41 protein-coding genes (1 of these 41 running past the window's edge) are annotated in these 57,671 nt (G+C 74.0%); 30 read left to right on the top strand and 11 right to left on the bottom strand.

What is annotated here, in order from left to right; translation table 11 throughout:
- On the bottom strand, positions 1-1,363 hold the 5' portion of the coding sequence (gene glmS / locus ACYVGT_RS20810) for a glutamine--fructose-6-phosphate transaminase (isomerizing) (protein ID WP_460861042.1). The gene continues 491 nt to the left of window position 1, outside the view; 1,363 of the gene's 1,854 nt are visible here — the first part of the coding sequence; it begins with the start codon at positions 1,361-1,363; its stop codon lies off the left edge, out of view.
- A 350-nt stretch (positions 1,364-1,713) separates the two neighbouring features.
- Between glmS and coaA the strand changes: the two genes are divergently transcribed.
- From coaA to ACYVGT_RS20795, 3 genes are all read left to right on the top strand, one after another.
- Positions 1,714-2,619, top strand: coding sequence for a type I pantothenate kinase (gene coaA / locus ACYVGT_RS20805; protein WP_460861068.1), 906 nt, complete (start codon positions 1,714-1,716; stop codon positions 2,617-2,619).
- A 288-nt stretch (positions 2,620-2,907) separates the two neighbouring features.
- Positions 2,908-3,372, top strand: coding sequence for a hypothetical protein (locus ACYVGT_RS20800; RefSeq protein WP_460861039.1), 465 nt, complete (start codon positions 2,908-2,910; stop codon positions 3,370-3,372).
- Between the two features lie 11 nt (positions 3,373-3,383).
- The gene (locus ACYVGT_RS20795; RefSeq protein WP_460861036.1) at positions 3,384-4,559 is read left to right on the top strand and encodes a glutathionylspermidine synthase family protein; all 1,176 of its coding nucleotides are present in this window, start codon (positions 3,384-3,386) and stop codon (positions 4,557-4,559) included.
- Between the two features lie 24 nt (positions 4,560-4,583).
- Here the strand turns inward: ACYVGT_RS20795 and ACYVGT_RS20790 are convergent, their stop codons facing one another.
- Positions 4,584-5,105 (bottom strand): DUF4913 domain-containing protein, encoded by a 522-nt coding sequence (locus ACYVGT_RS20790; protein ID WP_460861034.1) that lies wholly within the window; start codon positions 5,103-5,105, stop codon positions 4,584-4,586.
- A gap of 297 nt (positions 5,106-5,402) precedes the next feature.
- Here ACYVGT_RS20790 and ACYVGT_RS20785 point away from each other — a divergent pair, with 297 nt between their 5' ends.
- On the top strand, positions 5,403-6,038 hold the full coding sequence (locus ACYVGT_RS20785) for a Uma2 family endonuclease (protein ID WP_460861032.1): 636 nt from the start codon (positions 5,403-5,405) through the stop codon (positions 6,036-6,038).
- 68 nt (positions 6,039-6,106) lie between these two features.
- Entirely contained in the window at positions 6,107-7,561 is a 1,455-nt protein-coding gene (locus tag ACYVGT_RS20780) for an NAD(P)H-hydrate dehydratase (RefSeq protein ID WP_460861030.1), read from the top strand.
- A 1,982-nt stretch (positions 7,562-9,543) separates the two neighbouring features.
- On the opposite strand, the gene ACYVGT_RS20775 is transcribed toward ACYVGT_RS20780, so the two are convergent.
- Positions 9,544-10,074 carry an NUDIX hydrolase gene (locus tag ACYVGT_RS20775; protein ID WP_460861027.1) on the bottom strand — a complete coding sequence of 177 codons (531 nt, stop codon included), beginning with the start codon at positions 10,072-10,074 and terminating at the stop codon, positions 9,544-9,546.
- A gap of 189 nt (positions 10,075-10,263) precedes the next feature.
- Here ACYVGT_RS20775 and ACYVGT_RS20770 point away from each other — a divergent pair, with 189 nt between their 5' ends.
- The 6 genes from ACYVGT_RS20770 (at position 10,264) to tsaD (ending at position 16,829) form a co-directional block, all read left to right on the top strand.
- The gene (locus ACYVGT_RS20770; RefSeq protein ID WP_460861025.1) at positions 10,264-12,495 is read left to right on the top strand and encodes a PrsW family intramembrane metalloprotease; all 2,232 of its coding nucleotides are present in this window, start codon (positions 10,264-10,266) and stop codon (positions 12,493-12,495) included.
- Positions 12,496-12,804: 309 nt separating this feature from the next.
- Positions 12,805-13,923 (top strand): alanine racemase, encoded by a 1,119-nt coding sequence (alr, locus tag ACYVGT_RS20765; RefSeq protein ID WP_460861023.1) that lies wholly within the window; start codon positions 12,805-12,807, stop codon positions 13,921-13,923.
- A gap of 219 nt (positions 13,924-14,142) precedes the next feature.
- Entirely contained in the window at positions 14,143-14,613 is a 471-nt protein-coding gene (gene tsaE, locus ACYVGT_RS20760; protein WP_460861021.1) for a tRNA (adenosine(37)-N6)-threonylcarbamoyltransferase complex ATPase subunit type 1 TsaE, read from the top strand.
- Positions 14,614-14,656: 43 nt separating this feature from the next.
- Positions 14,657-15,343, top strand: a complete 687-nt coding sequence (gene tsaB, locus ACYVGT_RS20755; protein ID WP_460861019.1) for a tRNA (adenosine(37)-N6)-threonylcarbamoyltransferase complex dimerization subunit type 1 TsaB — start codon at positions 14,657-14,659, stop codon at positions 15,341-15,343.
- A 5-nt stretch (positions 15,344-15,348) separates the two neighbouring features.
- Positions 15,349-15,801, top strand: a complete 453-nt coding sequence (gene rimI / locus ACYVGT_RS20750; protein ID WP_460861065.1) for a ribosomal protein S18-alanine N-acetyltransferase — start codon at positions 15,349-15,351, stop codon at positions 15,799-15,801.
- Entirely contained in the window at positions 15,798-16,829 is a 1,032-nt protein-coding gene (gene tsaD / locus ACYVGT_RS20745; RefSeq protein WP_460861016.1) for a tRNA (adenosine(37)-N6)-threonylcarbamoyltransferase complex transferase subunit TsaD, read from the top strand. Before rimI ends, tsaD begins: the two co-directional genes overlap by 4 nt.
- Positions 16,830-17,373: 544 nt before the next feature.
- Here tsaD and ACYVGT_RS20740 read toward each other — a convergent pair.
- Together ACYVGT_RS20740 and ACYVGT_RS20735 are read right to left on the bottom strand one after the other, a co-directional pair.
- Entirely contained in the window at positions 17,374-19,134 is a 1,761-nt protein-coding gene (locus tag ACYVGT_RS20740) for a coiled-coil domain-containing protein (protein ID WP_460861014.1), read from the bottom strand.
- A gap of 339 nt (positions 19,135-19,473) precedes the next feature.
- The gene (locus ACYVGT_RS20735) at positions 19,474-20,772 is read right to left on the bottom strand and encodes a THUMP-like domain-containing protein (RefSeq protein WP_460861012.1); all 1,299 of its coding nucleotides are present in this window, start codon (positions 20,770-20,772) and stop codon (positions 19,474-19,476) included.
- 190 nt (positions 20,773-20,962) lie between these two features.
- Here ACYVGT_RS20735 and groES point away from each other — a divergent pair, with 190 nt between their 5' ends.
- The 9 genes from groES (at position 20,963) to ACYVGT_RS20690 (ending at position 32,861) form a co-directional block, all read left to right on the top strand.
- Positions 20,963-21,274: a co-chaperone GroES gene (gene groES, locus ACYVGT_RS20730; protein WP_460861010.1), complete on the top strand. Its 312-nt coding sequence runs from the start codon at positions 20,963-20,965 to the stop codon at positions 21,272-21,274.
- Positions 21,275-21,436: 162 nt separating this feature from the next.
- Positions 21,437-23,050 carry a chaperonin GroEL gene (gene groL, locus ACYVGT_RS20725; RefSeq protein ID WP_460861009.1) on the top strand — a complete coding sequence of 538 codons (1,614 nt, stop codon included), beginning with the start codon at positions 21,437-21,439 and terminating at the stop codon, positions 23,048-23,050.
- Between the two features lie 143 nt (positions 23,051-23,193).
- Complete coding sequence (gene shbA / locus ACYVGT_RS20720; protein ID WP_460861006.1) at positions 23,194-23,835, top strand: RNA polymerase sigma factor ShbA; 642 nt, start codon at positions 23,194-23,196, stop codon at positions 23,833-23,835.
- Between the two features lie 203 nt (positions 23,836-24,038).
- Positions 24,039-24,449, top strand: a complete 411-nt coding sequence (locus ACYVGT_RS20715; protein ID WP_460861003.1) for a VOC family protein — start codon at positions 24,039-24,041, stop codon at positions 24,447-24,449.
- Between the two features lie 170 nt (positions 24,450-24,619).
- A complete protein-coding gene (guaB, locus tag ACYVGT_RS20710) occupies positions 24,620-26,113 on the top strand; it encodes an IMP dehydrogenase (RefSeq protein ID WP_460861001.1) in 1,494 nt (497 codons plus the stop codon).
- A gap of 193 nt (positions 26,114-26,306) precedes the next feature.
- Positions 26,307-27,413, top strand: coding sequence for a GuaB3 family IMP dehydrogenase-related protein (locus ACYVGT_RS20705; RefSeq protein WP_460861061.1), 1,107 nt, complete (start codon positions 26,307-26,309; stop codon positions 27,411-27,413).
- A 52-nt stretch (positions 27,414-27,465) separates the two neighbouring features.
- Complete coding sequence (locus tag ACYVGT_RS20700) at positions 27,466-28,242, top strand: lysozyme family protein (RefSeq protein ID WP_460861057.1); 777 nt, start codon at positions 27,466-27,468, stop codon at positions 28,240-28,242.
- A 49-nt stretch (positions 28,243-28,291) separates the two neighbouring features.
- Positions 28,292-30,016, top strand: a complete 1,725-nt coding sequence (locus ACYVGT_RS20695) for a glycerol-3-phosphate dehydrogenase/oxidase (protein WP_460860998.1) — start codon at positions 28,292-28,294, stop codon at positions 30,014-30,016.
- 595 nt (positions 30,017-30,611) lie between these two features.
- Positions 30,612-32,861, top strand: coding sequence for a glycosyltransferase family 2 protein (locus tag ACYVGT_RS20690; protein WP_460860995.1), 2,250 nt, complete (start codon positions 30,612-30,614; stop codon positions 32,859-32,861).
- Between the two features lie 348 nt (positions 32,862-33,209).
- Here ACYVGT_RS20690 and ACYVGT_RS20685 read toward each other — a convergent pair whose 3' ends face one another.
- The gene (locus ACYVGT_RS20685) at positions 33,210-34,160 is read right to left on the bottom strand and encodes an NADP-dependent oxidoreductase (RefSeq protein ID WP_460860993.1); all 951 of its coding nucleotides are present in this window, start codon (positions 34,158-34,160) and stop codon (positions 33,210-33,212) included.
- A gap of 186 nt (positions 34,161-34,346) precedes the next feature.
- Between ACYVGT_RS20685 and ACYVGT_RS20680 the strand changes: the two genes are divergently transcribed.
- From ACYVGT_RS20680 to guaA, 5 genes are all read left to right on the top strand, one after another.
- On the top strand, positions 34,347-35,993 hold the full coding sequence (locus tag ACYVGT_RS20680; RefSeq protein ID WP_460860991.1) for a 3' terminal RNA ribose 2'-O-methyltransferase Hen1: 1,647 nt from the start codon (positions 34,347-34,349) through the stop codon (positions 35,991-35,993).
- Positions 35,990-38,995: a polynucleotide kinase-phosphatase gene (locus ACYVGT_RS20675; RefSeq protein WP_460860989.1), complete on the top strand. Its 3,006-nt coding sequence runs from the start codon at positions 35,990-35,992 to the stop codon at positions 38,993-38,995. The genes ACYVGT_RS20680 and ACYVGT_RS20675 overlap by 4 nt, the downstream gene beginning before the upstream one ends.
- A gap of 498 nt (positions 38,996-39,493) precedes the next feature.
- Positions 39,494-40,516, top strand: a complete 1,023-nt coding sequence (galE, locus tag ACYVGT_RS20670) for a UDP-glucose 4-epimerase GalE (protein WP_460860986.1) — start codon at positions 39,494-39,496, stop codon at positions 40,514-40,516.
- 34 nt (positions 40,517-40,550) lie between these two features.
- Complete coding sequence (locus tag ACYVGT_RS20665; protein WP_460860984.1) at positions 40,551-42,128, top strand: succinic semialdehyde dehydrogenase; 1,578 nt, start codon at positions 40,551-40,553, stop codon at positions 42,126-42,128.
- A 171-nt stretch (positions 42,129-42,299) separates the two neighbouring features.
- Complete coding sequence (gene guaA, locus ACYVGT_RS20660) at positions 42,300-43,883, top strand: glutamine-hydrolyzing GMP synthase (protein WP_460860981.1); 1,584 nt, start codon at positions 42,300-42,302, stop codon at positions 43,881-43,883.
- A gap of 191 nt (positions 43,884-44,074) precedes the next feature.
- Here the strand turns inward: guaA and ACYVGT_RS20655 are convergent, their stop codons facing one another.
- From ACYVGT_RS20655 to ACYVGT_RS20645, 3 genes are all read right to left on the bottom strand, one after another.
- A complete protein-coding gene (locus ACYVGT_RS20655) occupies positions 44,075-46,303 on the bottom strand; it encodes a serine/threonine protein kinase (RefSeq protein WP_460860979.1) in 2,229 nt (742 codons plus the stop codon).
- A 365-nt stretch (positions 46,304-46,668) separates the two neighbouring features.
- Positions 46,669-46,878: a hypothetical protein gene (locus ACYVGT_RS20650; protein WP_460860976.1), complete on the bottom strand. Its 210-nt coding sequence runs from the start codon at positions 46,876-46,878 to the stop codon at positions 46,669-46,671.
- The gene (locus tag ACYVGT_RS20645; protein WP_460860974.1) at positions 46,865-48,223 is read right to left on the bottom strand and encodes a PspC domain-containing protein; all 1,359 of its coding nucleotides are present in this window, start codon (positions 48,221-48,223) and stop codon (positions 46,865-46,867) included. Before ACYVGT_RS20645 ends, ACYVGT_RS20650 begins: the two co-directional genes overlap by 14 nt.
- Positions 48,224-48,728: 505 nt before the next feature.
- Between ACYVGT_RS20645 and ACYVGT_RS20640 the strand changes: the two genes are divergently transcribed.
- The 3 genes from ACYVGT_RS20640 to ACYVGT_RS20630 all read left to right on the top strand — a co-directional run bounded on the left by ACYVGT_RS20640 (position 48,729) and on the right by ACYVGT_RS20630 (position 52,058).
- Positions 48,729-50,030 (top strand): sensor histidine kinase, encoded by a 1,302-nt coding sequence (locus ACYVGT_RS20640; RefSeq protein WP_460860972.1) that lies wholly within the window; start codon positions 48,729-48,731, stop codon positions 50,028-50,030.
- Between the two features lie 110 nt (positions 50,031-50,140).
- On the top strand, positions 50,141-50,773 hold the full coding sequence (locus tag ACYVGT_RS20635) for a response regulator (RefSeq protein WP_460861055.1): 633 nt from the start codon (positions 50,141-50,143) through the stop codon (positions 50,771-50,773).
- Between the two features lie 847 nt (positions 50,774-51,620).
- Complete coding sequence (locus ACYVGT_RS20630) at positions 51,621-52,058, top strand: VOC family protein (protein ID WP_460860970.1); 438 nt, start codon at positions 51,621-51,623, stop codon at positions 52,056-52,058.
- A 335-nt stretch (positions 52,059-52,393) separates the two neighbouring features.
- On the opposite strand, the gene ACYVGT_RS20625 is transcribed toward ACYVGT_RS20630, so the two are convergent.
- Positions 52,394-53,404, bottom strand: coding sequence for a nucleoside hydrolase (locus ACYVGT_RS20625; RefSeq protein WP_460860968.1), 1,011 nt, complete (start codon positions 53,402-53,404; stop codon positions 52,394-52,396).
- A 134-nt stretch (positions 53,405-53,538) separates the two neighbouring features.
- Between ACYVGT_RS20625 and pcrA the strand changes: the two genes are divergently transcribed.
- Entirely contained in the window at positions 53,539-55,854 is a 2,316-nt protein-coding gene (pcrA, locus tag ACYVGT_RS20620; RefSeq protein WP_460860966.1) for a DNA helicase PcrA, read from the top strand.
- Positions 55,855-55,897: 43 nt separating this feature from the next.
- Here pcrA and ACYVGT_RS20615 read toward each other — a convergent pair whose 3' ends face one another.
- Complete coding sequence (locus ACYVGT_RS20615) at positions 55,898-56,269, bottom strand: nuclear transport factor 2 family protein (protein WP_460860964.1); 372 nt, start codon at positions 56,267-56,269, stop codon at positions 55,898-55,900.
- 121 nt (positions 56,270-56,390) lie between these two features.
- On the opposite strand from ACYVGT_RS20615, the gene ACYVGT_RS20610 reads away from it, so the two are divergent.
- Positions 56,391-57,233, top strand: coding sequence for a helix-turn-helix domain-containing protein (locus ACYVGT_RS20610; RefSeq protein WP_460860962.1), 843 nt, complete (start codon positions 56,391-56,393; stop codon positions 57,231-57,233).
- Positions 57,234-57,671: the final 438 nt, after the last annotated feature.

The following is a 57,671-nucleotide window of genomic DNA, read 5'->3' as shown; positions in this document are numbered from 1 at the left end:
TGGCCAGTACCCGCTCCACCTGCTCGGGCATGTTCGCGAGCTGCTGGATGACGGTGTTGATCTCGTCGCCGAACTTCAGGTTGCGCACCTGCGCCAGGTAGAGGCCCACCAGGTAGCAGGCGACCAGCTGGGTGAGGAACGTCTTGGTCGCGGCGACGCCGACCTCGGGTCCGGCGTGGGTGTAGAGCACTCCGTCGGACTCGCGGGGGATCGTGGAGCCGTTCACGTTGCAGATCGCCAGGACCCGGGCGCGCTGCTCCCGGGCGTAGCGGACCGCCATCAGGGTGTCCATGCTCTCGCCGGACTGGGAGATGGCGATGACCAGCGTCTGCCGGTTGAGGATCGGGTCGCGGTAGCGGAACTCGCTGGCGACCTCCACCTCGCACGGGACGCGGCACCAGTGCTCGATGGAGTACTTCGCGATGAGGCCCGCGTGGTAGGAGGTGCCGCACGCGATGATGACGATCTTCTCGATGTCGCGCAGCTCCGAGGGGGCCAGCCGCATCTCGTCCAGGTGCAGCGTTCCGTCGGCGGCGACCCGGCCCAGCAGGGTGTCGGCGACCGCGCGCGGCTGCTCGACGATCTCCTTGAGCATGAAGTAGTCGTAGCCGCCCTTCTCGGCGGCCGAGGCGTCCCAGTCGACGTGGTACTCGCGGACGTCGGCGGGGTTGCCGTCGTAGTCGGTGACGGTCACCGAGTCCCGGCGCAGCTCCACGACCTGGTCCTGGCCGAGCTCGACCGCGTCGCGGGTATGCGCGATGAACGCGGACACGTCGCTGGCGAGGAAGTTCTCGCCGTCGCCGCGGCCGACCACCAGCGGCGAGTTGCGGCGCGCAGCCACCACCACGTCGGGGGCGCCGGCCTGCACGGCGACGAGGGTGAAGGCGCCCTCCAGCCGGCGGCACACCGACCGCATCGCCGACGCCAGGTCCTCGTCGCCGCGGTCCTTCAGCTCCTCGCTGAGCAGGTGCGCGGCGACCTCGGTGTCGGTCTCGGAGGAGAACTTGCAGCCGCGCTCCTCCAGTTCGGCGCGGAGCTGGGCGAAGTTCTCGATGATGCCGTTGTGGATGACGGCGACGCGGTCCGCGTTGTCGACGTGCGGGTGCGCGTTGAGGTCGTTCGGTGCGCCGTGGGTGGCCCACCGGGTGTGGCCGATGCCGATGCCGTCGGCTTCAGCCGGTGCCGCCTCCAGCGCCGCGCGCAGGTTGGCGAGCTTGCCCGCGCGCTTCTCGGTGCGCAGCCGCCCGTCGGCGACCACGGCGATACCCGCGGAGTCGTACCCGCGGTACTCCAGCCTTGCCAAGCCGTCCACGACGACTTCGAGCGCCGGTTGCGGCCCGACGTAGCCAACGATTCCGCACATGGCCGCCAGCGTAGTTCAGCGGGGGCGGTGCTGAAGCCCACCGTGGCATATACCATTCGCCGTTTTCGCAGGTAACGGTATAGACCACTGGGGGTCCCCCGGGGTTGAGTCCCAGGTGGGGAGGGGTGCCGCCGGCCCTTCGCGGAGCCGGCTGGGCCGCGCCGATTCCGTGGCCGGTTCCGGGCGCGCCGCCCGGAACCGCCGCAGATGTCCCCGGCGGTGTGCGGCCGCTGCGCGCTGCGGCGCGCCGCGCGCCCCGCACGGGGGCCGGTGGCGGGCCGGGAGATCCTTCTGCCCTAAAGTGGGCAGACGTGTCACACGCGACGAAGAACGGCTTTTCATCGCCGTACGTGGAGCTGGACCGTGCGGCGTGGGCCGCGCTGCGTGCGGCGACCCCGCTCTCGCTGACCGAAGCCGAACTCGACATGCTGCGGGGGATCTCCGATCCCACGTCGCTGGATGACGTCCGCGACATCTACCTGCCGCTGTCCCGGCTGCTCAACCTCTACGTGAAGGCCACCCGCCAGCGGCACTCCGCCGTGCGCGCCTTCCTCGGCGAGAACGACCGCCCGGCGCCGTTCGTCATCGGCGTGGCCGGCAGCGTGGCCGTCGGAAAGTCGACCACCGCGCGCCTGCTGCGCGCCCTGCTCGCCCAGTGGCCGGACCACCCCGACGTCGAGCTGGTGAGCACCGACAACTTCCTCTACCCCAACCGGATGCTGCAGGAGCGCGGCATCATGAACCGGAAGGGGTTCCCGGAGAGCTACGACCGCCGCGCGCTGGTCCGGTTCGTGTCGGAGATGAAAGCCGGCGCGGCAGTCATGGACCTGCCCATCTACTCCCACCTGGAGTACGACATCGTGCCCGGCGAGGTGCAGACGGTGCACCGGCCCGACATCCTCATCGTCGAGGGCATCAACGTGCTCCAGCCGCCGATCGCCGGCCACCTCGCGGTCGCCGACTTCTTCGACTTCTCGCTCTACGTCGACGCGCGCGTCGAGCACATCCGGCAGTGGTACCTCGACCGCTTCATGGAGCTGCGGCGCACGGCCTTCTCCGACCCGCGCTCCTACTTCCACTCGATCGCCACCACCGTCCCCGAGGAGCAGGCGCGGGAGTTCGCGATGAACACCTGGCGCAGCATCAACGAGGTCAACCTGGTGGAGAACATCCAGCCGACCCGGGCACGCGCCACGCTGGTCCTGCACAAGGGGCACGACCACCGGGTGCGCCGGGTGCGCCTGCGCAAGACCTGACGCCCGCGCCCCAGCGGAAGGGGCCGATCGGCCCGGTGCGCCGCGCCGGGAAGCCGCGCCGGCCCGCGCCCTCCGCGCCCCGCCTCCCTGCTCCCCCGCGCCCCGGGAACCCGCCCCGGCCTCCGGAGGCCCCGTTGCGGCGGCCGCTTCCGGCCGACCTGCGGCGGACTGGAACAGAGCGGGTGCAGGCTGCGTCCCACGGCACAGAGACGCGGACCCGGCGGTCCGGTGCTGCCCTGCGGCACGCAACGCCGCAGGGGGTCCGCCGGACGATGGGGAGGGTGCTGCATGGGAGGGACCGCAGACATGGCCGGTGACACCTCCGCGCGCGGGAGCGGTGACACCGGGCCGGACCGCAGCGCGGCGGAGGAGCGCCGCCCGTTCCGGACCACCGGCCGGATGAGTTCGCGGACCGTGGTCGCCGGCGCGATCGGAGCGCTGTCGCTGGCCGTCGCCGCCGGCTGCTCACCGGACACGGTCACCGCGCGCTGCGTCGACGACGACCGGCGCAGCGACGGCTCCTACCGGGTGGTCGACGACGACCGGTGCGACGACGACGGGCGGTCCACCGGCAGCGGCGGGGGCGGAACCTCGCACGGCGGCGGCTACTTCCTCTACTACGGCGGAAGCGCGTCGGGCGGGTCGGTGAGCGGCGGCACCACCACGCGCCCCTCGGACGCCCGCATCGTCACCGACGGCGGCAAGGTCATCCAGCGCGGCGGCATGGGCGGCCGCGGCGGCAGCGGCAGCTGAGGGGCGGACCGGTGATCAGGAGCAGCGGCAATGCGGTGCGGCCCGGCTGGCCGGACATCGTCGAGGAGCAGGGCCTGGGCTTCCACGTGTCCGTGCACCCCGAGCACCTCACCCGGCCCTACTGGGACGAGTCGGTGCACTACGCCTTCACGATGGACGAGGTCCTGCGGCTGGAGGCCGACGTCGAGGAACTGCACCGCATGTGCCTCGCCGCGGTCGAGCACGTCGTCACCCGCGAGCGCTACGCCGACTTCGGCATCCCGCCGTGGGTGGCGCCGTTCGTGCGCGAGTCCTGGAAGCGCGCCGACCCCTACCTGTACGGCCGCTTCGACCTGCACTACGACGGGACCGGGCCGGCGCGGCTGCTGGAGTACAACGCCGACACCCCGACCGCGCTCGTCGAGGCGGCCGTGGCCCAGTGGCACTGGATGCAGGACGTCCACCCCGGCCTCGACCAGTGGAACTCGCTGCACGAGCGGCTGGTGGACCGCTGGGCCGAGATCGCCGGCCGGCTGCCGGCCGGGCGCCGCGGCCGGGTGCACTTCGCCTGGACCAATGCCGACGAGTCCGGCGAGGAGGCGCTCACCACCGCCTACATCCAGGAGACCGCGGTCCAGGCCGGGCTGGCGACGCGCGAAGTGGCGCTGGAGGACATCGGCTGGGACCGCAGCCGGCAGGCCTTCGCCGACCTGCAGGGCGACGCGATCGCCGCGGCGTTCAAGCTCTACCCCTGGGAGTGGCTGGTCGACGACGCGTTCGGCCCGCTCGTGCTGCAGAACCTGGACCGGCTGCCGTGGATCGAGCCGGCCTGGAAGATGGTCCTCTCCAACAAGGCGGTCCTCGCCGTGCTGTGGGAGCTCTACCCCGGCCACCCCAACCTGCTGCCCGCCTACCTGAACGACCCGGGCCCGCTCAGCTCCTACATCGCCAAGCCGCTGCTCGGCCGGGAAGGGGCGAGCATGCGCATCGTCACGCCGGCGGGCGAGCTGGAGAGCCGACCGGGCGACTACGGCGCCGAGGGCATGCTCTACCAGGAGTTCGTCCCGCTGCCGTCATTCGACGGCCAGCACCCCGTCCTCGGCACCTGGGTGGTCGGCGACGGTGCGGCAGGCCTCGGCATCCGCGAGACGTCCGGCTACATCACCGACGACACGTCGTCCTTCGTCCCGCACGTGATCCGCGGCTGAGCGCCGGCGGGGGCGGGGGAGCGGTCAGCCGGCCCGTCCGACCGGGTCCTGGGCGGCGCGGGCCGGCATCCGCTCGGCGTGCCCGGCGCCGCCGCGGCAGCGGGCGAACGGCCCCGCCGCGGAGACGAGCCGGTCCAGCAGCGGGTCGAGGTGCTCGGTGTGCCAGCGGGCCGGCCCGGACGGCCCGGCCGCCGCGGTGTCGCACAGCTCGGCGTATGCGAGCCGCAGCGCGTGCAGCCGGCCGACCGCCTCGTGGTGCTCCCACCAGGCGGGGCACCAGTCGGCGCCGTCGCCGGCGTAGGTCGGCACCAGGAAGCCGTCCACCCAGGAGATGAGCGCCGCGAGCTCGGTGCGGTAGTCCTCGCGGGACATGTTGAAGATGAAGCGCGGCGCCGCCGGGTCCGGCTGCGGGTCGGGCGCCGGTTCGTTCAGCTGCGTCTGCAGCCGGATGACGTCGGCGCCCAGCTTGTGCATGGCGTTCTGCAGCTGCGCCACCCGCTCGATGAGGGCGTCGTCGGGCGCGATGCGCTCGTCAGTGGAGGTCATGCCGAAGGTCCCGTGCTGATCGTGCCGGAGCGTCCCCCTCCGCCCGCCGGAGGGTGCCCTCGCCAGTAAACCAGGGCCCCGCCCCGCTCCGGTCCGCGCGGGGTTTCCCGCCGGGTGCACGGGAAACTGCGACAATGAAGGGACTTTCCCTGCACCAGGAGGACCGGCGTGGCTACTCTGGGCGACGATCGCGACTCGACAGCCGGAGGAGACGACGTGAGCCCTCCTGCGACCACGTCTCGGGACACGCGGCGCCCCCTTTCGCCGGCGCAGTCCGTCCGTCCGACACCGCCCGACATGGCGGACCTGGCAGAAGCAGAGGCAGGACTGGCAGCGGAAGCAGGAGAGGACGGTGCCGAGAGCGGCGCCGGATTCGACTGGCCCATCCCTCCCGAGGACGGCTGGGAAGCTGACGACCTCGACCGGATCCCGGATCTCCCCCCGCACACCGAGCTCATCGACGGGAGCCTGGTCTTCGTGAGTCCGCAGCGCAGCTTCCACACGCTAATGCTGTATCTCCTCGAACATGCATTGCGGATGGCGGTTCCCGAGCACTTGCTCGTTCGCCGGGAGATGAGCCTGCTGATCGCGCGCGACCAGCGCCCTGAACCCGACATCCTCATCCTGCGTGCGGAAGCGGTCGAGGGCCGCAACCAGACGTCATTCCCGCCGGACGCCGTCGTCCTCGCCGTCGAGGTCGTCTCGCCCGACTCCCGGACCCGCGACCGGGAGCGCAAGCCCGAGATCTACGCGACGGCCGGTATCCCGCACTTCTGGCGGATCGAGGACGAGAAGGACGGGCCGACCGTCTACGCCTACAAGCGCGATCCGGCCACCGGCCGCTACGAGGCCAACGGGGTCCACCGCGGAACGCTGAAGGCGGACGCACCCGTCGAGGTCGACGTCGACCTGTCGGCCATCGACCGGATGTGACACTGCAGCACCCCCACCTCGTGCGCGGCGGCGTGGACAGGGGCGGGCGGCTCCCGTAGAAACGGGCCATGCGAACCGCCCACGCCGTCGCCGACGTCCGCAGCGCCGAAGCCGAGCTGATGGCCCGCGTCCCCGACGGGGCGCTGATGCAGCGGGCCGCGGCAGGGCTGGCCGTTGCGTGCGCCCGCATCCTCGCGCGGGTCTACGGGGCGCGCGTGGTGGTCCTCGCCGGCAGCGGCGACAACGGGGGCGACGCGCTGTTCGCCGGCGCGCGGCTGGCGCGGCGGGGCGCCGCGGTCACCGCAGTTCCGGCGTCGTCCCGGCTGCACGAGCAGGCAGCGGCAGCCCTGCGCGCGGCCGGGGGCCGCATCATCGACCCGTCCGGTGCGCCGGACGCCGTGGCAGTCGCCGACCTCGTGATCGACGGGCTCACCGGCATCGGCGGCACCGGCGGACTGCGCGAGCCGCATGCCGCGCTGGCGGCGCTCGCCAACGCCGCCCCCGCGCCCGTCGTCGCGGTCGACATCCCCAGTGGCGTGGATGCCGACACCGGCGAGGTGCACGGCGCCGCCGTCACCGCCACCGCCACCATCTGCTTCGGCACCGGAAAGCCCGGCCTGTTCGTGGACCCGGGAGCCGCCCACGCGGGCGCGGTTCACCTCGTCGACATCGGCCTCGGCCCGGAGCTGCCGTCACCCCGGCTGGAATGCCCGACCGGCGCGGACGTCGCCGCACTGCTGCCGCGGCCGGCCCGCGAGGACAACAAGTACCGGCGCGGGGTGCTCGGCGTCGCGGCGGGCTCGGCGGCCTACCCGGGCGCGGCGGTGCTGGCCGTGGGCGGCGCGCTGCGCACCGGAGTCGGCATGGTCCGCCCGACCGGGTCCGAGGAGGTGCGCGCCCGCGTGCTCGACCACTGGCCCGAGGCGGTCGTCTCGGCGCCCGACCCCGGCCTTCGGGTGGCCGCCTGGGCGGTCGGCCCCGGCCGCGGCACGGACGCCGAGGCGGCGCGCGAGCTGGCGGAGCTGCTCGCGGTGGATGTGCCGGTCCTGGTCGACGCCGACGCGACGGCGCTGGTCGCCCGGGAACCGCGCCTGGTGCAGGACCGCGCGGCGCCCACCCTGCTCACCCCGCATGCGGGTGAGCTGGCGCGCCTGCTGCCCGGCGCGGAGCGGGCCGACATCGAGCGGCGCCGATTGGCCCAGGCCGAACGGGCCGCCGACGTCTACGGCTGCACGGTCCTCCTCAAGGGGTCCACCACCGTCGTCGCCGAGCCGGGCCGGCCGGCCGGCGCGGTGCTGACCGGCACCCCGCTGCTTGCCACGGCCGGCAGCGGCGACGTCCTCACCGGCGCCGCCGGCGCCCTCCTCTCCGCCGGCCTCCGCCCCCGCGAAGCCGCCCTCGCCGCTGCCCACCTCCACGGCCTCGCGGCCCGCACCGCCCACTCCGGGGCTCCCATCTCCGCCACCGACCTCCTCCCCGCCCTCCCCGCGGCCATCAAGTCGGTCCTAGAGGGCGAGGAGTAGAGGCGGGGCGGGGGCTGCAAAGGAGGGCTTCGTCGGCAGATCCTCCGCTCTGTCCCGCCGCTCTAGGCTGTTGCGCAACCAGAGCCACTGCTGGGCGCGGGGCAGCGAGGGCAGAGCTCGGCGGTACCTAAGGCGGGCGGCGGGCTGGTCGCGTGACGGAGACGTAAGGCTTCACAACAAGGGCGCCTTCGCCGGCAGACTGATCGGCTCTGTCCCGCCGCTTCGCGATCTGTGTGTGGCCAGAGTTCCTGCTGTTCGCGGGGTGGGGGCGGCTTCGACCGCGGGCTCCCGCATCCCTGCGGCCGGCTTGCCGGTGTTCAGTGCGTCGGACAGGCGTAAAAGCGGCAGCGACGGCGGAGCTGAGAGGGGGCCTGGCTGGTCGGCCGGGTGCCGGGGTGGTCGCGGGTGGGGGCTCACGGCATCCGCGCGAGGGCGGTTTTGTCGGCAGTCTTTGCGCTCTGTTCCGCTGCTTCGGGGCGGTGTGCGAAGAGTCGTGCGGCTGTTCATGGGGCCAGAACGGTAGGGACCGCAGGCTCCCGCTCCTCGGTAGTCGGCTGTCCGGTGTTCTTGGCGTCGGAACAGCGGAAAAGAGGAGGCGGCGGCAGAGCTCGGCGGCGCCTGTGGCGGGGGCGGTCGGGCGGCGGCTGGTCGCGGGTCGGCCGGATGGCGGGCGCATGCCAGGACAGCGGGCACCGCAACGGGGGCCCTGCAATCCCGCCCAAGCAAGCACCACTCTCCCCTGCGGGCCCTGCGCGGAGAGTCCGATTCCGCGCCACTCTGGCCTGCGCAGAACGCGTGGTTACGCAGTGTGGCGGTGTCTGATTCCCGCGCATCCGCCTTTTCCGCTGCCTGGTCGGTAAAAAGGAGCGATTCGTGGTCTCACGCTGTCCCGTTATGGGCGGTTTGAGGCGGGAGGGGTTTCATCGCCCCGCGAAGAGGAACGCGCCGCGCTTTTGAGCGTGGGCCCCCAAACCGGACACTCGGACTCCAGTGGTGATTGACGCCCGGTTTCGCCCTGAATGTCGCCACGCAGAGTGAAACCAGCCCTGGATACGGGCCGCGAAAGGATCGCGCCGCTCGATTCTGCGGGGATGGGGCGCTGAAAAGGTGGGTGTCGTGGCGGCGATGGGGTGTTACCGGCGGTTCGCGAACCACCCGCCCACGCCCGGCCCGCCGGCCGCCGACCCTCCAGCCCCTCTATTCACACCAGTCACTCCCGACCCGCACGCCCGCCCCGCGCCCGGTCGCTCACCCGCGGAGCCGCCTCCCCCTGGCGTTGCCGCCGCTTTCCGCTGGTCCGACGCACTGAACATCGGTCGGTCGGCTACAGAAGTGCGGGAGCCTGCGGCGTCGGCCGCCCTCGCAAACACGCCTGCCCCGCGGCCGGCCCGGCGCCCGGCCGCTGCCCCGAGCTTCCGGGCACCGCTGCCGTCGCGGCCGCTTGACCGACGCACCAAACATCGTTCGGCCGGCCGCAGCGGCGCGGGAGCCTGCGGTCTGGTCCGGCCCCGCCCCGACTACCAGCAGAATCACTGGTCTCACGCCGATTTTGAAGTGGCGGACAGAGCGGAAATCTGTCGGCGAAGCCGCCCTTGTTGTGATGCCTGAGCCCGCGATGCGACCTGCCCGACACCCGGCTGACCACCCGAGGCCCTGCCCTCTCGCCGTTGCCGCCGTTTGTCCGCTGGTCCGACGCACTGAACACCAGGAAGCCGGCGACCGAGAAGCGGGAGCCTGCGGTCGAAGCCGCCCCCCCTGCCCGCGAACAGCAGAAACACTGCCCGCGCACTGGCCTCGAAGCCGCGGCACAGACCAGGCAGGACCGCTGGCGAAGCCGCCCTAGCGGGTAGTGCTTGCGCCCCCGCCCTTGGCACCAGACCGCCGCCCGGCTCCATCCCAGAGGTGCCGACCGTCCTTGCCATGCCGTGAGCCCTTACGCCCGCGACCAGCGTCCCCTCTGACCACAGCGGTCGGGACAGTGCTCACCACTCTGCCGGCGAAGCCGGCGGCGCCGCCTGCTCTCCTTCCAGAGCGGCGAATGCCCGCTGGAGGAGGTCGGTGACGAACGGGTCGTCGGGGTTGTGGATCGCGGGGAGGTCGGCGGGGCTGAGCCAGCGGAAGGCGGTGTGCTTGCCGGGTTCGAGGGCGGGGGCGGTGAGGTCGCCGCGGACGCGGACGAGGTAGTCCACCTCGTGGCGTTCGGTGCCGCCGTCGGGGGTCCAGGAGAGCCGGTGGAGTTCGGCGTCGATCGACGCGAGGCGCCAGCCGGTCTCCTCGGCGATTTCGCGGGCGAGGGCGGACCGCACTGATTCGCCCGGTTCGACGTGGCCGCCCACGAGGTCCCAGCAGCCGGGGAAGACCTTCCGGTCCGGCGACCGGCGCTGCGCGAAGACCCGGCCGTCGGGCGCCGCCACCACCGCGCCCACCACCCAGAGCCGGCCGTCGCCGGTGTCGGGGAAGTCGATCCCGTCCGCGACGCGCACCCCGCCGGTACCGCCCTTCTCGCGTTCCATCACCCCTCCTCGCTCCGCGCCGCCGGCGTGTGCCCGGCGGCATCCTCCATCCTGCCCGCCGCGGCCGCACCGGGGCGTGCAGGTGCGGCCGGTGCGGAACAGGAGCGCTACCGTAGGCGACCCTCCTCCGGCATAATCGCCGCGGCGTGGTCAATCCCCCTTACCCCTCGAAAGCGCATAAGGGAGCCTATGGACGCCCAGCCGATGCTCACCCGGGACCTGGTGCTCCGCGTGTGCGCCAACTCCACGGAGTTCGACGAGGCGTGGATGGCGGCGGAGCGCAAGGCCGTCGTCCCCTTCCTGGCGCCCCGGGACACCACCCTGGTCGACGCCGCTGCAGCGGCGGCCGCCGCGGTCGGCGTCGACCGGGTGCTGATCTGCCGCACCCGCGCCGAGTTCGCCTATGAGCCGGTCACCGACGCGCCCGCCACCACCGCCGGCATCGTCGACGTCATCCGCGGCTGGGGCGACGACCCCACCGACGTGCTTATCGTCGTCGAAGACCTCTCGGCCGCCGTGCTCATCACCGCCGAAGAGCTCACCGTCGCCGCCGGCCCCGCCGACTTCGCCTCCGTCTTCACCGGATCCGACCTGCCCGGCGCGCGCGCCGAGTTCGGCGCCGAAGCCCGCCGCCGCCGCGACCCGGAACTCCTGCGCGCCGCCCAGCGGTACGGCTGCACCGCCCCCGGTGCCCGGCACGCCCGCACCACCCGCGGGCCCGGCCCGGACACCGCTGAACGGCTTGCCGAGCGCGCCCACCGCCTGCGTACCGGCTCTCCGCGAGCCGCCGCGGCGCTGCGGGCCGTGCGCGGCGGCGCCTGCTGGCTGCTGCTCGCGGCGTTCCTGGTCTCCCTGCTGTTCGTGCCCGACATCGGTGGTTCGGTTCCGGTGCTGCTGGGCACTGTGTGGCTGCTGACCCAGCTCGCGCTGTTCGCCCGCTCGCGCACCGTGGGGTTCGCGACGCTGCTCCGGGTCGCCGTCCTCGGCGCAGCACTGGCCTGGCCCCTGGCGTTCGCCGAGCAGACGCTGGCAGCACCGTTCGGCCGCGACGGGGACTGGATCGGACCGACCTACATCGCGGTTCCGGTTGAAGAGCTCGGCAAACTCCTTCCGCTGCTGCTCCTGTGGGTGTTCGCGCGGCGCCGCCTGCGCCGCAGCGGGGCGGTCGACCTGCTGCTGCTCGGCGCGGCATCCGGCGCCGGCTTCCAGGCCGCCGAGCAGGTCCTGCTCGCGACTGCCGGCGGGCCGTTCGCCGCGGTCGCCGACTACGGGCCGTTCACGCTCGTCCCGGGCGCCTCGGTCGCGGCGGCCGACGGCACCGTGTTCGCCGGGCACGCCGTGACCACGGGGCTCATCGCCGGCGCCGTCGGGTTCGCGCTGGTCGGCCGGCACGCCTACCGGCCCTGGGTCTGGCTCGGCGTGCCGCTCGCGGCGGGCCTGGCCTTCCTCGACCACCTGCACTACAACGCGGCGCTGCTCGGCCTGCCGATGGACCCGGTCAGCAGCACGATCGCGGTGCTGACCGGCAACGGCGCGCTCGCCCGCTGGCTCCTGCTCGGTCTGCTGGTCGCTGCCGTGCTGCTGGACCTGCGGCTGATGCGGCTCACCGGTGCCACGACGCCGCCGCTGCCCGGCGCCGCACCGCTGGCCGGCCTGCGCGCCGCCGCGTCCGGACGGGGTGTGCGGGCGCGGGTGCGCGTGCCGGGCGACATCGCCCCGTCGTTCCGCCGGATCGCACTGGCCTGGATCCGCCTGCCGCGCACACTGGCCGACGGCCTCTCCACGGTTCTGCACGAGTTCGCCGTGCAGCTGCGTGCGGCCCGCCGCGGCCCGTCCGGACTGTTCGACGCCTGGCGGTACCTGCGCGCGCGCCGGTCCGACGCGCTGGGTGCGGTGCGCGCGCCCGAAGGCCGGCCGTGGCGCCGCTACCCGCCGCCGGAGCGCCTCGACGCCGCGCGGCGAGCGCTGGAGCCCGGGGGAGCGGCGGCAGGTGCCGCGGTTATCGCCGCGGCGGCCTTCGCGGTGGTCCACCCCGCCGCGGTTCCCGCGCTCGGATCCGGTGCGGCCGCCGGAGCGGCGTACGTGCTGTCCGCGTTGCAGGCCGCGATGGAATGGTTCGACGGCCTTCCGGCCGACGGGCGCATCTGGGCGGCGGTCGCGGGCACGGCCGCTGCGGTGCTGCTCGCCTCGGGGTGGGCTGCGCCGGCCGACCCGCCCGCCATGGGCGTCCTGCTGCGCCGGCCCGGCCCCACCGGCCTGGCGCTGCTCGGCGCGGCTGCACCCGGCCAGCTGCCCTACTGGGCGGCCGCCCTCGTCGCCCGCGGCCTCGGCGCGGCCCTGCACAGCGCCCTCCGGCCCAGCCCGCCCGGCCCCTTCGCCCCGCCCGACCCCGCACCGGCCGACCGCCTCGACGGCGACTGACCCGCGACTGTCCCGCGACGCGGCCGCGCACGCCGGGCGGTCGCGGCCGTGCCGTGCCCGCTGCTGCGGCCGGCCGGCTGGTCAGCCGAACGGAAGCAGCCCGCTTGCCGTGGCGCGCTTCCCGCGGCCGGTTCGATCTGCGGCCCCCCGATGCCGGGACGGACGCGGCGATCGGCGGCGCACCGCGCAGGACGAGCGGGATTACTCCGCACCGCTGGGCCGCCACCAGCACCGGCGACGGTTGCGGTCGCGGCGCTGCTTCCGGCTGGCTCGGCGGCGGTACGGGGAGGGACGACCTAGACTTGCCCCATGCCACCGACCTTCGCCGAGGCCCGCGTCGACCTCGGTGTCCTCGCCGAGAACGCCGCCGAACTGACCCGGCGGGCGCAGGGTGCCGCCGTGATGGCGGTCGTCAAAGCCGACGGGTACGGCCACGGCGCTGTGCCGTCCGCCCGCGCGCTGCTCGCCGGCGGCGCGACCTGGCTCGGGACCGCGTTCGTCGAAGAGGCCCTTGAGCTGCGCGCGGCCGGGATCACCGCGCCCGCCGTCGCGTGGATCCTGCCGCCGGCCGCGCCGCTCGGCGAGGCGATCGCCGCCGATATCGACCTCGGCGTCAGCGCGCCCGAGGTCCTGCAGCGCGTGGCCGGCGCCGCCCGCAGCACCGGGAAGGCCGCGCGCGTGCACCTCAAGGCCGACACCGGGCTCAACCGCGGCGGCGTGACCGGCGAGGCGTGGCCCGCCGTCGTCGCCGCCGCGGCCGAAGCCGAAGCGGCCGGGCTGCTCCGCGTCACCGGCGTCTTCTCGCATTTCGCCTGCGCCGACGAACCCGGCCATCCGTCGATCGCCGCCCAGCAGCGCGTGTTCGCCGAGGCGCTGGAGGTCGCCGAGAAGGCCGGGCTGCGCCCCGAGGCCCGCCACATCGCGAACTCGGCGGCCACGTTCACCCTGCCGGACACGCACTACGACCTGGTGCGCCCCGGCATCGCCTCCTACGGCCTGCGCCCCATCCCCGGCATGGAGTTCGGCGGGCTCCGGCCCGCCATGACGCTCCGCTCAGAGATCGCGCTGGTCAAGAGTGTTCCGGCGGGCGCCGGCGTCTCCTACGGCCACCGCTACACCACCAGCGAAGCCACCCGGCTCGCGCTGGTCCCGCTCGGTTACGGCGACGGCGTCCCGCGCGCCGCCACCAACCGCGGTCCGGTGCACGCGGCCGGCCGCGTGCGCACCATCGCCGGCACCGTCTGCATGGACCAGTTCATGCTCGACGTCGGCGGCGACCCGGTCGAGGCCGGCGACACCGCCGTCCTGTTCGGCGGCGGTCCAGGAGAGCCGACCGCCGAAGACTGGGCCGAGATCCTGGACACCATTCCGTACGAGATCGTCACCCGCGTGGGCTCCCGGGTCCCGCGCACCTACACCCCCGCGTGACGCGCCCGAGGGGCGGGGCCCCGCCCCACCCCGCCGGTGTCTGCGGGGTGGGGGACGACCCCCACACCCCCGCAACCCGCGTGCGTCTGCCGTTGCGTCCGGCTGGCGGGGCCTCCGGACGGGCAGCGGGCCGGTGTTCCGGGCAGGAACGTCGCCCACATGGCACCGCGGTCGTGTTCCGCCGCTTAACCTGGGACGTACCTCCAACCGGGAAGAACGATGACAGCTGACGTGTCCACGGCCTTCGCGGCCGCCACCGACGCGGACATGCGGTCCCTCGGCGCACGCATCGCCGGCCTCCTCGGCCGCGGCGACCTGCTGCTGCTCAGCGGACCGCTCGGCGCCGGCAAGACCACTTTCACCCAGGGGCTCGCCGAAGGGCTCGGCGTGCGCGGCCCGATCACCTCGCCGACGTTCGTCATCGCCCGGATCCACCCGTCCCTGGACGGCGGGCCCGACCTGGTCCACGTCGACGCCTACCGGCTCGGCGGTGCCGCCGAACTCGACGACCTCGACCTCGACGCGACGCTGCCCGAAGCGGTCACCGTCGTGGAGTGGGGCGACGGCATCGCCGAAGAGCTCGCTGAGGACCGGCTGGAGATCGCGATCGAGCGGCGCGCGGACGATGTCCGCACCGTCCGCGTCACCGGCGTCGGCCCCCGCTGCGCCGAACTGCTGCACCAGCTCTGAGGCGGGCGCACCGCCGCGCCTTCCGGACCTTCGAGGAAAACCCGTGCTCCTGCTTGCCTTCGATACCGCGACCCCGGCGGTCACCGCCGCGGTCTGCTCCGCACCTGACGGGGCCGGCCCCGGTGCCGTGCAGGTCGCCGCCTCCGCGTCCTCGGTCGACGCGCGCCGCCACGGCGAACTGCTCGCCCCCGGCATCGCCGACGTGGTCGAGCGCGCCGGTGCCCGCCTCGCCGACCTCACGCACGTCGCCGTCGGCGTCGGCCCCGGCCCCTACACCGGGCTGCGGGTCGGTCTGGCCACCGGCCTCGCCCTCGCCGACGCGCTCGGAATCCCCTGCTACGGCGTTCCGACGCTGGACGCCGTCGCCTATGCCTCCGGGCGCACGGCGCCGTTCATCGCCGCAACGGACGCCCGCCGCAAGGAAGTCTTCTGGGCCCGCTACGACGACGCGGCCACCCGCACCGGCGCCATCGCCGTCGACAAGCCGGCTGACGTCGGCACCGGCGGCCTGCCCGTGATCGGCCACGGCGCCGGGATGTACGCCGAGGTGTTCGGTGCGGCCGCCGCGGACCCCGAGCCGCTCTACCCCGACGCCGCCGCGCTCGGCACGCTCGCGGCCCGCCGCCTGCTCGCCGGCGAGCCGCTCGACGAGCCCCGCCCGCTCTACCTGCGCCGGCCCGATGCGGTCGAGCCGTCGGCGCCGAAGAAGGTGCGGCAGTGGCACACCTGAGGGGGATGACCGCCGGCGACGTGCCCGCCGTGATGGCGATGGAGCACGACCTGTTCGGCGCGGACGCCTGGAGCGAGGCCATGCTCCGCTCCGAACTCGCCGAGCCGACCCGGCACTACTACGTCGCCGAGGCGGACGGGGCCGTCGTGGGCTACGCCGGCCTGCGCTCCGTTCCGCCCGAGGGCGACGTGCAGACGATCGCGGTCGAGTCCGGCCACCAGGGCGGCGGCGTCGGCCGCGCGCTGCTCCGCCGGCTGCTGCAGGAGGCGCTGGACCGCGGCGCCACCGAGGTCTTCCTGGAGGTCCGCTCGGACAACCCGCGCGCCCAGGACCTCTACCGGAGGTACGGCTTCGCCGAGATCGGCCTGCGCCGCAAGTACTACACCGATGCCGACGCGATCGTGATGCGCCGCTCGGCGACACCGGCCGAGCGGGCCGGCGAGGAGGGCATCTCATGAGCGATCCGCTGATCCTGGGCATCGAGTCGTCCTGCGACGAGACCGGCGTCGGCCTGGTCCGCGGGTGCACACTGCTCGGCCAGGACGTGGCCTCCAGCGTCGACCAGCACGCCCGCTTCGGCGGCGTGGTGCCGGAGGTCGCCAGCCGCGCCCACCTGGAGGCGATGGTGCCGACCGTGCACCGCGCGCTGGACAAGGCGGGCGTGCAGCAGAGCGATGTGGACGCCGTCGCCGTCACCGCGGGGCCGGGACTGGCCGGCGCGCTGCTGGTCGGCGTCTCCGCAGCCAAGGCGTACGCGATGGCGCTCGACGTGCCGCTGTACGGCGTGAACCACCTGGTGGGACACGTCGCGGTGGACCAGCTGGAGCACGGCCCGCTGCCGTCCCCGGCGGTGGCTCTGCTGGTCTCCGGCGGGCACACCTCGCTGCTGCTCGTCAACGACCTGGCGACCGACGTGCGCTCGCTCGGCGACACGGTGGACGACGCGGCCGGCGAAGCCTACGACAAGGTCGCCCGGCTGCTCTCGCTGCCCTACCCGGGCGGCCCGCCGATCGACGCCGAGGCCCGCAGCGGCGACCCGTCGGCGATCCGCTTCCCGCGCGGCAAGTGGGGCGACGGCACCTACGACTTCTCCTTCTCCGGCCTGAAGACCGCGGTCGCCCGCTGGGTGGAGGACGCCGGCCGCCGCGGCGTCGACCTTCCGGTCGCCGACATCGCCGCCGGCTTCCAGGAGTCGGTGGTGGACGTGCTGACCCGCAAGGCGGTCGACGCCTGCCGGGACAACGGCGTCGGCACCCTCGTCATCAGCGGCGGTGTGGCAGCCAACTCCCGGCTGCGGGCACTGGCCGAGGAGCGCTGCGCGGCCGCCGGGATCGACCTCCGCGTCCCCCGCCCGGGCCTGTGCACCGACAACGGGGCCATGATCGGCGCCCTCGGCGCCGAGGTGGTCCGGGCGGGCCTGCCGCCGTCCCGCCTGGACCTGGCCACCGACACGTCACTTCCAGTCACCCAGCCCCTGGCACCCTGACCCGGCCGCGGACCGGTACCACTCGACGCCGGCGCGGCCCCTCCGGACGCCGGGAAGACAGCACTCTGGAGGCCTGCGAGAGCACTCGCGCAATGTGGCCACGATCAGGTCGCCCGAGATGTCATTACGGTAACGCCCCGCGTTATCGCAGTTCAGCTCTTGTGACTCCCGCGAACGCGGGAATGGACCGCGGTGGCGGTGTAGACGGTCCAGCGGTGCCCGGTGACTCCCGCGAACGCGGGAATGGACCCGAGCGTCAGCACCTCGAACAGCTTGTCGAGGGGGCGTCCCGCACTGCGGGGGGCGGCTCAGGAAATGCCGTGTACACCCGGCACACAGCAGTCGGGCCCGAGTCCCTGAGGGACTCGGGCCCGACCCCGTTCTGAGCTATCCGGACGCGGTGTCACCCGCAACGACGGTAGGAAACCGCGGGTTGCGGGGGGTGCGGGGGTCGTCACCCCGCCCGGAGGCTCTGGCGCGGGGGGTCGTCACCCCGCCCGGAGGCTCTGGCGCGAGGGCCCGTCACCCCGCCCGGAGGCTCTGGCTACTCGTCGTCCTCGTCGTCGTCCCGGCGGCGCTTCTTCTTGCCGTCGCGGCCGGGGCGCAGCAGTGCCTCGGCGAGGGCGAGCATCGTCTCTTCAAGGGCCGCGAGGCGCTTGGTGACGTCGTCGTGGGAGGTCTCGACGGCCTCGGTGAGGGCCTCTTCGAACTCGTGGCGGTCCGGGCGGGCCTGAATCTCCTTGGCGAGCGGGTCGAGGGAGGTGTCCAGGCGGGTGAAGAGCGTGTCGAAGCGGTCGCCGTGGTCGACCACCGGACGCTCGGCCAGCTCGCTCAGGCGGCGGTGCAGCTCGGAGACCTCCAGCGAGGCCGGGAGCTGGGTGAGGCGCTGGTTCACGGCCTCCAGCCGGTCGTCGACCGCCTCCATGCGGCCGTCCACCCCGTCCAGGTGCCCGTTGACGCCGTCGAACCGGCCCTCGACGCCGTTCATCCGGCCGTCCAGGCCGTCCAGGCGGCCGTTGACGCCGTCGAAACTGCCCTCGAAGTGGCCCTCGAAGGTGTCGAACCGGTCCGAGAGCCGGCCCAGCCCCTGCTCGAACGAGGCCGTCACCGACGTCTCGTGGCCGTCCAGCCGCTCGGTCACCGCCGCCTTGTGCTCCTCGTACAGCGACGCGAGCGCCTCGTGCCGCGCGTCGCCCTTCTCCGCCTGCTCGGACAGCGCCGACTCCAGCGCCGTCTGCGTCTGCGCCAGCTGCGCAGCGAGGTGCTCGCGGGCCTGCTCGTCGCGGTCCCGCAGCTCGCCGGAGTGCACGTCCAGCTGCTCGTGCAGCTCCGCCAGCCGGTCCCGCAGGTGCCCGCGCAGCTCGCCGAGGCGCGCCTCGGTGTCCGCGGAGAGCTTGCCGACGGCCGCACTGGCGTCCGCGACTCCGGCCGCGGCGTCCGCGTGGTTCTCCTCGGCCTGCTTGGCGATCTTCGCCGCCGCCGCGGCCAGCTCCTCGGCCAGCCCGGTGCGGACCCGCTCCAGCTCCTCGGCGGCACCGGTGCGCGCGGACTCCACGTCGGCGGCGAGCCCGCTCCGGGTCTGCTCCAGGTCGGCGGCGATGCCGGCGCGCACCTGCTCCAGGTCGGCCGAGACCGCGTCGCGGCGCTCGTCGAGCCGCTGCTCCAGCCGCTCGTTCAGCCCCGTCTCCACCGTGGAGAGCAGGTCGGCGAGCGCGGTGGACAGCGACGACTCGATGCCGTCCAGGCGGGTGCCGAGCGCCTCGTGCCGCTCCTGCTGCTCCGCCGCGAGGGACTCCAGCCGCGCAGCGAGTGCCTCGTGCCGCTCCTCCTGCGCGGTCGCCAGCGCCGACAGCCGCTCGGCCACCGACTCGACCTCCGCGTGCGTGCGCAGGTTCGCCTCGGCGAGCGCCTTGATCCGGTCCAGGGCGGTGCCGACGTGGTCGGAGACGCCGCGCACGTCGGAGCGGAGGGCCGGCAGCTCGGAGAGCGGCTTGACGCGCTGGCCCACCATCTCGATGTGCTCGGCGAGGGTCTCCGCCCACTCCGGTGCACGGGAGGTGAGGTCGTCGACGCGGGAGCGGACCTCGGCGACCGACTCGGTCAGGGAGGCGAACTCGCGCTCGCGCATCTCCCGGAGGAGCCATTCCATGCCCTCCAGGCGCTGCCGCATCTCCTCGGAGACGGCGCCCTGCGACTTCTGCTCGGTCACCTGCTCCTGCGCGGCCCGGGAGAGCAGGTCGCGCATGCGGTCGGAGATCCCGGTCTGCCCTCCTCCGTTGAGGAAGTTGTGGCTGGACTGTTCCACCGAGGTGCTCCTTCGAATGTCTCGATCGGCCACCGGGCGCTGAGGGGGCGTCCGGCGGCTGTGCGCCGACGGTCAGATGCGGGCGATCCGTGCACACTCCGCTGCGATGCGCCTGCGGCGAGTGATGGTATCGGCTGCGGAGGAGGCCCGGGGGTCCGGGCTCAGTCGGCGGATCCGCGGCTGTGGGGGGCGGGGGGCTACCGGCGCTCAGTGTAACGACACGCGGCTCCGCCGCCGTGGGCGGATGTGGAAGGTCGATTCTGGGATGGTTCGGGGCTTTCGTCGGTGATGGCGGTATTCGCGGCGGTGCCCGGGCGCGTCCGGGTCCGGCCGCGGCGGTCACCCTCCGTCGGCGCCGTGACCGGCGGCGGGAAGCGCCGAACACACCAGGCACCAGGGCCGCTCGCCGATCCTGGTGAGCACCACGACCGCCGATCCGGGGCCGGACGGGCGGAGGTCGCGGCGGAGCCGTTCGACGTCGACGGCCGATCCGCGTTTCTTAATCGTTACGGTCCCCACCTCTCGCGCGCGCAGTTCGGCGCGCAGCCGCTTGAGCGAGAACGGGAGCGCGGCGTGCACCTCGTAGCCGGAGCAGAACGGGGTGGCGGTGCGGCGGTCGCTGGTGATGTAGGCGATCCGCGGGTCCAGCAGTGCACCCCCGACCAGCTCGGCCGCCTCCGCCACCAGGTGTGCGCGGACCACGGCGCCGTCCGGCTCGTAGAGGTAGCGGCCCGGGCCGTCCGCCACCGGCGCCGACGCCTCCTCCTCGCCTCCGGTGAGCGTGGCCGGCTTCTCCGGCGCGGCGGAGCGGATCAGCGTGGCCCGCCGCGGCACGTCGGCCAGCGCGCCGTACCAGAGCGCCGCCTCCTTCACCTCGCCGTCGACCGAGACCCACTCCGCCGACGCGCCGGTGCGCGAGAACGGCCCGATCCGCTCGTGCGGGATGCCCGGCGCCGCCTTCAGGCAGGCGCCCGGCGCCGCCGCGGCCAGCTCCTCGGCCACGCCCCACGGCGGGCTGTAGGAGTCGGGGTCGAACACGCGGCCGCGCGCACCGCGCCGCGCCGGGTCGCAGAAGACCGCGCCGTACCGGCCCGGGGGAGCGCTGTCCGGCCCGACCTCGCCCACCGACACCGCCATCCGGCCGGCCGCGCCGAGCGCCTCGGCGTTGGCCGCGGCGACGGCGGCGGTGAACGGGTCGGCGTCGACCGCCTCGACCGACAGCCCCGCCTCGGCGAGGGCGAGTGCGTCGCCGCCTATGCCGCAGCAGAGGTCCGCCACCGGAGAGCCGGCGGGAAGGGCGCCGGAGGCGAACGCCGCCGCGAACCGCGCGGCCCGGTGCCGGGCCACCTCGGTGCGGGTGGACTGCTCCAGTCCGGCCGGTGTGAAGAACATTCGCTCGGCGGCCGCACCGAACTTGGCCCGTCCCCGCGCCCGCAGCCCGACCTGCGTGAGGGCGGCCGCGGCGGCCTCGGCCGGTGCGGCGCCGGGCAGCGGGTCGCGCTCGGCGGCGGACCGGACCGCCGCTGCGGCGCGCAGCGGATCGCCTTCGCGGGCGGCCTCCGCGGCCGCCGCAAGCAGCCGTGCGCCGGCCGCCGTCTGCAGCGCCGCCAGCGCCGCAATTCCCTGCTCAGCAGGCAATGTGTCCCCCGTGACCTGTTGTTTGACGCACCCGTTGACCCGGGCTAGTGTTCGGTATTGGCACTCTCCACGCTAGAGTGCTAACCGCGACGAGGCCGGTCTGGCACCCGCGACGGCAGGCCGCCGTGGTCGCCCCTTTTGACAAGAATGCCGTTTCGCATGATCGAACCTGAAGGGGGAGGTCACAACCGTGTCGACCGCCACCAAGACCGTCCTGAAGCCGCTTGAGGACCGCGTCGTCGTCAAGACGCTCGAGGCCGAGCAGACCACCGCCTCCGGCCTGGTCATCCCGGACACCGCCAAGGAGAAGCCCCAGGAGGGCGAGGTTCTGGCCGTGGGCCCGGGCCGCTGGGACGACGAGGGCGAGAACCGCATCCCGCTCGACGTCAAGGTCGGCGACGTCGTGCTCTACAGCAAGTACGGCGGCACCGAGGTCAAGTACGACAACGAGGAGTTCCTCGTGCTCTCCGCCCGCGACCTGCTCGCGGTCGTCGAGAAGTAGCGAGAGCCAGAGTTCCTCGGCCGCCGGCGCAGCGGCCGGTCCCGCCCGCCTCTATCGGGCGGGCCCGGCCGGCGCCGCGGCTTCCGCCCCGGCCGGCACCTGCCGGGCGGGGCGTTCTCGTTCCGCCGTATTCGCACCTATCCGAATGGGGTAGCCCAGAGCATGGCCAAGATCCTGGAGTTCGAGGACGACGCCCGCCGCGCGCTCGAGCGCGGCGTGGACCGCCTCGCCGACGCGGTCCGCGTGACGCTCGGCCCGCGCGGCCGCAACGTCGTCATCGACAAGAAGTTCGGCGCTCCGACCATCACCAACGACGGCGTCACCGTCGCCCGCGAGGTGGAGCTGGAGGACCCCTACGAGGACCTGGGGGCCCAGCTGGTCAAGGAGGTCGCCACCAAGACCAACGACGCCGCCGGCGACGGCACCACCACCGCCACGGTGCTGGCGCGCGCCCTGGTCAAGGAGGGGCTGCGCAGCGTTGCCGCCGGCGCCTCCCCGATGTCGCTCAAGGCCGGCATCGACCAGGCCGCCCAGAAGGTCTCCGACGTCCTGCTGGAGCGCGCCCGCGAGGTCGGCGAGCGCGCCGACATCGCCTACGTCGCCACCAACTCCGCCCAGGACGACCAGATCGGCGACATGATCGCCGAGGCGTTCGACAAGGTGGGCAAGGACGGTGTCATCACCGTCGAGGAGTCCCCCGCCATGGGGCTCGAGCTCGAGTTCACCGAGGGCATGCAGTTCGACAAGGGCTACATCTCGCCCTACTTCGTGACCGACGGCGACCGCCAGGAGGCGGTCCTCGACGACGCGGTCATCCTGATCCACCAGGGCAAGATCTCCAGCCTCAACGAGCTGCTGCCGATGCTGGAGCAGATCGTCCAGCAGAAGAAGCCGCTGCTGATCATCGCCGAGGACGTCGACGGCGACGCGCTGGGCGCGCTGGTGCTCAACAAGATCCGCGGCGCGCTCAACGTCGCCGCGGTCAAGGCGCCCGGCTTCGGCGAGCGCCGCAAGGCGATGCTGCAGGACATCGCCACCCTCTCCGGCGGCCAGGTCATCTCCGAGGACGTCGGCCTGACCCTGGAGAACGCCGGCCTCGAGGTGCTCGGCTCGGCCCGCCGCATCACCGTCACCAAGGACGACACCACGATCGTCGACGGTGCCGGCGCGGAGGCCGAGGTCGCCGACCGCATCGCCCAGATCCGCCGCGAGATCGAGGCGAGCGACTCCGACTGGGACCGCGAGAAGCTCCAGGAGCGCCTGGCCAAGCTGGCCGGCGGCGTCTCGGTGCTGCGCGTCGGTGCGGCCACCGAGGTCGAGCTCAAGGAGAAGAAGCACCGGCTCGAGGACGCCATCTCGGCGACCCGCGCCGCCATCGAGGAGGGCATCGTCGCCGGCGGCGGCGTCTCCCTGGTGCACGCTGCCAGCTCGCTGGACGGCCTCGGCCTCACCGGCGACGAGGCCACCGGCGCCGGCATCGTCCGCGCCGCCCTGGTCGAGCCGGCCCGCTGGATCGCCGTCAACGCCGGCGAAGAGGGCTACGTGGTCACCCACAAGACCGCCGAGCTCGAGGTCGGCCACGGCTACAACGCCGCGACCGGCACCTTCGGCGACATGATGGCCGACGGCATCATCGACCCGGTCAAGGTCACCCGCTCCGCCGTGCAGAACGCCGCTTCCATCGCCGGGATGCTGCTCACGACCGAGGTCCTGGTCGTGGACAAGCCCGAGGAGGAAGAGGCCGAGGCCGGACACGGGCACGGCCACGGGCACTGATTCGCGGCGCCCTGCCTTATCATGCGTGCCCCGGGGAGCGCCCCGGGGCACGCGTGTTTTGCCCGGCATTTCCCCCGAATGTGATCATTCTGTATCCGGGGAACGTGACGTAAGGGTGGCGGAGGCGGGGCATGATGCGAAGCGTGAGGGATCAACGCGCCGCAGGGGGGACGCTGCGCGGACAGCGGGCACACCAGCGCGCAGCCGCCGAGCGCGCCCCGGAAGACCGGCTCCTCGACCAGCTGGGCTCGCGTGCGGTCCAGGGAGACCACGTTGCGGTGGACTCGCTGATCCGCGAGGTCCGGCCCATGGTGGTCCGCTACTGCCGCGCCCGGCTCTCCCGCGGCTCGCAGTCCTACGGCCAGCACTCCGACGACGTCGCCCAGGAGGTCTGCATCGCGCTGCTCGCGGCCCTGCCGCGGTACGAGGACCTCGGCCGGCCCTTCGCGTCGTTCGTGTTCGGCATCGCGGCCCACAAGGTGGCCGACGCACTGCGCGCCCAGACCCGCGCCGACGTGCCCACCGACGCGGTGCCCGACCACCCCGATGACGGGCCCGGCCCCGAGGAGGCCGCGGTGCGCCGCGCCGAGGCAGAGCGGGCCCGCGCACTCCTCACCGAACTCCCCGAACAGCAGCGACGGCTCCTCGTCATGCGGGTGATCGCCGGACTATCAGCGGATGAGACAGGACATGTACTCGGAATGTCGCCCGGCGCGGTACGGGTTGCCCAGCACCGAGCTCTTGCTCGGCTTCGGCGCCTGGCCGTGGCGAACCGCCTCTTTTAACGGGACGGGCGGCTCCGGCCAGTGCGGTGCGCGCCGCGTCCCCGGACCGCGCCGCTGCCCCCGCCCTTCGCGCATCCGCCGCAGCCACCCCTGCAGGCTCTGACCTGCCGCGGCCTGTCGCCCCGCTGCTGCAGCAGGGATCCCGGAGAATCGGGGGCCGGTGCACCGGCCCCGGCGCGCCCACCCCGACCGCGGAGGCGGACATGTCCATCGCGACCGAGAAGCGCGTCACCCCGTTCCTGATGTTCGAGGGGCAGGCGGAGGCCGCGATGGCCTTCTACACGTCCCTGTTCGACGACGCGGAGATCGTCGACGTCACCAGGTACGGACCCGGCGGAGACGGCCCGGAGGGCACCGTGGCGCAGGCGACGTTCCGGCTGGCGGAGCAGACCTTCCTGTGCATCGACAGCCCGGTCTCGCACGGCTTCGGCTTCACCCCCGCGGTGTCGCTCTTCGTCCAGTGCACCAGCCCCGCCGAGATCGACCGCCTCTTCGCCGCGCTGTCCGACGGCGGCGAAGTGCTGATGCCGCTGGACTCCTACGGATTCAGCGCCCGGTTCGGCTGGGTGAACGACCGGTTCGGGGTGTCCTGGCAGCTGAGCCTGTCTGCCTGAGCCCGCCGGCCGCATCCGGGCCCGGCCCGGACGGGCCCGCCCCGCCCCGCTGCGGGCCGTGTGAGTCCGCGCACTCTGCGCCCCCTGCCGCCCAGTTTCGCCGGACATGGCAAGAAGGCCGTGGTCAGCCGCCTAGGATGAGCACACACGCGCGAGTGGTTGGGATGGATATGACGCAGCTTTATTCGGGCGAGAGCGGCAAAGTCCTGCCGCCGGGGCTCACCTACGACGACGTCCTGCTCGTGCCGGGCTACTCCGACCTGCAGCCCGGCGAGGCCGAGACCGGGACCCGGCTGACCCGCTCGATCGAACTCCGCATCCCGCTGGTCTCCGCAGCCATGGACACTGTCACCGAGGCGCGGACCGCGGTCGCGATGGCCCGCCAGGGCGGCGCCGGCGTCCTGCACCGCAACCTCTCCGCCGAAGACCAGGCCGCGCAGGTGGACCTGGTGAAGCGGTCCGAGGCCGGCATGGTGACCGACCCCGTCACCTGCAGCCCCGACGACACCCTCGCCGACGTCGAGCGGCTCAGCGCGCACTACCGGATCTCCGGCGCGCCGGTCACCGACTCCGACGGCCGCCTGCTCGGCATGGTGACCAACCGCGACATGCGGTTCATCCACGACTCCAGCAGCCGGGTCGGCGACGTCATGACGCCGCTGCCGCTGATCACCGCGCCGGTCGGGGTCTCGCGCGACGAAGCGCTGCGCCTGCTGCGCACCAACAAGGTGGAGAAGCTCCCGCTGGTCGACGACGCCGGCCGGCTGCGCGGGCTCATCACCGTCAAGGACTTCATCAAGAGCGAGCAGTTCCCCGACGCCACCAAGGACGCCGACGGCCGCCTGGTCGTCGGCGCCGCCATCGGTGTCGGCGCCGACTCCGAGGAGCGCGCCAAGCTCCTCGTCGAGGCGGGCGCCGACTTCCTCGTCGTGGACACCGCGCACGGCCACTCGGCCGGCGTGCTGGAGATGGTGGCCCGGATGAAGGCCAACACCTCGGTCGACGTCATCGGCGGCAACATCGCGACCCGCGCCGGAGCCCAGGCCCTGGTCGACGCGGGCGCCGACGCCGTGAAGGTCGGCGTGGGCCCCGGCTCGATCTGTACCACCCGCGTCGTGGCCGGCGTCGGCGCACCGCAGGTCACCGCCGTGATGGAGGCGTCGAAGGCGGCCGGCCCGGCCGGCGTCCCGGTGATCGCCGACGGCGGCCTGCAGTTCTCCGGCGACATTGCCAAGGCCGTCGTGGCCGGTGCGAGCACCGTCATGCTGGGCAGCCTGCTGGCCGGCGTGGAGGAGAGCCCCGGCGAACTCATCTTCATCAACGGCAAGCAGTACAAGGCCTACCGCGGCATGGGCTCGCTCGGCGCGATGCGCGGCCGCTCCTTCTCCAAGGACCGCTACTCGCAGGCCGACATCAGCACCGAGGAGAAGCTCATCCCGGAGGGCATCGAAGGCCAGGTGCCCTACCGCGGCCCGCTCCAGGCTGTGGCGCACCAGCTGGTCGGCGGCCTCCGCCAGTCCATGTGGTACGCCGGCGCGCGCACCGTCGACGACCTGCGCGAGAACGCCCGCCTGATGCAGATCACCGCGGCCGGACTCAAGGAGAGCCACCCGCACGACGTGCAGATGACCGTCGAGGCGCCCAACTACAGCGGCCGCCGCTGACGGCACCGCACGGCCCTCCCGCGCGCGGGCCTGCGCCCCGCGCACGGGCGGCCGCACGCGGACCGCGGGGCGCGCCGCCGGCCCTGCGCCGACGGCTCCGCACCACCCCGGGCAGGCACTGCCCGGGTACACTCGCCGCGGCGGCGACCGCCGCCGGCATGCACGTCACGAGGGGATCGAAGCGTTGGCTCAGGTGGAGATCGGGCTGGGCAAGAACGGGCGCCGCGCCTACGAGCTCGACGAGATCGGCATCGTGCCCGCACGCCGCACCCGCGACCCCGAAGAAGTGTCGATCGCCTGGCAGATCGACGCCTACCGGTTCGAGACGCCGCTGGTCGCCAGCCCGATGGACAGCGTCGCGTCGCCGGAGACCGTCGTCGCCGTCGGCAACCAGGGCGGCCTCGGCGTCCTCGACCTTGAGGGCCTGTGGACCCGCTACGAGGACCCGGCCCCGCTGCTCGCCGAGATCAGCGACCTCGGCGACGCCGCCGCCACCGCGCGGCTGCAGGAGATCTACAAGGCGCCGATCAAGGAGGAGCTGATCGGCCGCCGCATCGAGGAGATCCGCGCCGCCGGCGTCGTCACCGCGGCCCGCCTGTCGCCGCAGCGCACCGCGCAGTACCACAAGGCGGTGCTGGACGCGGGCGTCGACATCTTCGTGATCCGCGGGACCACCGTTTCGGCCGAGCACGTCTCCGGCCGCGCCGAGCCGCTCAACCTCAAGCAGTTCATCTACGACCTGGACGTCCCGGTCGTCGTCGGCGGCTGCGCCACCTACACCGCCGCCCTGCACCTGATGCGCACCGGCGCCGCCGGCGTGCTGGTGGGCTTCGGCGGCGGCGCCGGCCACACCACCCGCTCGGTGCTCGGCGTCGCGGTGCCGATGGCCAGCGCCATCGGCGACGTCGCCGCCGCCCGCCGCGACTACCTGGACGAGTCCGGCGGCCGCTACGTGCACGTCATCGCCGACGGCGGCATGACCGGCAGCGGCGACATCGCCAAGGCGCTCGCCTGCGGCTCCGACGCCGTCATGGTCGGCTCTCCGCTCGCCCGCGCCGCAGAGGCGCCCGGCGCCGGCTACCACTGGGGCAGCGAGGCGCACCACGGCGAGCTGCCGCGCGGCGAGCGCGTGCCGGTCGGCACGGTCGGCGACCTGTCCGAGATCCTGCACGGCCCGGCCTCGGCCAGCGACGGGTCGATGAACCTCATGGGGGCGCTGCGCCGCACCATGGCCACCGCCGGCTACTCCGACCTGAAGGAGTTCCAGCGGGTCGAAGTCGTCGTCAACCCGCACCGCTGACCGCGCCACCCGCGTGCCGGACTCACGAGGGGCCCCGCCCCGGGGATCGGCCCTGTCCGCGGTGGTCTTCACCGTGCTGGGGGCCACCGTGCTGGCCGCCGCCGTCCTCGCGGCGGCGGCCGCCGTGCTGCTCGCGCCCACCCGCAGCAGCAGTCCCGCGCCGTCCGTGCCGCCCGGCGCCGCCGACATCCCGGTGCCCATCGAAGGCGGCGGCGCCGACGGCATGGCGCGGGAGCGCGGCTCGCCCGCGCCCCGCACCGCCGACGAGCAGGAAGCGCCGGCCGCCGCCGAATGGCTGGAGAGCACGGCCCGCAGCACCGGCATCGCCGAGCGCGCCCTGTTCGGCTACGCCTCCGCGCAGCTGGCGATGGAGCGCGAGCAGCCCGACTGCCGGGTGAGTTGGCCCACCCTGGCCGGGATCGGCTCGGTCGAATCGCGGCACGGCACCCTGGACGGCAGCGAGATCGGCGCCGACGGCCGCACCACCGAGGACATCATCGGCATCGCGCTGGACGGCAGCGGCGTCGAAGCCGTTCCGGACACCGACGGCGGCGCCTACGACGGCGACACCGAATGGGACCGCGCAGTCGGCCCGATGCAGTTCATCCCGGAGACCTGGGAGCGGTGGGGCGACGGTGATCCGCACAACATCGACGACGCCGCGCTGGCCGCCGCCCGGTACCTCTGCGCCGACTCCCGGAACCTCAGCGACGCAGGGGACTGGAACGATGCGGTGCTCTCCTACAACCGCTCGCAGGACTACGCCGCCGACGTATTGCGCAACGCCGACACCTACGCCACGGCGTCGCGTACCGCGGCCACCGGATGAATGCGGGTTAGCCTGAAGATCCCGGACGTTCCGTTGCGAGAGGCGTGAGATGACGACAGGACGCATGGGACCGGAGGAGCGCGACGGCGCGCTCGCGCACATGGCAGAGAACGAGCTGGACGTTCTCGTCGTCGGCGGCGGCATCGTCGGCGCCGGTGTCGCCCTGGACGCGGTGTCGCGCGGACTGTCGGTGGGCCTGATCGAGGCCCGCGACTTCGCTTCGGGCACCTCGAGCCGGTCCAGCAAGCTGATCCACGGCGGCCTGCGCTACCTGGAGCAGCTGGACTTCGAGCTGGTGCGCGAGGCGCTCACCGAGCGCGGCCTGCTGCTGCGGCGGCTCGCCCCGCACCTGGTGCGCCCGGTGCCGTTCCTCTTCCCGTTCACCAAGCACTGGGAGCGGCCCTACATCGGCGCCGGCGTGGCGCTCTACGACACGCTCGCCTTCTCCATGGGCGGTGAGCGCGGCCTGCCGCCGCACCGCCACCTCACCCGCAGCGGCGCGCTGCGGGTCTTCCCGGCGCTGCGCCGGGACGCGCTCGTCGGCGCCGTGCAGTACTGGGACGCGCAGGTCGACGACGCCCGCTACGTCCTCACGGTGCTGCGCACGGCCGCCTCCTACGGCGCCCGCATCGCGTCGCGCGTGGAGGCGTCGTCGTTCCTGCGCGAAGGCGAGCACGTGACCGGCGTGCGCGCCACCGACCTGGAGGACGGCCGCGAGTTCGACATCCGCGCCAAGCAGGTGGTGAACGCCGCCGGCGTGTGGACCGACGACATCCAGGAGATGGTCGGCGGCCGCGGCCAGATCCACGTGCGCGCCTCCAAGGGCATCCACCTCGTGGTGCCGCGGGACCGCATCCAGGCGTCGTCCGGCATGATCCTGCGCACCGAGAAGAGCGTGCTCTTCGTCATCCCGTGGGGACGGCACTGGATCATCGGCACCACCGACACCGAGTGGGACCTCGACAAGGCGCACCCGGCCGCGAGCCGCAGCGACATCGACTACCTGCTCGACCACGTCAACCGGGTGATCAAGGTGCCGCTGACCCGGGACGACGTCGAGGGCGTCTACGCCGGCCTGCGGCCGCTGCTGTCGGGGGAGTCCGACGAGACGTCGAAGCTCTCCCGCGAGCACATGGTGGCGCACCCGGTGCCGGGGCTGGTGCTGATCGCCGGCGGCAAGTACACGACCTACCGGGTGATGGCCCAGGACGCGGTCGACGCGGTCGCGCACGGCCTGGACGGCCGGATCCCGCCGTCCGTCACCGACCGGCTGCCGCTGGTCGGCGCGGACGGGTACGCGGCGCTGTGGAACCAGCGGCGCGGCATCGCGGCAAAGGCCGACCTGCACCCGTCCCGGGTGGCGCACCTGCTGCGCCGGTACGGGTCGATGATCGACCAGGTCCTGGCTCTGATGGAGGAGGACCCCACGCTGAAGGAGCCGCTCGCCGGCGCCGACGACTACCTCCGCGCCGAGGTCGTTTACGCGGTCCGCTACGAGGGCGCCCGCCACCTGGACGACGTGCTGTCCCGCCGCACCCGCATCTCGATGGAGACGTGGGACCGGGGGATCGCCGCCGCGGAGGAGGCCGGGCAGCTGGTCGCCGGCCCGCTCGGCTGGGACCGGGAGCGCACCGACCGCGAGGTCACCTACTACCGCAAGCGGATCGAGGCCGAGCGCGCCGCCCAGGAGCAGGACACCGACCAGGAGGCCGACGCCATCCAGCACGGCGCCCCGGAGATCGTCCCCGAAGACCGCCGCAAGACCAGCGCCTGAGGCTGACCGCACTCGCGCAGGGCCCGGCCGCCGATCCGGCGGCCGGGCCCTGCGCGAGCCGGCCCGGGTGCCGCTGCTGCTCGCGGCGGATCCGGACACCGCCAGCCGCCTCCGCCCGGCCCGGGGCGTGTCGGGTGGGCACCTGCCCTGCTGTGCTGAGCCTTGGCACGCCCCTCGCTGCGTTCTCCTCAGACGACAGGGAAAACCCGCCCTGACTCCTCCGTCGGCCTTTCGACGGGTGCACCGCCGACACCGCTCGCGACAAACGCCATCCACCCGACGCGCCCTAGCGCGGTGGGCCGGCTCGTTCCGCAGGCGGCCCTGCCGCCGCCGCACGGCGGGCGGTACCCATGGGTGGCGGCAGTGCGGCGCGGGTGCCGGCGCCTGCCCCCGGTGCGTGCCGTGGTGCTGCGCGGGCTCGGTGCCGGCTGCGTCCGATCGCTGCGGCGTGCGGCAGCGGGCGCGGTTTCCGCGCCGGGCCTCCGGGGCAGGTCGACCGTGTCGGTCGGGTTCGGGCGCCGGGCGCGTTTAGGCTGGTGGTGCCCGGGTTGCGCGCTCCGTCCCGGGCCCGGGGGACTGGGGCGCGGGGGTGCACATGGTCGTCGTCAGCGTGGTCGTAGCCGCCGGAGCGGACGAGGAAGGTCAGCGGGCGCTCGCGTCGACGCAGCGCTCCCTCGCCGCGCAGAGCATCGGCGCGGACACGGTCGAGACCCTCACCGCCGACCCCGGCGGCGGTGCCGGTACCGGAGGCGCCTGGAACGGCGCAGCGCGCCGCGCCACCGGCGAGTTCCTCGTCTTCCTGCGCGCGGGACAGCGCATGCCGCCGCACGCCCTGGGCGCCATGGCCGCCGGACTCCGCCGCTCCGGCGCCGACTTCGCCACCGAGGCGCCGCCCGGATCCTTCCTGGAAACGGTGGCGGGCACGCACGTCTCCGAGCGGCCCGCCCTGCTCGGCGACCGGTCCGCCGCCGGCCGGATGTGGCGCCGCGGCTTCTGGACCGCCGAAGGCACCCGCTTCCCCGAGCAGACCCCCATCGGCGACATGCGGGTCACCGTGCCGGCGCACTTCCGGGCCGCGGCCGTCGACGTCTACTCCACCGCGCTCGTCCTCGGCCCCGACCCCGCGGCGGTGCCCGCCAACGCGCCGCCCGAAGAGCTGTTCGCCGTGGTCCGCGCCACCTCGACGGCGGTCGCCGACGCCGCCGGCGACACCGCCCGCAACACCTGGGACGCCGAGGCGCTCCGCACCGACCTCGCCGTGTCCCTCGCCGACCTCGACGGCGACGACGCAACCGCGCGCGCTTCCTTCGCCGAGATCGCCAACGCCTACATCGACACGGTGGACCCCCGCGTCTTCCGCCGCCTTCCGGCGCTGCAGCGGCTCAAGTGGTACCTGGTCCGCCGGCACATGCTGGAGGAGCTGGCCCGGGTGCTGGCGTTCGAGCGCGAGTCCGGTCCGGACTGGGTGCGGGCGGATGCGCTCGCGGTCCGCCGCGGAACCCGCTGGTACGCCGACTACCCCTACCTGGGCGATCCGATCGCGGCCGTGCCGCAGGACGTCTACCGGATCGACGGCGACATGGAGGTGCTGCAGCGCGCCGAATCCGCGACCGCGGACGGTGCCCGCTTCACCGTGTCCGGCCGGCTCCACCTGGCCTTCCTCCCGCCCGACGGGCGCTTCCGCCAATACCTGCGCGCCTACGCCGTGAACGCCGGCACCGGGGCCCGCGCGCGCGTCCGGGTATCCGCGCACCGCGCGAACGTGCTCGGCCTTCCCCGGGGCGCCGTCACCCGGGACCGGGACTGGGGCGGCTACGAGATGGTGGTGGACGCCCGCGACCTGAAGGCCAACAAGGTGTGGCGGCCGGGGGAGTGGTCGGTGGAGCTGTGGGCGGTGAACCGCGGCGTGACGCGCCGGGCGACGCTCGCCTGGCCTGCCCCCGGGGCGGCGTCGCGGCCGGCGCCGTTCGAGGTCGAGCCGGACGTGTGGATCCGGCCGGAGTGGCGCGGCGCGGACGGGCTGCGGCTCGTCGTCGACCCGCTGCGGCTGCTGATCACCGGGGCCGAGTTCACCGGAACCGGCGAGGACACCGCGCTGGAGCTGCACGGACGCGCGGCCGACGACGTCGGGGACGGCGCCCTGCTCCGGATGCGGCGCCGACCGGGCGACGCGGTCACCGAGGTGCCGCTGCGCCGGGACCGGGCCGCCGGCACGTTCGCGGCGACCATCCCGGCCGCCGGCCTGCTCGACGGCTTCGACGCTCGGCACACGGCGGACGGCGGCCCCGACTCGGCCGAGACCTGGGACCTCTACCTCGCCGCCGAGGACGGGCTGACCGAGTGCCGCGTCGCGCTCGCGGACGCCGCCGCTGCGGGCGCCCGCGCCCGGGTCGCCGAGGACAGGGTGGTGGGCCTGGTGCCGGACGGGCCCGACTGGGCGGCGCTCCGCTGCGGACTGGAGCGGCCCGTCATCGCCGGCGCCGAGTGGACCGGTGGCGAACTGCGCGTCTCCGGTCCGTTCGGCGGGCCGGCCGGCGCAGCCGAGCTGGTCCTCACCGACCTGGCGACGGGCGAGCGCACCGTCCTCGACGCCGCGTGCGACGGCAGCGACTTCAGCGCCGTCCTCGCAGGCCCCGACACCGCACCGCCCGAAGGCCGCCACCGCCTGTCGCTCCGCCTCACCCTGCCCGGCACCGACAGCTCCCGCCGGCCCGTCGACGTCGACCCGCCCCTCCTCGCCGCGCTCCCCTTCCGCGGCACCGCCGCCGGCCGCCCCGCCTCGCTCGACGCCTCAGCCCCGTCGGCCCCCGTCCTCACCATCGGCCAGGAGGCCCTGCCGGGGTGAGAGGCGGCTTCGCGGGCAGTGGACTAGTCGCGGGGCGGGACTTGCGGCATAGGGGCAGGGCGGCTTCGCCGGCAGACTGATCGGCTCTGTTTCGCCGCTCTAGGCTGTTGCGCAACCAGAGCCACTGCGGGTCGCGGGGATCGGGCGGATCAGACCGCAGGCATGCGGGAGCCTGCGGTCGTAGCGGCCCGGTCCCGTGAACAGCCGCAACTCTGTCCGCTCACCAACCCCCAAGCGGCGGCACAGAGCGGAAGCCCCCGGCGAAGTCCTTGTCGTGATGCCGTGGGTCCCCCGGAGCAGACGGACTGCCGGCGAAGCCCTCCCCGCCTCCTGCCCCATCCGCCGCCTTCAGATGTGCAGGACGGTCTTTCCCCGCGTGTGGGCCTCGGCCAGGCGGGCCAAGGCGGCGGGGCCGCCGGTGAGCGGGGCCTCGTGGTCGAGCGTGAGGTGGAGGCGGCCGGCGGCCACCATGTCGGCGAGAGTGGCCAGGAGAGCGGAGCTGCCGCGGCTGCGGACGTTCTCGGCCCGGATCCCGCGGTGCGACAGGGCCTCGGGGTCGAGGGCACCCGTCGTGCTGACCGCCACCGCATCGCCGCCGCGCAGGAGCGGGAGCAGCGGTGCGACTCCGGCGGCGTCGTCGACCAGGTCGAGGACTGCATGCACGCCGTCCGGGCGCAGGCCGGCGACCTGGGCCGGCAGCCGTCCCGTGGTGTGGTCGACCGTCGCAGCGGCACCGAGCGACTCCAGCAGCTCCGCGTCGTCCTCCGTGGCGGCCGTCGCGATGACGTCGGCGCCCCGGTCCGCCGCGAACTGCACCGCCGACTGGCCGACGCCGCCGGTCGCGCCCACCACCAGCACCGTGCGGCCCGCCCCCACCGCCGCCGCATCCACCACGGCGAACGCGGCCATCGACGCCGTCGGCACGGCCGCCGCCAGCGCGAACGACATGCCGTCCGGCACCGGAGCCACCGCGTCCTCCTCGGTGGCCAGCGCGTACTCGGCGTAGCTGCCCAGGCCCAGCGGCAGGTTCATGAACTGGCCGAACACGGCGTCACCGGGGCGGAACGCCGTCACCCCCGAGCCGACCGCGGCGACCTCGCCCGCACCGTCGTTGCCGAGGATGAGCGGAAACCGGTGCGGAACCACGTCGCGCAGCGCCCCGCCGGCGACCTTCAGGTCGAACGGGTTGACGCCGGCCGCCCGCAGGCGCACTAGGAACATGCCCGGTCCGGGCTCCGGATCGGGTAGCTCCATCGACTCCGGATCGGCGCCGAAACCGGAAATGGCGATTGCGCGCATCGGACCGTCCCCCCTGCCGTGCCCGAGGCTGTGACGTGCAGTTTCCCTCTGCGCAAGCGCGGGTGCAACCACCTCCCCGCGCGCCCCACCCGCCCCGCGCGTTTTGCAAAGTCGCGAAACGCCGCAACAGCAGGCGATCTGGAGAAATCACTCGATCGGGATCGGGTTCTGCGCGACACTCAGTGCGTGCTGCTGACGATCACTACCGAGCTCCCCCCGGCGACCGACCTTGGACACCTGCTGCGCAAGCACCCGGACCGGGTGCAGACGTTCGGGCAGTCCTTCGGCACGGCACACGTGTTCTACCCCGAGGCGAGCGCGGAGCGCTGCACTGCCGCGCTCCTCCTCGAAGTCGACCCGGCCGCGCTGCGCCGCGCCCGCGCCCCCGCAGGCGGGGGGATGTCGCTCGCGTCCTACGTCAACGACCGGCCCTACACCGCATCGTCGCTGCTGTCCGTCGCGATCGGCGACGTGTTCCGCAGTGCCCTGCGCGGCGGCAGCGCGGAACGCCCCGACCTGGCCGCGCGCCCGATCCCGCTCACCCTCACGCTGCCGTCGGTGCCGTGCCGCGGCGGAGCAGAAGAGGCCCGCGCGCTCTTCGAGCCGCTGGGCTGGGCGGTCGACGCCGCCCCGGTGCCGGTCGACCCGGAGCTGCCGGACTGGGGCGACTCCCGGTACCTGTCGCTCACCCTCACCGGCGAGCAGCGCCTCGCCGACGCGCTCTCCCACCTCTACGTCCTGCTGCCCGTGATGGACCGCGCCAAGCACTACTGGGTGGCCTCCGATGAGGTCGACAAGCTCGTGCGCGCCGCCGGCGGCTGGCTCGGTGCGCACCCGCTGCGCCGCACGATCTCCCGCCGCTATCTGGCGCAGCGCCGTGCCCTCGCCCAGGCGGCGCTCGCCCAGCTCTCCGAGGCCGAGGGACCCGTCGCGGAGACCGGCGACGAGCCCGACGACCCTGCCGTGGAGCAGCCCGCGCCGGGACCGGACGGTGAGCGCGTGCACCGCGCAAAGGGGCGCGGCGATGCCGATGAGGCGGCCGGGGCGCTGAGCCGGGACGGTGCGCACGAAGCCGCCGGTGCGGACGCCGCCGCGTCGCCGTCCGGTGTTCCCGCCGATGCCGCGAGCGGGACCGCGGAAGCGGCGGATGGGGCACCGGCCGATGCCGCCGAGCCGCCGTCTGCCCCCTCTTCCTCTGACGCGGCGCCCAATTCGCCGGCGGAGGAGCGGCAGCCGCCGCTCGCCGCGCAGCGCGCCGAAGCGGTCGCTGCCGCACTGCGCGCCGAGGGCTCCAGCACCGTGCTCGACCTCGGATGCGGCACCGGAAGCCTGGTCGCGCGGCTGCTGCGCGACCCCTTCTTCCAGCGGGTCTCCGGCGCCGACGCCGCTCCGGGCACGGTGCTGCGGGCCCGCCGCCGGCTGCGCACCGACCGGATGGGGGAGGCGCAGGCGCGCCGCGTCGCCCTGTTCACCGCCTCCGCGGTCTACCGCGACGCGCGCTTCAAGGGCCACGACGCCATCGTCCTGATGGAGGTCGTGGAGCACGTCGACCCGGCGCGGCTGCCCGCGCTGGAGGATGCGGTGTTCGGCGCCGCTGCACCGCAGGCGGTCGTCGTCACGACCCCCAACGTCGAATACAACGTGCACTACGCGGGACTGCCGGAGGGTTCGCTGCGCCACGGCGACCACCGCTTCGAATGGACCCGCGCCGAGTTCGCCGACTGGGCCGACCGCGTGGCCGCAGCGCACGGCTACAGCGTCCGCTACGTCTCCGTCGGCACCGACGATCCGCAGACCGGCCCACCGACCCAGATGGGGGTGTTCACCCGATGACCGACGACGATCGCACGACCCCGGTGCCCAACGCCCCTGCCCGGGAATCCGACGGCGGCCTGCGCGCCTCCGCGCCAGACCACTGCGCCGCGCCCGGAGACGACGCGGGCCCGACCGGCGCCGCCGACGGATCCGCGGACACCACCGATCCCGTCGGCCCAAGCGCCGCGGGCTCCGTCGACTCCGTCGGACCGGTCCTCGGCGTTCCTGGCCGGCCCCGACGTGATGGCGCGCTTCCGGCCGGCACGGCGGACGATGCCGGCTCCGCCGGTGTGGCCGAGGCGGCACCTGGCGCCTCCGCGGATGCCGGCGCAACCTCTGCGACGGCGGCGGGGGCGTCCCAGCCTGCGGCGGCACCCGACCGCGGTGCCGCCCCGCCTGCCGGCGCGGCCGGTTCCGTCCCGGCCGGCGCCGCCGGCAGCGCCGCGGACACCACCGATCCCGTCGGCCCCGTGCTCGACGTGCCCGACCTGGCGCTCGTGGTGCTGGTGGGGCCGTCGGGGTCGGGCAAGTCGGTGTTCGCCGCGCGGCACTTCCTGCCGACCGAGGTCGTCTCGTCGGACCGCTGCCGCGCCGCCGTGGCCGACGACCCGACCGACCAGTCCGCGACCCCCGACGCGTTCGCGCTGCTCGACTTCACCGTGCGCACCCGGTTGCGCCGCGGGCTGCTCACCGTGGTCGACGCGACCAGTGTCCAGCGAGAGGCGCGCGCCGCGCTCCTCCGCGCAGCCAAGGACCACGACGTTCCGGCGGCCGCCATCGTGTTCGACGTGCCCGAGTCCCTGTCCCAGGCCCGCAACGCCGAGCGCACCGACCGCGCACCGGTCCCGCCGCACGCCGTCACCCGCCAGGCGCGCGACCTGCGCCGCGGGCTCAAGCGGCTCGGCAAGGAGGGCTTCCGCCGCGTGCACGTGCTGCGCGGCGCCGACGAGGCCGATGCGGCCCGCGTCGTCCGCGAGCGCTCCTGGAACGACCGCAAGGACCTGACCGGCCCGTTCGACATCATCGGCGACGTGCACGGCTGCCGCGCGGAGCTGGAGGAGCTTCTCGGCGAGCTCGGCTACACCGTGCACCGCGACGCCGACGGCCGCGCCGTCGGCGCCCGCCACCCCGAGGGGCGCACCGCCGTGTTCGTCGGTGACCTGGTCGACCGCGGCCCGGACACCCCCGGTGTCCTGCGCCTGGCCATGGGCATGGTCGGCGATGGCGATGCGCTGTGCGTCTCCGGCAACCACGAGAACAAGCTGGTCCGCGCGCTGAGGGGCCGCAAGGTCTCCACCGGGCACGGCCTCGCCGAGTCGCTGGATCAGCTTGCCGCGGCCGGTGCGGAGTTCACTGCCCGCGCGCGCGACTTCTGCGACGGCCTCATCGCGCACTATGTCCTGGACGGCGGACAGCTCGTCGTCGCCCACGCCGGCCTCAAGGAGGAGTACCACGGCCGCGCGTCGGGGCGCGTGCGATCGTTCGCGCTCTACGGCGAGACCACCGGCGAGACCGACGACCTCGGCCTGCCGGTCCGGCTCGACTGGGCGCAGGAGTACCGGGGCGCGGCCGCCGTCGTCTACGGCCACGTGCCCACGGCGTCGGCGACCTGGGTCAACAACACGATCTGCCTGGACACCGGCTGCGTCTTCGGCGGCCGGCTGACCGCGCTCCGCTACCCCGAGCGCACGCTGGTCGGCGTCGAGGCGCACCGCACCTGGTACGCCCCGCCGCGGCCGCTCGCCGCCGAGCCGGAGCGGACCGGCCCCGCCGTGGACGCCGCCGACGTCGGCGCCGACGCGGTTGCCGACGGCCGCCCTGTCATCGTCGACACCAGTTACGCCCCGGTGCGCGTGCCCCCGGAGCACGTGCTGGCCGCCCTGGAGTCGATGAGCCGGTTCGGCGCCGACCCGCGCTGGCTGATCTACCTGCCGCCGACCATGGCACCCGCCCCCACCTCGGCCGATCCTGCCCTGCTGGAGCGGCCGGCCGAGGCGTTCGAGCGGTACCGGACATGGGGCGTGGAGCGGGTGATCGCCCAGGAGAAGCACATGGGCTCGCGCGCCGTCGCGGTGGTCTGCCGCGACGCCGCGGCGGCCGAGCGCCGGTTCGTGCCCGGCCAGCTCGGCGCGGTCTACACCCGCACCGGACGGCCGTTCTTCCGCGACGCCGCCACCGAGGCGGAGGTCCTCGGCGACCTGCGCGCCGGCATCACCGCCGCCGGGCTCTGGGAGCGGCTCGACACCGACTGGATCGCGTTCGACGGCGAGCTGCTGCCCTGGTCGGCGAAGGCCGGCGGGCTGATCCGCGACCACTACGCGTCGGTCGGTGCCGCTGCCCGCGCCGCCCTGCCCGCGGCCGCCGCGGTGCTGGACGCGGCAGTGCAGCGCGGTCTCGACGTCGGTGGACTCGCGGCGCGCGTCGCCGAGGCGCGCGAGGACACCGACGCGTTCAGCCGCGTCTACCGCCGCTACACGTGGCCGGTGGAGGGCGCGGCCGGGCTGCGGTATGCGCCGTTCTCCGTGCTCGCCGCGGAGGGCGCCGCGTTCACCGACCGGGACCACCGCTGGCACATGGAGGTCGCCGAGCTGCTCGCCGAGCACTGCCCACTGGTGCGCACCACCCGGTACCTGGAGGTCGACACCGGCGATCCGGAGTCGACGGCGGCTGCCGACCGGTGGTGGCACTCGCTGGTCGACGCGGGCGGCGAGGGCATCGTGGTCAAGCCGCTGGCCGGCCTCGCGGCGAGCGGCAGCCGCGGCCTGCTGCAGCCGGGCCTGAAGGTCCGCGGGCCGGAGTACCTGCGCATCATCTACGGCGCCGACTACCTCCGCCCGGACCGGCTGGCGCGGCTGCGCGACCGCAAGCTGGGCCGCAAGTCCGGCTTGGCCCTGCGCGAGCACACCCTCGGCGTCGAGGCCCTCGCCCGCCACGCCGCCGGCGAGCCGGTCCACCGCGTCCACCAGCCCGTCTTCGCCGCACTCGCCCTGGAGGCGGACCCGGTCGACCCGCGCCTGTGAGGTGGCGGCGGCCCCGCGAACTGCGGGGCCGCCACCAACCGGACTATTGCTGCCGTGCCAGGGACACCAGGTCTCAGATGCGGCCACGATCAAGTCATCTACCATCGCGAACCGGTAACGCTTATGCTTCACTGCAGGTCGGCTCTTGTCGCCCCCGCGAGCGCGGGGATGGACCGATCTGGCGCGGGGATGAGTTCGAGTACGCCACGTCGCCCCCGCGAGCGCGGGGATGGACCGATTTGCTGCTGGATGTCGGCGATGCCGCCCGGGTCGCCCCCGCGCCTGCGGGGATGGCCCCCCGAGCCGCAGCAGCATCGTCGCGACCCGGCCCCGCGGAGCGGGGAAGCACGGACCGGCGGCGCCCCCGCCAGCGCCGGCAGCCTGGCAGCCGCCCCGCGGAAGCGCGCTGCCCAGGGCGCATAGGCTGGGGGTGTCAGGGCCGCGGCCCTGCGCACTTCCCGGTGGCGGCCGGGGAGGCCGCGTCGAAAGAGGAGTGCAGTGAAGGTCCTGCTGACCGGCGGAGCCGGCTACATCGGCACGCACACCGCCGTGGCGCTGGCCGAGGCCGGGCATCAGCCCGTGGTGCTCGACCTGCTGGACAACGGCAGCGACGAGGCGGTGCGCCGGGCCGAGCGGATCACCGGGGCCGAGATCCCGCTCTACGCCGGCGACTGCGCCGACCGGGAGCTGCTCGACCGCGTCTTCGCCGAGCAGGCGATCGACGCCGTGGTGCACTGCGCCGGGCTCAAGGCCGTCGGCGAGTCCACCGAGCAGCCGCTGCGCTACTACCGGACCAACCTCGACGCGCTGCTCACCCTGCTGGAGGCGATGGGCGCGCACGGCGTGCACGGGCTCGTCTTCAGCTCCTCGGCGACCGTCTACGGCGACCCGGCCACCGTCCCCATCACCGAGGACATGCCGCTGTCGGCCACCAACCCCTACGGCGCAACCAAGCTCTTCGCCGAGCGGATCCTCGCCGACGCCGCGGCCGCCGACGGCCGGCTCAGCGCGATCTCGCTGCGCTACTTCAACCCGATCGGCGCCCACCCCAGCGGCCTCATCGGCGAGGACCCGGCCGGGGTGCCCGCCAACCTGTTCCCGTTCATCGCCCAGGCCGCCGCCGGCCGCCGCGGCGCACTCACCGTCTTCGGCGACGACTACCCGACGCCCGACGGCACCGGAGTCCGCGACTACCTGCACGTCACCGACCTCGCCCGCGGCCATGTCGCCGCCCTCGAGCACCTGCGCGACGCGCCCGGGCACCGCGCCTACAACCTCGGGACCGGCGAGGGAACCTCCGTCTTCCAGGCGATCCGCGCGTTCGAGCAGGCCACCGGGGTCACCGTGCCCTACACCGTGGCCGGCCGCCGGCCCGGCGACATCGCCGTCTGCTACGCCGACCCGGCGGCCGCCCGCCGCGACCTCGGCTTCACCGCCAAGCACACCATCGCCGAAGCCTGCGCCGACGCGTGGCGGTGGCAGACCGAGAACCCGGACGGCTACCGCGTTACCCGCCGGTAGTCACGCCATCGCCGCTGAACTAGGGTCGGTCGGTATGGGAAACGCCACAGACACCTCCCCGCTGCGGGACCGCGTCCCCGACGCGGCGACCGTCGCCCGGCTCACCGGCCGTGTCGCGTCCGACTCCAAGAAGACCGCCGAGACCACCGCGCCGTTCACCGGCGACGTCCTCGCTGAACTCCCCCAATCGACCGCCGCCGACGTCGCCGCCGCGTTCGACCGGGCCCGCGCCGCCCAGCAGTCCTGGGCCAAGCGCTCGCCGGCCGACCGCGCCGCCGTGTTCCTCCGCTTCCACGACCTCGTCCTGGACCGCCAGGCCGAGATCCTCGACATCATCCAGCTGGAGACGGGCAAGGCCCGCCGGCACGCCTTCGAAGAGGTCTACGACGCCGCGGCCGGCCCGCTCCACTACGCGCGCCTGGCCCCCAAGCTGCTCGGCCGGCGCCGCGTGCCGGGCGCCATCCCCGGCGCCACCCGCGCCTACACCAACCACCAGCCCAAGGGCGCGGTCAGCGTCATCACGCCCTGGAACTACCCGCTGGCGCTGCCGGTCAGCGACGCCGTGCCCGCCCTGCTCGCCGGCAACGCCGTCGTCGCCAAGCCCGACACCCAGACCGCGCTCACCGCGCTGTGGGCGATCGACCTCGCGATCGAGGCCGGGCTGCCCGAAGACCTGTGGATCCCGGTGCTCGGCACGCCCGCCGACATCGGCGACGCCCTCGTCGACCACGCCGACTACGTCGCGTTCACCGGCTCCACCGCCGCCGGAGCCGGCATCGCCCAGCGCGCCGCGGCCCGGCTGGTCGGCTGCTCCGCCGAACTCGGCGGCAAGAACCCGATGGTCGTGTGCGACGACGCCGACGTCGAGCGCACCGTCGAGGGCGCCATCCGCGCCTGCTTCAGCAACGCCGGCCAGCTCTGCATCTCCGCCGAGCGGATCTACGTGCACGAGGGCATCTGGGACCGGTTCGTGCCCGCGTTCACCGAGGCCGTCGCCGCCATGAAGCTCGGCACGGCGCTGGACTACACCCCCGAGATGGGTTCGCTCACCCTGCAGCGCCAGTTCGACCTGGTGTCGCAGCACGTCGAGGACGCCCGCGACAAGGGCGCCGAGATCCTCACCGGCGGCCGGCCCCGCCCCGACCTCGGCCCGCTCTTCTACGAGCCCACCCTGATGACCGGCGTGCAGCCGGTGATGAGCGCCTGCGAAGGCGAGACGTTCGGCCCCGTCGTCTCGCTCTACCGGTACTCGACCGACGAAGAGGCCGTCCGGCACGCCAACGACACCGACTACGGCCTCAACGCCAGCGTGTGGACCCGCGATACCGCGCGCGGCCGCCGCATCGCCGAGCAGATCCGCGCCGGCACCGTGAACATCAACGAGGGCTTCGCCGCCGCCTGGGCCAGCTACGGCGGCCCGATGGGCGGCATGAAGAAGTCGGGCCTGGGCCGCCGGCACGGCACCGAGGGCCTGACCCGGTTCACCGAGCCGCAGACCGTTGCCAGCCAGCACTTCATCGGCTTCGGCGGCCCGCCCGGTATGGACTACGCCACGACCGCCAAGCTCATGGCCACCGGCGCCCGCCTCATGAAGCGCTTCCGCATCCGCTGAATCCGCTGACGGGCCGCCCCGGGCCGTCCCCTCCCGGGGCTCCGCAGCGCCGTTCCGCCGCCCCGCCGCCGCACCGCGGGCCCAGCCCGCCTCACGGCGAGAGGGCCCACCACCTTCCTGACAGCCCTAGACTTGTGAAGTCTCACCTCTAACCTGCGGGAAGGCCGATCCGTGTCCCTTGACGGTGCTGGCGACAGCACGTTCGACACCGTTCTCGTCGTCGACTTCGGCGCGCAGTACGCGCAGCTGATCGCGCGGCGGGTCCGCGAATTGCACGTCTTCAGCGAGATCGTGCCCTCGACGATGCCCGTCGAGGAGATGCTCGCCAAGAAGCCCAAGGCCATCATCCTGTCCGGGGGGCCCTCGTCGGTGTACGCCGACGGCGCACCGCAGGCGCCCGCGGGCCTGTTCGAGACCGGGGTGCCCACGTTCGGCATCTGCTACGGCTTCCAGGCGATGGTCTCGGCGCTGGGCGGCACCGTCGCCAAGACCGGACTGAGCGAGTTCGGCCGCACTGACGCCAGCATCGGCACCGACTCGGTCCTGTTCGCCGGACTGCCCGGCGCCCAGTCGGTGTGGATGTCGCACGGCGACTCCGTCACCGAGGCGCCCGCGGGATTCCGCACGATCGGCTCCACCGAGGGCGCGCCCGTCGCCGCCATCGAGGACACCGGCCGCGGCCTGTTCGGCGTCCAATTCCACCCCGAGGTGCTGCACACCGAGCACGGCCAGGACGTGCTGCGCCGCTTCCTGTACGAGGGAGCCGGCTGCCGGCCCACCTGGACCATGGTCAACATCGTCGACGAGCAGGTGGAGCGCATCCGCGCCGAGGTCGGTGCGAAGAGCGCGATCTGCGCGCTGAGCGGCGGTGTGGACTCCGCGGTCGCCGGCGCGCTCGTGCAGCGCGCCATCGGTGAGCAGCTGACCTGCGTCTTCGTTGACCACGGCCTGCTCCGCAAGGGCGAGGCCGAGCAGGTGGAGAAGGACTTCGTCGCCGCCACCGGCGCGAAGCTCAAGGTGGTCGACGCCCAGGACCAGTTCCTCGGCGCGCTCGCCGGGGTCTCCGACCCCGAGGAGAAGCGGAAGATCATCGGCCGCGAGTTCATCCGCTCCTTCGAGGCGGCCGCCCGCGAGGTCGTCGCCGAGTCGGGCAGCGGCGAGGACGTCGAGTTCCTCGTCCAGGGCACCCTCTACCCGGACGTCGTCGAGTCGGGCGGCGGCACCGGCACCGCCAACATCAAGTCGCACCACAACGTCGGCGGACTGCCGGACGACCTGAAGTTCAGCCTGGTCGAGCCGCTGCGCGAGCTGTTCAAGGACGAGGTGCGCCGGGTCGGCGAGGAGCTGGGCCTGCCCGCCGAGATGGTGTGGCGCCAGCCGTTCCCCGGCCCCGGCCTGGGCATCCGCATCATCGGCGAGGTCACCCGGGACCGCCTGGACCTCCTCCGCGAGGCCGACGCGATCGCCCGCGAGGAGCTGTCCCGCGCCGGACTGGACCGCGACATCTGGCAGTGCCCGGTGGTGCTGCTGGCCGACGTCCGCTCGGTCGGCGTGCAGGGCGACGGCCGCACCTACGGCCACCCGGTCGTGCTCCGACCCGTCTCCAGCGAGGACGCCATGACCGCCGACTGGTCCCGGCTGCCCTACGACGTCCTGGCCCGCATCTCCAACCGCATCACCAACGAGGTCCGCGAGATCAACCGCGTCACCCTCGACGTCACGAGCAAGCCCCCGGGCACCATCGAGTGGGAGTAGCAGCGCACTGAGGGCGGCCGCGGAACACCGCGGCCGCCCTCAGCCGTTGCTGCGGGCCGCTCCGGCCGGTGCACCAGGGCGTTGGATCGGCAGCCCGGGCGGAGCCGGCGGCTGCTCCGGGAGGAGCCCGTACTGGTGCGGGCCAACCCGCGCGCTGCGCGCCAGCGTGCCGCTCCGGTTTCCGCCGGACTTCACGCGGAGGGCAGCAGAGCGGCGCCCTCGGTGGGCTCTGCGGGGTTGAAGCAGCTGACCGGCGCGGGGCCATAGGTCTCGCCCATGGCGTTGGGGCGTGCCGAGCCGCACTGCCAATTGTCGCCCCCGGACAGGGCGTTGCCGTCCAGTTCTTCCGGAGGCTGGTCGATGTAGAACTCCATCTCGGAGCGCGCCGTCGCGCAGTCGACCTCCGGCGACGTGGTGAGCAGCACCGGCGAGCCGTCGCCGTACTCGACGGTTCCGCAGTTCCACCGGTCGAGCTCGCCGTCGAAACCCGTGTAGGTCCATGTCGTCGTCGGGTCGAAGTCCTCGCCCTGGAGCGGCGCGTCGGGCTGAGGGCTCTGGCTCGCACCCTCCGCATCCTCCGGGGTGAAGTCGAGGCGCAGCGGGGTGCCGTCGTCGGCGACCCACAGGGAGAACGTCATCGGCATCGGGTCAGAGCGATTGAAGCCATGGGCCAGCGTGCCGGTATAGCTGCCTTCGATCCGGCGCGCCTCCGCGCCATCCACCTCGGTGGGTGCGTCGCCGGTGACCTCCATGGTCTCCGCGATCTCCTCGAACGGGGCGACGACCTGGTTCCGCATGTTCTCCGGGGTGCGCTGGGAGTTCGGGTCCTCCTGGAAGTCGGTGCCGTAGGGGCGCGTGAGGATGAACTCCCGCTCGCCCGCGGCATCGACGATCTGGTCGACGGAGTCGCCGCCCCCGATCCGGTGCCACTGGTAGAAGTCCGGATCGGCCCGGAACACCCACTCGTCCGTCGGCGACGCAAGCTCCCACTCCGGGTCGTCGCCCTGGTCCTCCCGCGCCAGATAGGAGTCGGTCGTCTCGATCCGGTCGATCGCCGCCGCCACTGCCTCCTTCGGGGAGGGCGGCCCCGACGGCGAGGCCGATGCTTCCGGCTGGCCGCCGGGCCCGTCGTCGGCCAGCCCGCCGGCGGCGTACATGCCGCCCAGGCCCACGCCCGCGGTGCCGATCACGGCCGCCGACACCACCGCGGTCAGTTTTCCCGCGCCGATGGTGCCGAGCGACGCGGCGCCGCCGACTCCGCCGGTCGACGCGGTGGCCGCGGCGCCCGCCCCGGCGGAACCGCCCGCCGTGCCCGCCGCCGCAACACCCGCCGCCGCCGTCTCGGCCGCGATGTCGGCGGCCGCGTCGCCGAGCGCGCCTCCGGGGTCGGGCGGGGCACCGGCGGCATCCGCGGGGCCCGATGCCGCACCGTCGCCCGGCGGGGCCGGCTCCAGGGCGTCCGCCCACGCACCCGGGTCGTGCCCGGTGGAGCCGAACCCGGTCCAGGTGCGCGACAGCAGGCTCTGCAGCCGGCTCTGCAGGTCGGGGGTCGGGATCGCGCTGATGTCCTCGTCCAGCGTGAAGTCGACGAGCCCGCGGTAGATCGACTCGGCGTCCGGGCGGGCGGCCGGGTCCTTCGCGAGTGCGGCGCGCAGCATCGGCACCAGCCCGGCCGGCGCGCCGTCGAGGTCGGCCTCCTCTTCACGCGAACGGCGGGTGCGCTCCCCGGTGTCGCCGGTGCCGAACGGGGCCCGCCCGGTCGCCGCGAAGGCGACGACCGCGGCCCACGAGAAGACGTCGGAGGAGGGGGCCGGCGCGGCGCCGTCGTAGCGCTCCGGCGCGAGCCAGCCCGGGGACCCGAACAGGGGTGCGCCCGGCCGCGCGGCAGCGGCCGCGGGCTCGGCCACCCCGAAGTCGACGAGCTTCGGTCCGTCCGGGGCGAGGATCACGTTGCCCGGCTTGATGTCGCAGTGCACCACACCGGCGGCGTGCACCGCGGTCAGAGCCTCGGCCAGGCCGGCCGCGAACGCGGTGAGCTGGTCGCCGCTGAACGTCCCGCCGCCGCGGATGTGCGCTTCGAGGGTGGGGCCGGGTACGTAGGAGGTGGCCAGCCACGGCACCGGCGCATCGGCCGCGGCGCCGATCACCGCAGGCGTGCAGACTCCGCCGACCCGCCGCACGGCTTCGATCTCGCGGGCGAACGCGGTGCGGAAGTCGGGGTCGTCGGCGAACTGGGGGGCGACCGCCTTGACCGCGATGCAGGCCCCCGACCCGTCCAGCGCGCCGAAGACGGTGCCCATGCCGCCCTGCCCGATCCGGCCCGCGATCCGGAACGGGCCGATCTGCCGCGGATCCGATGCCAGCAGCGGGCGTAGGGCGGAGGGGACGGGCGCCCCGGTCGAGTCGCTGCCCGAAGCCATGCGGATCTTCTTTCTTCACGGGGTGTTGGGGAGTGCCGCAGAGATCCTAACGAGCCCGCGGTGCTCCCCGCCGCCATCCGCGGAACAGGATCGGACAGTCCCTCTTCGACCTGCGGATATCCCGGGAATTCGGGATCACCCGTCCGTTGCTGGGCGTACCGGGGCGGCGACGCACAGCAGGGGAGTGGACGCACGTGTCGGGAGGCGCCACCGCGGAGTGGCTGCTAACCCCACTCGGGGGCCGGGCCTGCAGTGCAGCTCTGCCGGGAAGGGTGTGCGGCGGCCGCACCTCGTCGCCGGCGCGTGCACCTCCAACACCGCCGGCCGGGGCAGCGCCCGCCGGCGGGCACAGCGAGCGCGCCGTGTCAGCCCTCGATGCTGTTGGTGCCGCGGTCGCGGGAGCGCATCAGGGCGCGCGCGACGCCGATCAGGCCCAGGCCGATGGCGAGCACCGGGACCAGCCAGAGCAGCCCGACGTCCCAGCCTCCGGTGCCGCGCAGCACGAAGGCCGCTCCGATCAGGATGAACAGGAGCCCTGCAACGAGCGACGCCCAGTCCGCACTATGCCGCTTCACGCTGCACCTCCATGTCGCCGACGCCGGTCGAGAGCTCGATCCGCAGGACGGGCGGAACCCGGTCGCCGTCCGCGCTGCCGGCCGGTACCGGCGCGAACTCCTCTCGGACGCTCAGGTTGGGGCCGGACCGCTCCCACCCGTCGGCGGTGATCGCGCCGAACCCCGTGCGGCCGCTCAGCTCGACGTGGGCACTGCGCGGCACGATCACCTCGATCGTCCCGACGCTCACCCCGGCCGCCACCGGCACCGTCTCGCCGGCGTGCAGGTCCAGCTCCGTCAGGTCGAGCGTCGCCGATCCGATGGCGACCCGGTGCTCCCGGGCGGCCTCGGCGGCGTCCGCTGGCCGCCACACCCGGTCGCCGAACCGTGCCGACGGCAGGTCGGTGGTGGCCGCGATGCTGGCCGCCAGTACGGCGACCAGCCCGAACACGACAAGGCCGCGCGGGTCGCCGAACCACGTCCCCAGCGCCAGCGCCAGTCCGATGATCACGGTCACGCCCCCCAGGTACACCTGCCCCTGCGCCGGGCCGACCAGCGCCGCCGCCGATACTTCGCCCGCCGCCAGCAGCGCGACCCCGGCCGCGGCGACCGAGAGCCACACGACCGGCGACAGCAGCCGCATGCCCCGGTTCGGCCGCGCCCTCTTCGGCTTCAGGGACTCCGGAGACTTCCACGCCCGCGGCGGGAGGTAGGCCATCGGCCGACGGCGGGCGCAGCCGGTGCCGGTCCCGCCGCCGCCCTGCTCCTCGTCCTGCTCCGCCGCGGAGTCCTCCTCCGCCGCCTCGGCGGCGGGGGAGGAACGGGAGCCGCTCACCACCGCCAGGTCCACCGGTCCGCTCGGTGCCTGCGCCCAGGGCTGCGCCGGGTTGTAATAGGACGGCGCCGGCTCGGGCGTCGGCGCAGCAGGCGGCGGGCTGTGCGTCCGCAGCAGCGACGGCAGCTCCCGGAACGCCGCCTGCAGGTCCACGCCGCGGTTGCGCGCCGACAGCACGCCCACGATCAGCGGCGTGGCCATGACGAGCGTCCCCCAGCTGAAGCCGCCCACCAGGCTCAGCGCCGTGAGGAGCGCCGTGGCCGCTGCCAGCAGCGGCAGCACCGCCCGCGGCGGGATAGTCCGGTTGAGCAGCTGCTCGAACATCGCCGGGCCGCCGGTGGTGTCGCGCATGGTCAGCCACGCGCCCACGTAGAGCAGCACCCCCGCGCCGCCGGCCAGCCCGGTCAGCGCGAACGCCACGCGCCACAGCACCGGATCGGTGCCGGTGGAGCGGCCCAGTCCGGTGCAGACTCCGGTCAGCACACCCCGTTCGGAGTCGCGGACCAGCGTCGGCTGCTGCTCGTCATCCACGGGCGGTCCTCACTGCCTCCGTCGGCCGGCTGCGCCGCCCCCCGCGTGCGGGAGCGCCTCCGCCGAGCGTAGGACCGACGGAGCGGAACACGGACCGCCCGCACCGCTCGCGGCGCGCCGCGAGGGCCGTCCAAGCGGGCGGCCCGGGCAGCCCGCTGCGCCCGCCTGCCCCGACCGGCCGGTGCGCTGCACGCCCCGCACGGGCGGCTGCCACCGGTACGGCGATCGCGGGCGCTGGCACCGTCGGGCTCCTTCCGTCCGCTTCGGCCGGCCCGTCGGATGACCGGGACCGGCTGCGTGCGCCGCGGGTGCGGCACGCTTCCATCGTGGCCCGCCACCAGGCCCGGCGCCCATCGGGGACGTCCCTGAGCCCACCCTGACCCGCCCCGCGCGGCGTACGGGTCGCCCCGGGGCGCGCCCCTGATGCCCGATCCGCCCGGACCCGGCATGCTGGAACCCGCACCACCGATACCACCGCGGCGGACCGGACGGAGAGCACGACACGATGGCCGATACGGCAGCGGCCGAGGACGCCCCGCGCCTCCACCGCGTGCGCGAGGGCCGGCTCCTCGGCGGAGTCGGCGGCGGCATCGCCCGCCACCTCGGGATCGACCCCGTGGTGGCGCGCCTGGCGCTGCTGGCGCTGAGCCTGGGCGGCGTCGGCATCGCCGTCTACGTGGGGCTGCTCTTCTTCGTCCCGGTCGACGACACGGACGGCAGCGGCCCGGGCCCGCTGCCCGGCACCGCGCGGAGGGCGGCGGGCGCCGAGGCCGGCCCGGACGGCTCCGCGGCGCATTCCGCGGGCGCCGCCGCCGACGGCCCCGACGGTGACCGGCGCAACGGCCGCGACCTCACCCAGATCCTCGCCTACACCGCGCTGGCCTGCGGGTTCGGCGTGCTCTTCCTGATCTTCGGCGGCCTGTTCGACCCGCTGCTCTGGTTCCTCGTATTCGGCGCCATCGGCGCCGCCATCCTCTGGCAGCAGGCCAACCCCGCCCAGCGCGACGAATGGGTGTCGGCGACCGCAGTACGGGGCCGGAAGGCGTGGCTGCGCGCCGGCGCCGGAGTGCTGCTGATCATCATCGGCGTCGTCGGCTTCCTCGGCTTCCAGCAGCAGTTGCACGAGGCGCGCGGGGGACTCACGTTCGCCCTGGCGATGCTGGCCGGAATCGGCCTTATCGGCGCCCCGTGGATCGTCGGCCTGGTGCGCGAGCGCGACCGGGAGCGGCGCGAGCGGATCCGCAACCAGGAGCGCGCCGAACTCGCCGCGCACATCCACGACTCAGTGCTGCACACCCTCACCCTGATCCAGCGCCGCGCCGAGGACCCGCGCGAGGTGCAGCGCCTCGCGCGCGTCCAGGAGCGGGCCCTGCGCAGCTGGCTCTACCAGCGCCCGGCCGACGCCGAGACCACGGTGAAGGCGGCCCTGGAACGGGTGGCCGCCGAGGTCGAGGAGGCGCACGGCGTGCCCATCGACGTGGTGTGCGTCGGCGACGGCCCGATGGACGACGGTGTGCACGCGGAGCTGCGCGCGGCGCGGGAGGCCATGGTCAACGCCTCCAAGTACGCCGGCCCCGCCACCATCTCGGTGTTCGGCGAGGTCGAGCCGGAACAGGTCCTGGTCTTCGTGCGCGACCGCGGCGAGGGTTTCGATCTGGAGGCCGTTCCCGAAGACCGGATGGGCGTGCGCGGCTCGATTATCGGCCGGATGGAGCGGCACGGAGGGACCGTCCGCATCCGCACCGCCCCCGGCGAAGGCACCGAAGTGCAACTGGCGATGCCGCGTGCGCCCCAGCCCGACTCCTAGGGGTGGGTAGAGTCGCCCTGAGGCTTCGGCGGATTCGGGGAGACGGCGTGACGCACGGAAGCGATGGACACGAGGACGCGGCGGACGCCGGCGGCGAGGGCCGCAGCGGCCTGCCGCGCGTGGTGATCGTCGATGACCACCGGCTGTTCCGCAGCGGTGTGCGCCAGGAGCTCGGCGACTCCGTCGACGTGATCGGCGAGGCGCACGACGTCGACTCCGCGGTCCGGGTGGTCGGCGAACTCCAGCCCGACCTGGTCCTGCTCGACGTGCATCTGCCCGGCGGGGGCGGCGTCGAGGTGCTGCGCCGCGTCCTGGCGCGCCACCCCGACATCCGCTTCCTGGCGCTGTCGGTGTCCGACGCCGCGGAGGACGTCATCGGCGTCGTGCGCGGCGGCGCCCGCGGCTACGTCACCAAGACCATCTCCGGCACCGAGCTGGCCAACGCGATCGTGCGGGTCGCCGACGGGGACGCGGTGTTCTCGCCGCGCCTGGCCGGGTTCGTGCTGGACGCGTTCGCCGCGACCGACGCCCCGCCGGTCGACCCCGAACTGGACCGGCTGACCCAGCGCGAGCGCGAGGTCCTCCGGCTCATCGCCCGCGGCTACGCCTACAAGGAAGTCGCCAAGGGGCTGTTCATCTCCGTCAAGACGGTCGAGACCCACGTCTCCTCGGTCCTGCGCAAGCTCCAGCTCTCCAACCGCCACGAACTCAGCCGCTGGGCCACCGCCCGGAAGCTGGTCTGAGGCGCACAGGGCCGCGCCACCGGCGCAGCGCTCCATCAGCCCCGCCGTGCGCGCGGGAGCAGCAGGTCCGGATGCACCGCCGGGGACAGCGCCGCTACCAGGAGCCCCCCGCGGAAGTGCGGGGAACGCCCGCCTGTCGGTCTGCGCCGCAGGCGTCACCGCGGAGGCACCGGGCGACGTGCACGCGGCGTGTGCCGACCGCGCGAACCCGAGTCCGTCCGGGGCGCATCCGCCGGTTGGCGCGCCGGATACGGGAACAGCGGCGCGCCGGCACATCTCCGCGTGGCCGAGCGGGACGAGAGCGCAGAGCAGAACGCCCCCAAGCGCGACCGCGGCGTGGCCCATCGCCGCAGCTTCGCCGTCCCCGTGCGGATCCCCGCCGGCACGTCCAGGTGGCCGCCAGGGCGGCGGCGCCGATGAAGTGCAGACCGCCACCGGTGCCGCGAAGGGCAGAACAGCGCGCACTGTCGCCGCCGCCCGCTGCATTCGGGAACGCGGCGTCGCTCCCGCTCATCGAGGGCGTGGCGGGTGGTCCACTGCCCTGCTGCTTCTCGCCCTGGCGCGCCTCATCCCGGCGTTCTCCGCTTCTCGACAGGGAAAACCCGCCCTGACTCCCTCGTCGGCCGTGCGACGGGTGCACCGCCGGCACCGCTCGCGGCAGACGCCCTCCACCAGAAACGCCCTCGCCGATTCGCATCGCGATCCCACCGAAGGCGAAAGCCGGGCCGCCCCCTTCGGAATAGCGCCGGCGCCGCGCACCGCGCAGAAGCGCCGCATCCCCGGAAACGTCGCCCCCCGGTGGGAGGGTTCCGGCGAGCGCTGAATCCGGCGCGCAGAGAGGGAGACGATGGCCCGCGAAATCCAGTTCACGTTCGACTGCGCCGACCCCGCCGCGCTCGCGGCGTTCTGGGCCGAGGCGCTCGGCTACCGCGTCCAGGACCCGCCCGCCGGCTTCGCTACCTGGGACGAGGCCCTCGACGCGTTCGGCATCGCGCCCGAGGACCGGAACATGGCCTCGGCGGTGAACGACCCCGACGGCGCCGGCCCGCGGCTGTTCTTCCAGCGCGTCGCGGAGGGGAAGCAGGTGAAGAACCGCGTCCACCTGGACGTGCGGGCCGCCCCCGGGCTGGAGGGCGAGACCCGCATGGCCGCCCTCGAAAAGGAGGCCGAGCGTCTCACCGCCGCCGGCGCCACCCGGATCGAGCGCCACGAACCCGCACCCCCGCTGGGCGCCGGCCACATCATCATGGCCGACCCGGAGGGCAACGAGTTCTGCCTCGACTGACGCTCCGCCGCAGCTCACCGGGGGATGCGCTGCTCCGGTGAACCGCACTCCGGCGCCGCGGGCGGCCTGCGCACAGCGGGCCCCCGCACGCAAAGCCGGTGGGACGCCGGACGGGCAGAGCCCGGCGCCTGGCTCCGCCAACCCTGGATGGGACCGGCTGCACCCCGGGGCGCCGAGGCGCGCCCGTGTTCCGCCGCCGGGCCGTGCGCTGCCGGACCCGGTGGAGCAGCCCGAGCCGATGGCGGCGCCTCCGGAGCGGGCGCTCCCGAGCCTGTCCGAGCCCGCACACCCGGTGGCCGCCCCGGCTCCGAGGACTGCCGCAGCCCGTCCGCGCCCTACTGCGCCGGGTCGCGCACCGCCGGATCCGACGGGGCCGGGTGCGCCGGAGCCGGCGCGGCACTGCCGCCCAGGGCGCGGAGCATCCGCTCCAGGAAGGCGTCGTTGTCGGTCTCTCCGACGATCGTCGCGGCCCTCCGGTCCGAGGTGAGCGTGGAGGCGAACGGGCGCAGGTCCGCCAGAGTGGCGCCGCGCGTGTACTGCCCGGCCAGCTCCACGAAGACCGACCGCTCACTGCCCCGCAGTACCAGTTCGGGGTCGACCAGCACCGCCGCCGCGAGCGGGTCGTGCATGGCCGACTGCGGGCGGCCGAACACGGTCGCGTAGAAGCGGAAGTAGAAGTCCAGGAAGGCTGCGCTGCGCTGGGCCCGGTCGTCGCGCACCGCCTTCAACCGGTCCAGCCAGGGCTCGGTGGCGACCGCGCGCATGGTCACGTCCAGCGACACCAGCGTCAGATCGAACCCGGCCGCGAACACCCGGTCCGCCGCCTCCGGGTCGTTCGCCGTGTTCGCCTCCGCCCACGGCGTCACGTTCCCCGGCGCGGCCACCGCGCCGCCCATCACCACGACCCGGCGCAGCAGCGCCGGCAGCCGGGGCTCCAGCGCCAGTGCCAGCGCGACGTTGGTCAGCGGCCCCACCGCAAGCAGGTCCACCTCACCCGGGTACCGCCGCGCCACCTGCACCAGCAGCTCCGCGGCGGTCTCCGGGACGGGCGCACCGGACGGAGCGAGCAGCTCCACGTCGCCGAGCCCATTGCTGCCGTGCACCGACTCCGCCAGCCGCGGCTCCTGCACCAGCGGGCGCTCCGCGCCCCGCGCCACCGGAACGGTGGCCGCGCCGCCCGGGAGGTACAGCTCGAGCAGGCGCAGCGCGTTGTCCGTCGTGATGTCCACCGTGTTGTTGCCGAACACGGTGCCGACCCCCGCCAGCTCCACGTCCTCGCGCGCCGCCAGGTAGGCCAGCGCCAGGGCGTCGTCGATCCCGGGATCGCAGTCCACGAAGACCCGCATGCATTCCCCCTCGTTGTCGGCGCACCCGGCGCCCCGGTCGGTACGTCCCGCAGCGCGGCACCGGCGCGCAGCCGCCGGCGCCGGAATGATCCGCCATGGAGACCCGACCACGGTAGTGCGCCTAGGCTTGGAGGGTGTCCACCTCTACCTCGCTCCTCGAAGGTCTGAACGAGCCGCAGCGGGAGGCCGTCCTCCACTCCGGCTCCCCCCTGCTCATCGTGGCCGGCGCCGGATCGGGCAAGACCCGCGTCCTCACCCACCGCATCGCCTACCTGCTGGCCGAACGCGGTGTGCGCCCCGGCGAGATCCTCGCGATCACCTTCACCAACAAGGCCGCCGCCGAGATGAAGGAGCGCATCGAAGGGCTGCTCGGCAGCCGTGTCGCCAACGCGATGTGGGCCATGACGTTCCACTCCGCGTGCGTGCGTATCCTGCGCCGCGAAGCCGGGCGGCTGGGCTACCCGAGCAGCTTCACCATCTACGACGCGGCCGACGCCAAGCGGCTCATGCAGCTCGTCTGCAAGGAGCTCGACCTCGACCCGAAGCGGTTCCCGCCGAAGTCGTTCTCCGCCCAGGTGTCGAACCTCAAGAACGAGCTGGTCGACCAGGACACCTTCGCCGACCAGGCGCAGAGCGAGCAGGAGAAGAAGCTCGCCGAGGCGTACGCGCTCTACCAGCGCCGCCTGCACGAGGCCGGCGCGATGGACTTCGACGACCTGATCATGGTCACCGTCAACCTGCTGCACGCCTTCCCCGACGTCGCCGAGTACTACCGGCGCCGCTTCCGGCACGTGCTCGTGGACGAGTACCAGGACACCAACCACGCCCAGTACGCGCTGATCCGCGCCCTCGCCGGGGGCGGAGACGGCGAAGGCGGCGACAGCGCCGCCGGCGGTGCCGCCGCGACCGCGTTCCCGCCCCCGGAGCTGTGCGTGGTCGGCGATGCCGACCAGTCGATCTACGCGTTCCGCGGCGCCAGCATCCGCAACATCCTCGAATTCGAGCGCGACTACCCGCAGGCGCGGACGATCCTGCTGGAGCAGAACTACCGTTCCAGCCAGAACATCCTGAACGCCGCCAACGCGCTGATCGAGCGGAACGGCGGCCGGCCCGCCAAGAACCTCTGGTCCGAGCAGGGGATCGGGCCGATGATCACCGGCTATGTCGCCGACAACGAGCACGACGAGGCCGGCTTCGTCGTCGGCGAGATTGACCGGCTCTCCGACGAGGGCGCCGCGCGCCCCGGCGACGTCGCCGTCTTCTACCGGACCAACGCGCAGTCCCGCGTCTTCGAAGACGTCTTCATCCGCACCGGGCTGCCGTACAAGATCGTCGGCGGTGTGCGCTTCTACGAGCGCAAGGAGATCCGCGACATCCTGGCCTACCTGCGGGTGCTCGCCAACCCCGAGGACACCGTCAGCCTGCGCCGCATCATCAACGTGCCCAAGCGCGGCATCGGCGAGCGCGCCGAGGAGGCCGTCGAGCTGTTCGCCGCCCGCGAGCGCACGTCGTTCGCCCGCGCCCTCGCCCGCGTCGACGAGGCACCGGGCGTCGCCACCCGCTCGCTGAAGGCGATGCGCGAGTTCAACGCGCTGATGGACGACCTGCGCTCGCTGGTGGAGACCGCGTCGCCGTCCGAGATCGTCGAGGCGGTGCTGCACCGCACCGGCTACCTGTCCGAGCTCGCCGAGTCCAGCGACATCCAGGACGAGAGCCGGGTGGAGAACCTCGAAGAGTTCGTCGACGTGGCGCGGGAGTTCGAGAGCACGTTCACCGGATCGCTCAACGCCGACGAGGAGCCGGCCGGCGCGGAGGACGCGGAGGAGGCGGACGGCGGGCCGGCCGAGGTTCCGGAGCCCGAACTGGTCGACTTCCTCGAGCAGATCGCACTGGTGGCCGACACCGACCAGATCCCCGTCGACGGCGACGGCGTCGTCACGCTCATGACGCTGCACGCCGCGAAGGGCCTGGAATTCCCGGTCGTCTTCCTCTCCGGGATGGAGGACGGCGTCTTCCCGCACATGCGGACCCTCGGCGACAAGAACGAGCTCGAAGAGGAGCGCCGCCTCGCCTACGTCGGCATCACCCGCGCCCAGCAGCGCCTCTACCTGAGCCGCGCCGCCGTGCGCAGTGCGTGGGGCACCCCGTCGTACAACCCCGCATCCCGTTTCCTCGACGAGGTGCCCAAGGACCTGGTCGACTGGCGCCGCGCGGAGTCGTCGATGTCCAGCCTCGCCGGACCGCGACCGCGCCGGGAGCCGCCCCGGCGCGCACCGTCGGCCGCACCCACGCTGAACGTCGGCGACAAGGTCAACCACGACTCCTTCGGGATGGGCACCGTGCTCCTCGTCGACGGCGCCGGCGACAAGACCAAGGCCCGCATCGACTTCGGCGCCGACATCGGCGAGAAGGACTTCCTGGTCAAGTTCGCCCCGATCGAGAAGCTGTAGGCGCGCGGGCGCGGCCGGCACGGTGCCGGCCGCGCCCGCCGCGTCACTCGTGGGCGTCCGGGTCGAACCCCTCCGGGGCCCTGTCGAGGAACACCGTGGCGGAGCGGACCCGCCCGTCCCCGGAGACGGCCAGGACGTCGGTCCCGGTCGCGAACTCCTCGCCGTCCAGCGACAGGGCCCAGCGCAGCCGAATCCGGTCGTGGTGGCTCTCGGGCTCCTCCCGGGCGGAGAACCGCGGCCGCGGCTGGTGTTCGGCGAACTGCGCCGCGAACTCCGCGAGCGCTGCGCGGCCCGCGAAGACGCCGAGCGGCGCGACGTACTCCGCATCCTCGGTGAACGCCGCCGCTGCCCGGTCAGCGCGCTGTCCGGCGTCGGCGTTCCAGAACCCGACGTACCGCTCGATGGTGTCGCTCATGGCGGACCCCCTTCTCCAGCTGCGGCACCGTGCCGCGGTCCCTACCCTCCGCCGGCACGCGCAGGAGGACGACTACGTGCGGGGTAATGGACGCCCTGCAGCAGGCGCCTACCGTTGTGCCATGGCGACCAACGGCACCGGAGGCGGCGTGGGCGGGGCGGGAAGCAGCGCAGACCCGGGCAGCGCGGCCGGCGCCGGGGAGCTTCTGCGCACCTGGCGGCAGCGGAGCAGGCGCTCGCAGCTGGACGTGGCGCTGGCCGCGGGCATCTCGGCCCGGCATCTGAGCTTCCTGGAGACCGGGCGGGCGCGGCCGAGCGGCGCGATGATCGAGCGCCTCTCCGGCGAGCTGCAGATCCCGCTGCGTGCTCGGAACCGGCTGCACCTCGCAGCGGGGCTGGCGCCCGCCCACCCCGAACGCGACGTCGCCGACCTCGGCTCTGCGCTGCACGCGATGGAAGCGGTACTGGCGGCGTTCGATCCGCACCCGGCGCTGGCGGTGGACGCCGGATGGGACCTGGTCTCGGCCAACCGCGCGGCCGGGGCGCTCTTCAGCGGACTGCCGGCGGACCTCATGGAGCCGCCCGCCAACGTGCTGCGCCTGACCTTCCACCCGGCCGGCCTGGCGCCGCGGATCAGGAACTTCGGGCAGTGGCGGGCCCACACGCTCGGCCGAGTGGCCCGCCAGTACGAGCGGACCGGGGATCCCCGGCTTCAGGCGCTGTACGCGGAGCTCGTCCGCTACCCGGGGGCGCCAGGGGTCGATGACGCCCGGCTGCCGCCGAACGAGGTGGCCGTACCCTTGCGGCTCGCAAGCGAACACGGCGACCTGGCGTTCCTCTACACGGCCACGGTCTTCGGCGCTCCGCGCGACGTGACTCTGGAGGAGATCGCCATCGAGGCGTTCTTCCCGGCGGACGAGGCGACCGCGGAGGCGCTCCGGATTGCCGGCCGCGCTCTGGTCTAGGCACCGGGCGCGGGCGTCCGGCGGCTCGGCTCGGAAACTTCCGGCACGAGCAGTCGGAGGAGGCTGTAAGCTGGGAACACCGGAAGGGCGCGGGAATCCGCGGCCGGACGGCCCCGCTCTGACGGACGGCGCGAGCACTCGCGGCGGCACGGTAGAGTGGAACCACTCCCGGAAAACGATCTGGATCTTGACGGGTCGGAGTTCGTGAGTAAGATAGAAGGGTTGGCCTTCAGCCGGGAGATTTGGTAAGCTCCAAGGCGAAGGGGTCAGCCCCTCGAAATAAAGGCACGGCCCCGTCTGGGGCGGAAAGCCTTCTGCGGAATTGCCGCCCTTGCCGAAGAGTCTCGGATCATCCGAGTTCGTATGCGGTGAGCGGTTGTTTCTTGAGAACTCAACAGCGCGTGTTCAATACTTTATGATGCCATGTTTGTTTTGGCC

This window comes from Nocardiopsis coralliicola (assembly GCF_054779695.1).
The sequence above is the reverse complement of the archived record's forward strand: the minus strand, read 5'-3'. Positions and strand labels throughout refer to the sequence as shown.

Bases quoted from the DNA above. Each gene is read 5' to 3' on its own strand.
- ACYVGT_RS20800 (WP_460861039.1), top strand. From the start codon at position 2,908: ATGGGAGGGACCGCAGACATGGCCGGTGACACCTCCGCGCGCGGGAGC.
- ACYVGT_RS20790 (WP_460861034.1), bottom strand. From the start codon at position 5,105: ATGACCTCCACTGACGAGCGCATCGCGCCCGACGACGCCCTCATCGAG.
- ACYVGT_RS20785 (WP_460861032.1), top strand. From the start codon at position 5,403: ATGGCGGACCTGGCAGAAGCAGAGGCAGGACTGGCAGCGGAAGCAGGA.
- ACYVGT_RS20780 (WP_460861030.1), top strand. From the start codon at position 6,107: ATGCGAACCGCCCACGCCGTCGCCGACGTCCGCAGCGCCGAAGCCGAG.
- ACYVGT_RS20775 (WP_460861027.1), bottom strand. From the start codon at position 10,074: ATGGAACGCGAGAAGGGCGGTACCGGCGGGGTGCGCGTCGCGGACGGG.
- ACYVGT_RS20770 (WP_460861025.1), top strand. From the start codon at position 10,264: ATGGACGCCCAGCCGATGCTCACCCGGGACCTGGTGCTCCGCGTGTGC.
- alr (WP_460861023.1), top strand. From the start codon at position 12,805: ATGCCACCGACCTTCGCCGAGGCCCGCGTCGACCTCGGTGTCCTCGCC.
- tsaE (WP_460861021.1), top strand. From the start codon at position 14,143: ATGACAGCTGACGTGTCCACGGCCTTCGCGGCCGCCACCGACGCGGAC.
- rimI (WP_460861065.1), top strand. From the start codon at position 15,349: ATGACCGCCGGCGACGTGCCCGCCGTGATGGCGATGGAGCACGACCTG.
- tsaD (WP_460861016.1), top strand. From the start codon at position 15,798: ATGAGCGATCCGCTGATCCTGGGCATCGAGTCGTCCTGCGACGAGACC.
- groL (WP_460861009.1), top strand. From the start codon at position 21,437: ATGGCCAAGATCCTGGAGTTCGAGGACGACGCCCGCCGCGCGCTCGAG.
- ACYVGT_RS20715 (WP_460861003.1), top strand. From the start codon at position 24,039: ATGTCCATCGCGACCGAGAAGCGCGTCACCCCGTTCCTGATGTTCGAG.
- guaB (WP_460861001.1), top strand. From the start codon at position 24,620: ATGACGCAGCTTTATTCGGGCGAGAGCGGCAAAGTCCTGCCGCCGGGG.
- ACYVGT_RS20695 (WP_460860998.1), top strand. From the start codon at position 28,292: ATGACGACAGGACGCATGGGACCGGAGGAGCGCGACGGCGCGCTCGCG.
- ACYVGT_RS20690 (WP_460860995.1), top strand. From the start codon at position 30,612: ATGGTCGTCGTCAGCGTGGTCGTAGCCGCCGGAGCGGACGAGGAAGGT.
- ACYVGT_RS20685 (WP_460860993.1), bottom strand. From the start codon at position 34,160: ATGCGCGCAATCGCCATTTCCGGTTTCGGCGCCGATCCGGAGTCGATG.
- ACYVGT_RS20675 (WP_460860989.1), top strand. From the start codon at position 35,990: ATGACCGACGACGATCGCACGACCCCGGTGCCCAACGCCCCTGCCCGG.
- ACYVGT_RS20665 (WP_460860984.1), top strand. From the start codon at position 40,551: ATGGGAAACGCCACAGACACCTCCCCGCTGCGGGACCGCGTCCCCGAC.
- ACYVGT_RS20655 (WP_460860979.1), bottom strand. From the start codon at position 46,303: ATGGCTTCGGGCAGCGACTCGACCGGGGCGCCCGTCCCCTCCGCCCTA.
- ACYVGT_RS20640 (WP_460860972.1), top strand. From the start codon at position 48,729: ATGGCCGATACGGCAGCGGCCGAGGACGCCCCGCGCCTCCACCGCGTG.
- ACYVGT_RS20630 (WP_460860970.1), top strand. From the start codon at position 51,621: ATGGCCCGCGAAATCCAGTTCACGTTCGACTGCGCCGACCCCGCCGCG.
- ACYVGT_RS20625 (WP_460860968.1), bottom strand. From the start codon at position 53,404: ATGCGGGTCTTCGTGGACTGCGATCCCGGGATCGACGACGCCCTGGCG.
- ACYVGT_RS20615 (WP_460860964.1), bottom strand. From the start codon at position 56,269: ATGAGCGACACCATCGAGCGGTACGTCGGGTTCTGGAACGCCGACGCC.
- ACYVGT_RS20610 (WP_460860962.1), top strand. From the start codon at position 56,391: ATGGCGACCAACGGCACCGGAGGCGGCGTGGGCGGGGCGGGAAGCAGC.